This is a genomic window from Parashewanella hymeniacidonis (genome assembly GCF_016900895.1).
Lineage (GTDB): Bacteria > Pseudomonadota > Gammaproteobacteria > Enterobacterales > Shewanellaceae > Parashewanella > Parashewanella hymeniacidonis.
The window spans coordinates 1-41,179 of sequence record NZ_JAFEUN010000029.1; the positions used below are offsets into that span (position 1 = coordinate 1).

Consider the following 41,179-nt stretch of genomic DNA (forward strand, 5'->3'; position numbering starts at 1 on the left):
TCCTTCTGGAAACGCTCACTAAAAACAAATTTGCTTTTGATATTTATCACCAGAGTTGGACTTCCTGCTCTGGCGAGCTCGCTTGTATTTGTGACTTTAGATCATATAGATCTGATCAGTCCCGATTATATCGAAACCACGACAACCCGTATTGGTAAATCTACAATGAGATCGATAGATGCAACGATTTCAGGACCCATTATGGAAATGGATGCTGGCGATGTTTTGTTAGCTTTCGGTGCTGAATATCGTAAAGAGTCGATTTCTGACAATCCAGATGATCAGTACTTACGTGGAGAGGTGTTTGGTACTGAGGCGACTCAAGCTAATGGTAGTCGAGACAATAAATCCATTTACGCCGAATTAGCCATACCTTTACATGATACGTTCGAACTTCAATTCGCATTAAGACACGAACGCTACAGTGACTTCGGTAATACGACGGATCCTAAAGTTAGTTTCTTATGGAATCCGATGGAAGATCTTTCCTTCCGGGGGTCATATGGTACGGCATTTAGAGCTCCATCACTGCATCAGCTTGGTCTAGGAAAAACTGATGAATCTCCAACTCTGGTGGATAAAGCGCGTTGTGCTCTAGTTGGGCTTGGATGTGAACCTTTTGAGTTCACTGCAGAGTTTGAAGGTAACCCTGACTTACAACCTGAAGAATCAAAAAGTTATAACTTAGGTGTCATTTTTAATATTACTGAGGATTTGGACTTTTCTGTAGATTATTACAATTACAAAATTGAAAATATCATCGATTCTGATACTCAATTTGTATTGAGTAACTTTGGAACAGACCCTTCAGTGGTTGAGCGTATTCCTACTGGCGTAGCTGGAGATCCTGGTGAAGTAGTTCGCATTTTTGATACTTTCCAAAATATTGGTAACCTTGATACTTCAGGTATCGATCTTGATGTAAATTATCAATTAGAGACCGGTGCTGGTGACTTTAATTTTTCATATGCACTTAATTACATCATCTCATATGAAGACAAGCGTAATGATGGTAATGGCGGTTATCGAATAGATACTGTCGAAGGTGATTTTGAGCAGCCGGAATTCCGTTGGAGAGCCGGAGCAGATTGGAAAACTGATGATTTTGTTTCTAATTTATCATTGAATTATATCGGTGAATTTAAGCAAGATGAGTCTGTGCGAATTCAAAAAGACGGTACAGTATTGAGAGATGTAGATTCGATGATAACTGTAGATGCGCGAGTGAGTTATTATGGCGTTGAGAATACGGTATTAACTCTAGGTGCAACGAACTTACTTGATGAAGAACCACCATTTATTTATAACGAGTTTATGGGATTCTCTACAAATGTTCACAGTGGCCAAGGCCGTTATTGGTATGTGAACGCATCGTATAAGTTTTAAAGTATAAAATTTTAAAGCAAATAAAGGCTTGCCAAAGGGCAAGCCTTTATTATTAATGAATTAGAAGCTCCTGAGCATTTGCCAATGAGCTTTGCGTGATGGTATCCCCAGCCAATAACCGAGCTAGCTCTTCGATTCTTTGCTCTTTATTTAACGGAGTCATAGAAGTTTCAGTTTGTCCTTTAGCTGACTTCTTGTTAACAAACATATGCTGATGACCATTACCTGCGACTTGTGGCAAGTGAGTAACACAAAATACTTGAGTCGATTCGCCAAGGCTTCTTAGCATTCTGCCAACTACTGCTGCAGTAGGGCCTGAAATACCAACATCAACTTCGTCAAATATTAGCGTAGGTGTAGATACTTTCTGAGCGGTAATCACTTGAATGCCTAACCCTATTCTTGAAAGTTCGCCGCCAGAAGCAACCTTAGAAATAGGCTGCAGAGGTTGCCCTGGATTGGTTGTTACTAAAAATTCGATACTGTCTCCACCGATGTTTGAAATGTTTTCCTCACTATGGTTCACTTCAATCTCAAACTTCCCTTTAGGCATATTAAGTTGATGGATAGACTGAGTAACCAGTTTATCGAGCTCTTTAGCGTATCGCTTTCGGCTTTGGCTAAGCCTTTTTGCTGCTCGCTGATACTTGTCTATGGCAGAATCAAGAATGAGGTGCATATCATCAAGCTTGCCTTCATCTAAAGAGATTTGTTCAAGTTCGGTTTTAACTGACTGATGATGAGAGAAGAGTTCGTTTGGCGCGACGATGTGCTTTCGAGCAAGTTGCATTGTTTTTGAGAGTCTTTGTTCAATGTACTCAAAATGCTCTGGGTCTTGTTCTAAGTTGCTTAAATAATGCTGAATTTCACCACTACTTTCCTGAATTTGAATCAACGCATTATTCAGCATTTCTCCGACGGTTTTAAGATCTGGGTCAAATGATTCGAGATCAGCAGCAAGCGAACTCGCTTGGTTAAGCATTGACTCAATATTTTCATCAGAGTCACAGAGTAAGCTTAAGCTCTGCTGGCAATGGCTTATTAGGTCTGTGCTGTTGGCAAGCTTTTTATGCTCTTGTTCAATTTGTTCAAACTCATTTTCTTTCAAATCAAACTCATCAAATTCTTGCACTTGGTATTCTAATAATTGCTGGCGAGCTTTACGTTCCTCTTGGGAAGCAAATAGCTGTTTTAGCTCAGACTCAATACGCTTAACATTTTTATATTGTTTCTCAACATCATTAAGTAACCCCTGATGATTAGCGTAACTATCAAGAAGATCTAATTGGTGTTCATTTTTTAGCATCGCATGGTGAGCATGCTGACCATGAACGGCAATAAGTAGCTGTCCAATTGACTTGAGCTGTGAAAGTGGAACAGGGTTGCTATTAATGTATGCGCGAGAGCGACCTTCAGAAGTAATGGTTCTTCTTAAAATGCATTCTTCATCACTATGAAGATCTTGATCTTCGAGCCATCTTTTTGCCAGAGGGAGTTTATCAATATTGAACGTCGCTGATATTTCTGTTTTATTGGCACCGGGGCGCACAGCATGTGTATCTGCACGGTTTCCAAGGCAGAGTCCTAGCGCATCAATAGCGATAGATTTACCTGCGCCAGTCTCGCCAGTAATACTCGTCATCCCTTTACTGAAATCGAGCTCTAAAAAACGAACGATAGCGAAATTGTTGATACTCAGTTGGCAAAGCATAATGTTGTCCCTGTTAGCATCCATTACTATTCAATATGTTGAGAAAGGTAATTGATCAGTCATTATCAAAACTACTGTACTGATAAACAGTATATACTGATTTTATATACAGTAAATAGCTTTTGCTAAAAATTCGATAAAAGACAGAGACAAAAAAGCCAGCATAAGCGCTGGCTTTCTGTGTATTGCTTGGTTGTTAGCCTACGCTAATACCAATATTTGAAATGCCACTATCGACAATTTCTTTACGAAGTTCTTTTACAAAGGCTGATGATATCTTGTTTTCTTCAATGACATCTAACAGCATTGATTGCAGCTCACGTTCTTCATTCATAGCTGGATGTTCAAAAACATAATCATCCAGTGCCGCTTCGCTTAATTCTTGTTCACAAGTAGCTTCGATGTAATTAGCCACTGTACTAGAAGAAAGCTTACTGATGTTGGTGATATCATCTTCTACTTTACTTTGTATTGCACTGAGTAGAGCAATTAATGCAGAAACTGCATCTAAAGCAGGGAAAACACCATAAGAATCAAAATCTACTGGTTCAGGCGCAACTTCGTCTAAACGCTCTAAGTAAATATCGATATTCAGTTTAAGTTTATTATCATACTGCTTTTGCCATAAAAGGTTTAAAGTCGTATCTAAAACTTGTGGGTTACCAAATTCACAGACTTCAGAAAAAAGCTGATAATTTGGATACATTCTTTGACAAAGTGCGATGGCAAAGAGTTGTTTTTGAGGAAGACTAAGCGCTTTAAGGCGCTTAAAAAAGCCTGTTTTTTTAGTCATTAACTAATTTCCGACGACAGCTGCGAAATCACTTGTTTAATTGCAGATTCTACCTTAGTTAACTCATCAAGTAACTCAAGAATTTCAGGTTCTAGCATTTCCGCTGTATGCCCTTGCTTCAAGGAAGACTCAATTTGCTGACAAAGCTTCTGGGTAGTTGGCACTCCGCAGTAGCAACAAGCACCGTGTAACTTATGAATAATGGCAAGCATAGCTTCATTGTTTCTAGATTCTAACGCTTCATCAATAAGTTGAGTTGTTTCAGGCATCGTATCGAGCAACATTTTTAGCATTTCAATTGCAAGCTCTTGTTTTTGGCTTGCTTGAGTTAAGCATAATTCCCAATTTAATGTGTGAACATCAAAGTGGGTAAACTTAGGGCGCACAACCCATTTATCAATCACATTACTGAGTGCTTTGTCATCGATAGGTTTTGGTAGGTGCCCCTCAATGCCACTGCTAAGAATTTTTTGTTTTTCTTCGTCTATAGCGTGTGCTGTAACCGCAATTACAGGCGTATTGCGATTGACCGACTTTTCCCTAATTAATTGAGTAGCCGCAATACCGTCAATATCAGGCATTTGAATATCCATCAGGATTAAATCAAAGCGTTGACTTTGAGATATTTTTACCGCATCAGCACCACTGGCTGCAGTAACGACATTGGTAACCAGTTCCTCAAGTAAGGTTTTAATCAGCATTAAGTTAGCCGGGTTATCATCAACAGCTAAAACAGTAAGGCTCTTTCTATCATTAACGATAGGCTGCTTTATATCGATTGGCTCAGCTGGCTGTTCAGTATTTTGTGAATAGAGAAGCTGTCTAGCGAGTGCTAGGTCAGTAAACGGTGTTGAAATGATGCCATCGACAGAGCCTCTTAGTTTCTCGATGTCTTGTTCATTCTGGTGGCAGTCATGCAGCAAAAATACGCGTCCGACTTTAGGTTGAGCGATGTCGAGAATGGCAGATACTTCTTTTTCATGGCATAAACCATTACAACTTAAAATGAGGTAGTCAAAACTTAATGAAGAAGCGAGCTTCGCTTTTAAATCATCTAATGATGTTGCCATACGATAATGAATGTTCCACAAGCGCATCTTCTTTGCGAGCATATTGGATGATAGGGTACGCGTCTCATAAATGAGTATTGATTTGTTACTTAATGATTTAATGGGTATTGAATCACCAAGCTTAAATTGACAAAGTTCAAGTGGCATTGTGAACCAAAACTTTGAACCAAAACCTTCTTTGGATGAGAATGAAATCTCTCCATTTAATGAACTCACTAAACGTTGAGTGATGATTAATCCTAAACCTGTGCCACCAAACCTTCTTGATATGGATGACTCGGCTTGAGTAAAAGCTTGGAATAGGTTTTTTTGATGTTCTTTCCTAATTCCAATGCCTGTATCTTGAACTTCAAAACGTAAAATAACTTTATTCAGGTGACTAGATTCCAGTGAAACTTTAACGCTAATGCTTCCTGCGTCGGTAAACTTAATGGCATTGCCGACTAGGTTTGTAATAATTTGATTAAGGTGCATGGAATCGCCGTTCACGTTATCCGGAACATCCGCTTCAACGTCAACAACGATTTCTAGGCCTTTTTCATGAGCCGATGTAGATATAATCGCAAGCGTTTCATCTAGACAATCCCTCAATCCAAATGGAATGTTTTCGATGACCATCTTTCCGGCTTCAAGCTTTGAGAAATCGAGAATGTCATTAATGATACTGAGTAAATTGTTCGCACTTCTTTCAATGGTTTGGATGTATTCTAATTGACTCGAATGAAGGGGCGTCTTGGCTAATTGCTTAGAGAAACCAATAACGCCATTAAGTGGCGTTCTCAACTCATGAGACATATTAGCCAAAAATTCAGATTTTGTTCTACTGGCTTCCTGAGCTCGCTTCTTAGCCATATCTAATTCAACGTTTTGAATCTCAATTTGCTCAAGAGTTTTCAACAAATCCCCAGTAGCTTGCTGAACACTTTCATCGGTTTCTGTTCGGTAATGCTGCACTGAGTGGGCGAGGTAATTGATTCCTTCTTTCATTGTATCAAGTTCAGAAATATACGACTTATCAATAAGTGACACATTAGTGCCATAGCGAACGTGAGTAATTAAACTGGTTATTTCTGATATTGGCCCAGTGAAATAACGAACTAAACGAATCGTAAACAGTAAGTTTATTTGAACACCACAAAGCACGACAATAAACGCAAGAATGATAGATGTATGGTGTCCTTCTGTGGCCTTTTCATTGTCGAAAATAATAGAAATATAGCCGAGCATAGGTCCCGGTTTGAATTTTGAGTGCGGTTGATCCAGTTTCGAGCGTTCATCATCAGATAATTTAAAAATAGGGGCTCTAACAAGAATGTCATTTCCTATGTATTGTAATTCTTGTTTTGTCAGAGTAATTAAAGAGTTTTCATAACGCATTCCATCTACTTCACCTTGAAAGTGGGAGGTGACGAAGAGTTGATTTTGGTCATCAAAAACAGAGATTGAGCGAACAAAGCCACGTTCATTTAACTGCAAGTTGGTTAATAGTCTTTTCGCTTCATCTCGTTGATTGTTACTGATAGAGATTGCCAGTGATAGTGCAACAGGATCTGTAATTCGTTTGATTCTATCTTTCACTTGCGAATCTTCATCGTATGTTTTGTTTACGGTGAAGATCGTGGCGAGTACAATACCCATTACCAAAGTGGGGATGAGAGCTAAAAGTAACACCCATACCCGCAAATTACTTTTTGAAGCGTCGGAATCAATTTTAGTTTTTGAAGTTTGAAATCCGTTATTAAAATCTTGCAAAGAATACTCTTTATTATTGTTGTTTTAGCTTCCCGTTTTCCGCAATCTAGCTCTGAGAAGTTCTGATGAACCTCAGATGCTAATACTTTATCCATTTTGAGGCAAATATGGCGCAGTTTTTTAAAAATAAACCCCGAAATTCAAAGAAAACATCACCAAAAATGACAATGGAAATCCGTCAGCTCGATCATTTAGGTGCAGGGGTTGCGCATCATCAAGGTAAAGTTGTGTTTGTTCCGGGGGCATTAACATCAGAAAAGGTCGAATTACAACTCGTAGAGCAGAAGAAAAAGTTCGCAAAAGGTAAGTTACTTAATGTCATTGAAGAGAGTGATGAACGCATTAAGCCCGAGTGCCCACATTTTAATCATTGTGGCGGCTGCGATTTACAGCACCTAAAAATTGAAAACCAAAGAAAACATAAAGTTGAATCGCTCAAGCAAATTTTTAGTAAATTGACGGGTATTGAACCTGAGATTGTATCTATCATCGAGGGCGAAGATAAGCATTATCGACGTCGAGCAAAACTTGCTACCTACTTTGATACAAACAAAAAACAGTTAATCGTGGGTTTTCGTCAACTTGCGAGTCATGAAATTGAATCGATTAAAACTTGTATGGTGATTGCGCCGAAACTATCGATATTGATTGAGCCCTTGTCATTAGTTCTGAATCAACTGAAAGGCGTTAGAACGATTGGACATGTTGAATTAATTGCTGGAGAGAATGCAATTTTTGTGGTCATACGCACTCCTAAAGCAATTGGGGAATCGGATAAGAGCTTGCTTAAGAACTTTGCAGCTAGCCATAACGTTATTTTGCAGCTTCAACATGATAACGAGATAGAACAACTTTTTGGTGAAAAAAAACAACCTATCTATAAAGTGAATGATACTGCATTAGCGTTTAACCCAGGAAACTTTGTACAGGTTAACGGTGATATTAATCAGAAGATGGTTGCACAAGCCATTGATTGGCTTAAACCAAACAGCAGTGACCGAGTATTAGACCTGTTCTGTGGAATGGGTAATTTTAGTCTGCCATTAGCTAAGCTATGCGACAAAGTTGTGGGTATTGAAGGTGTTGATGCGGCTGTAGAGCAAGCTAAGCAAAATGCGCGAACAAATCATATTGAAAATGCAGAGTTTTATGAGTGTGATTTAACATCGGATATCACTGAAAAAGCGTGGTATGGCAAAGTGGACAAGTTGCTATTAGATCCTGCACGGGCAGGCGCTTATGAAGCCCTGCAAAAAGTAAGAAAGATGAACCCTGAACGTATTGTTTATGTGTCTTGTGATCCCGCAAGTTTATCAAGAGACTCAAAGTTATTGATTGATGATGGATATGAATTGCAGAAATTGTCTATGATTGATATGTTTCCTCAGACTCATCATATTGAAGCTATGGCGCTTTTTACAAGAGAGTCTTAATTCTAATAGTTTTGTGGTTAATACCAAAAGGAAGTTATAAATGGTAACGGTTCGAGAAACACATTTAGAAAATCAGAATTTTAATCTTAAAGATTGGATTGGTCGTTATCTTCACTCGGATGATGACGCAAAATCGCTGCTGACTTTTCTCGAAACCTTAACTGAAGCTCAAAAAGATGGAAGTATTTTACTTGAAGGTGAAACCTTTACCTATGCCAGAGAAATGGTAGAGATTTTAGCGCCTTTGCATATGGATCTTGAGACACTTCAAGCTGCAGTACTATACGTCTTATTACAAGAAGGTAAGCTTGACCACGAAAAAATACTAGTTTTTTTTGGTAAAGATCTCGCAACTTTAGTGCATAGCGCTGGGACAATGAGTGCAATTAGTGCCTTAAAAACTTCTCCAAACAACAAGGCTTCAGAATCCCAAATTGATAAAATCCGCAAGATGTTACTGGCGATGGTTGAGGATGTACGAGCCGTGGTCATTAAACTAGCAGAGCGTGTTTGTTTACTTCGTAAAGTTAAAAATGACGATGAAGAAACAAGAGTGTTACTAGCCCGAGAAATAACAGATATCTACGCACCTTTAGCGAACCGTTTAGGCATTGGTCAGCTTAAATGGGAACTTGAAGATATGTCTTTTAGATATCTTCACCCACAAACTTACATTGAAATTGCAAAAAAGTTAGACGGCAAGCGTCTCGATCGCGAATCTTTTATCGAATCTTTCGTTTCAAATCTACAAGCGGAATTAGATAAAGAAGATATCCGAGCCAAAGTGTATGGTCGCCCTAAGCATATCTATAGCATCTGGAAAAAGATGCAGGGTAAAGATTTAAAATTTGATGAGTTGTTTGATGTACGAGCCGTTCGTATCGTTACGGACCGTTTGCAAGATTGCTATAGCGCATTAGGTGTTGTTCATACGCTTTTTCATCATATACCAAAAGAATTTGATGACTACGTAGCTAACCCAAAACCAAATGGTTATCAGTCAATTCATACGATCGTTGTAGGGCCTGAAGGTAAGACGGTTGAAATTCAAATTCGTACAGAAGCAATGCATGAAGATGCTGAGTTAGGTGTTGCAGCTCACTGGAAATACAAAGAAGGTAGCAGTTCTGGCAAGCAAAGTGGCTATGAAGAAAAAATTAACTGGTTGCGTAAAATTCTTCAGTGGCAAGAAGATGTTTCTGAAAGTGGCAGTTTAGTGGATGAAGTTCGAAGCCAAGTCTTTGAAGATCGTGTCTATGTATTTACACCTAAAGGGGAAGTTGTCGATTTGCCTGCGGGCTGTACGGTACTTGATTTTGCTTATTATGTTCACTCTCAAGTGGGCCATCGTTGTATTGGTGCGAAGGTTGATGGTCGTATTGTACCATTTACTTATCAAGTTCAGACGGGTGAGCGAGTTGACATCATCACCGCCAAAAAACCTAGTCCGAAACGTGACTGGCTCAATCCAAGCCTAGGATACATTCGTTCCTCTCGTTCTCGCTCTAAAATTCAACATTGGTTTAAGCAACAAGATAAAGATAAAAATGCCATTGCTGGCAAAGAAATGCTTGAAGCAGAACTTTCTCGTTTAGGCCTAACGGTCAAAGATGCCGAAAGTGCAGTTGAACGCTTTAACATGCTGAGCCTTGAAGACTTGCTTGCGGGCATCGGTGGCGGTGATGTTCGGCTTAATCAGGTCGTAAACCATGTACAAAGTCGCCAAGTAAACAAGGATAAGCATGATGCTTCAGCAGCCGTTGAAGATTTACTGAAGAAAGGTCAAGCACGCAGTTCTGGTCAAAGCAAAGGCCAAATAGAAGTTAATGGTGTGGGTAACTTAATGACGCACCTTGCTCGCTGCTGTCAGCCAGTAGCGGGTGATGAAATCGTTGGTTTTATCACTAAAGGTCGTGGTATTTCGGTTCACCGTCATGAATGTGAACAATTAAAAGAATTAATGCGTCAAAACCCTGAACGTGTTGTAGATGTGGTTTGGGGCGAAAATTACTCTGGTGGCTTCAAAGTTAAAATGCGTGTCATCGCCAGTGATAGAACGGGCTTACTTCGTGATGTCACAACGGTTCTAGCTTCAGAGAAAGCTAATGTGCTTAATATGAGTTCAGCGTCTGACGTTAAAAAGCAGACTGCTACTGTTGAAGTGCATTTAGAGCTTTATAACGTCGATACTCTCAGTAAATTAATTGCCAAACTTCAACAAGTTGAAGGTGTGTTTGAGGCGGAGCGTTTTTAAGGATATCCGGCATTGTTGCAAGATTTTAGTTGCTGTAATAAAGCCACTTATGTAGAAAATTGTCTACGTTTTCTGGGATTTCCTTTTTCATGCATGCAAAGTCATTGAGAGTGAGTGCGTCTTCCATTTTAGCTTTTATCTCGCTGCTTACTTCTTGTTCTGTTGTAATATCAAATTTCCTAAAATCACCAACTGCTGAATGAAAATGCCAATGTGCAGTGATGCATACGGAGACAGGCTTCCCATTAATTGACCATAAGGCATCAAAATTATTGGGTAATCTAACCTTACCATATTGGTCTGCTTCATTGACGCATCTTGTATCTGGAGTTATGGCATTATCATAAAACTTGATGTTGCCATTATCAAAAGATGCCAAAAAAGGAGCGCCCATAAGTAGTTAATCCTTATAGAGAGAGTTGAGCTACCTATTATAAAACAAGCATTTTAAATTTAATGTGGACATAATATTAACATTACATCATATTTTTAAATAAAACCTATGACAAAAAAAGTTTCAGATCTTTTATCTATTATGGAGAGGCTGAGGGATCCTGGATTCGGATGCTCGTGGGACATCAAACAAACCTATGCTTCTATCGTGCCTTTTACTTTAGAAGAAGCTTATGAAGTCGCAGACACGATTGAGCGAGAATCTTGGGATGAACTGCCAGATGAATTGGGTGACTTGTTGTTTCAAGTGGTGTTCTATTGCCAAATTGCCAAGGAAGAAGGGCGCTTTGAGTTTGATGATGTAGTGCAGCGCATTCATGACAAGTTGATTCGTCGCCATCCTCATGTGTTTGAAGATGCAAAGTTACAAGGCTCAGAGCAAGCTAATTGGGAAAAATTGAAATTTACAGAGCGTAAAAAGAAGTCACAAGACTCTGTGCTTGACGATATTCCAATAGCGTTACCAGCATTATCGAGAGCGCATAAAATTCAAAAACGAGCTGCTTCGATAGGCTTTGACTGGGATAACATCAATGATGTGTCGGCTAAAGTCACCGAGGAGTTGCAAGAGGTGATGGAAGAAGTCGAGCAACCTTCAGTCGATAAAGAAAGGTTGAAAGATGAATTAGGTGACTTGTTTTTTTCTGTGGTCAATCTCGCTCGCCATCTTGAGGTTGAACCTGAGGAAGCTATTAGACAAGCTAACCACAAGTTTGAAACTCGCTTTCGTCAAGTTGAAGTGGCTGTTATACAAGATAACAAAGTGATGTCCGAACTTAATCTCGAACAACTGGATTCATATTGGAATTCAGTTAAGAATTCTGAAAAATAATCTAAAACGTAATTGTTAAGGGGGTGCAGTTTTGGTAAACTGCTTTCCCGTCCTAGTGCTCACAAATCTTCCACTTTTTCACACTCAAAAAATATGTGAATAGGATTGATCTAAGCACCTTATTTTCAATTTCATTTTCTCAGGTTCAGCATGACTACAAGGTATATCTTCGTAACTGGTGGTGTGGTTTCATCACTAGGTAAAGGCATTGCAGCAGCATCATTAGCAGCGATTCTAGAAGCCAGAGGGCTTAACGTCACTATAATGAAATTGGATCCATATATTAATGTTGATCCAGGCACCATGAGCCCAACACAGCATGGTGAAGTATTCGTTACTGAGGATGGGGCGGAAACGGATTTAGACCTTGGCCATTATGAGCGCTTTATTCGCACCAAGATGAATCGTCTAAATAACTTCACTACGGGTCGTATTTATGAAGAAGTACTTCGTAAAGAACGTCGTGGTGATTACTTAGGTGCAACCATTCAGGTTATTCCACACATCACGAATGCGATCAAAGATAAAGTGCTTGCTGGTGGTGAAGGCCATGACGTAGCCATCGTTGAAATTGGCGGTACAGTCGGTGATATTGAGTCACTTCCTTTCTTAGAGTCAATTCGTCAATTAGGTGTTGAATTAGGTCGTGCGCGCACGTTATTCATGCACTTGACGTTAGTTCCTTTCTTAGGTGCTGCGGGCGAAGTAAAAACGAAGCCGACTCAGCACTCGGTTAAAGAGCTACGTTCTATCGGTATTGCGCCAGACGTATTGGTTTGTCGTGGTGATCGTGCCATCCCAAGCAATGAAAAAGCGAAAATATCGCTGTTTTGTAACGTTGAAGAACGCGCCGTCATTTCATTAAAAGACGTAGACAGCATTTACAAAATCCCAGCGTTACTTAAGTCTCAAGGTTTAGATGAGCTTGTGACTTCTCGTTTTGGTTTAACGTGTAAAGAAGCTGATCTTTCAGAGTGGGAAAACGTAATTTACCAAGAAGCTAACCCAACTGAAGAAGTTGTGATTGGCATGGTGGGTAAATACATTGAACTGCCAGATGCATATAAGTCGGTTAACGAAGCACTTAAACATGCGGGGTTGAAAAATCGTGTATCGGTAACGATCAAGTATGTTGATTCACAAACTGTTGAAGCTAAAGGCGATGAAGTGCTTGAAGGCTTAGACGGCATCCTTATTCCTGGTGGATTTGGTGAGCGTGGTGTTGAAGGTAAAATTCTTGCTGCCAAATATGCGCGTGAAAATAACGTTCCATATTTTGGTATTTGTTTGGGTATGCAAGTAGCGCTGATTGAGTTCGCTCGTAACGTTGCTGGTATGAAAGATGCGCACTCAACCGAGTTTAACAAGGAGTCACCTTTCCCAGTTGTGGGCTTGATCACGGAATGGATTGGTAAAGAAGGTAAGATCGAGCAGCGTGATGAAGCATCTGATTTAGGTGGCACAATGCGTTTAGGTGCACAGCTTTGTCATCTTAAGAAAGGTTCGAAAGCGGCACAAGCTTATGGTTCAGAAACGTGTATAGAACGTCATCGCCATCGCTTTGAAGTGAACAACAATTTTGTTGAGCAGCTAGAAAAAGCAGGGTTAACATTCAGTGGTCTTTCTTCTGATAAGAAATTAGTAGAAATGATCGAATTACCAGAGCACCCATGGTTTGTTGCTGGTCAATTCCATCCTGAGTTTACTTCTACACCAAGAGATGGACATCCATTATTTGAAGGTTTTATTGCTGCATCAGCTGAGTTTCAAAAGAAACAATAACCTTTAAAAATTGAATTATGGAGCCGGAGCTTATTTCTCCGGCTTATTTCCTTGTAAAGGTCGATTCTTATAACAGTTTTTATTTTGTAGCTGTTACAAGAATGAACTTTTCATTTTTTAATGAATTTAAAAATTTCAAATTTAAGTCAAAAATCGAGGATTAAAATGGCTAAGATTATCAAAGTAATTGGTCGCGAGATCATGGATTCACGTGGTAACCCAACTGTTGAAGCTGAAGTTCACTTAGAAGGTGGATTTGTTGGTATGGCAGCAGCGCCATCAGGTGCATCAACGGGCAGCCGTGAAGCGTTAGAATTACGTGATGGTGACAAAGCTCGTTACTTAGGTAAAGGCGTGTTAAAAGCGGTTGAAAACGTAAATGACTTAATCGCTGAAGCGCTAGTTGGAAAAGATGCAACGGCTCAAGCAGACGTTGACCAAGTAATGCTTGACCTTGATGGTACTGAAAACAAAGATAAGTTAGGTGCGAACGCTATCCTAGCGGTATCTTTAGCAAACGCAAAAGCGGCTGCAGCATTCAAAGGTATGCCACTATACGCTCACATCGCTGAGCTAAATGGTACAGCCGGCCAGTACTCTATGCCAGTGCCTATGATGAACATCCTAAACGGTGGTGAGCACGCTGACAACAACGTTGATATTCAAGAATTCATGGTTCAACCTGTTGGTGCTAAAAGTTTCCGTGAAGCTTTGCGCATGGGTGCTGAAATCTTCCACGCACTGAAGAAAGTATTAAAAGACAAAGGTCTTAATACTGCAGTAGGTGATGAAGGTGGCTTCGCACCTAACCTAGCATCAAACGCTGATGCTTTAGCTGTTATTAAAGAAGCGGTTTCAGCTGCTGGTTACGATTTAGGTAAAGATGTAACGCTAGCACTTGATTGCGCAGCATCTGAGTTCTACAAAGATGGTAAATACGATCTTTCTGGTGAAGGTAAAGTATTTGATGCAAATGGTTTCTCTGACTTCCTTAAGTCGCTCGCTGACGAATATCCGATTGTATCTATCGAAGATGGACTAGACGAGTCAGATTGGGATGGTTGGGCATACCAAACTCAAATCATGGGTGACAAAGTTCAATTAGTTGGTGACGATTTATTCGTAACAAACACTAAGATTTTAGCTCGTGGTATTGAGAATAAGATTGGTAACTCAATCCTAATTAAATTCAACCAAATTGGTTCCCTAACTGAAACGTTAGCGGCAATTCGTATGGCGAAAGAAGCGGGTTTCACAGCAGTTATTTCTCATCGTAGTGGTGAAACTGAAGATGCAACTATTGCAGATTTAGCTGTGGGTACCGCTGCAGGTCAAATCAAGACTGGCTCACTATGCCGTTCTGACCGTGTTGCTAAGTACAACCAACTGCTTCGTATCGAAGAGCAATTAGGTGAAAAAGCCGCTTACCGTGGTTTAGCAGAAATTAACTGCAAGCACTAATTGTTTGGCTTGCTAACATGAAGCGAGTCGCTCATAATTGATATATCTTAAGGCCACCCATTTAGGTGGCCTTAATTTTTGGGTATAGTTTAACTATTTTGGGCTGAAGTGCCTAGAACTACACAAAATCTCTGCATTGTAGAATAGGTTTTAATGTTTAGCTTTACAATGAATACATTATTGATTTTATAATCTCAAGTTCAGGTTAGTTTACTTTCAATTTAGTTGGTATTATTTGATTTTATGAGATTTTTATACGCAAGTTTATTTGTTTTATTAGCAATGTTGCAGTATCGCCTATGGCAGGGTGAGAATAGCTTGCGGGAGTATTTTAGCTTACAAAAACAAATCGAAGTCCAGAGCCAGAGCAATGATAAATTAAAAGCCAGGAATCAAGTCTTAAAAGAAGAAATTGCCGATCTTAAAGGTGGTACAGAAGCCATTGAAGAGCGAGCAAGAAATGAACTTGGATTGGTTAAAGAAGGTGAAACTTTTTATCGAGTAGTCTCTGGCAAGAAAAAACATCATTTCATCGACTCAGAATGAGTATTATGAGCCAAGCACAACAGATTATCGCCATAATTCCTGCCGCAGGTGTAGGGAAACGTATGGGTGTCAATATTCCTAAGCAATACCTATCCATTAACAACAAACCGATACTAAGTCATACTCTGGGTGCTTTTTTAAAGCACCCAAAAATTGATAAAGTGATCGTTGCTATTAGCAAGGAAGATGAATACTTTGCCGACTTGAAAGAGATTGGTCACCCAAAATTGATTCAAACCATCGGTGGGGCTGAAAGAGCAGATACTGTACTAGCAGCTATAGAATATGCTCAAAGTGAAGGTTACAACGACGCTTGGGCATTAGTGCATGATGCAGCCCGTCCTTGTATTACTCATGTTGATATTGACTTGATGCTTGAGTCAAGACAACAGTTCCCACAAGGCGCAATACTAGCCATGCCGGTAAGGGATACGATGAAGCGAGCGGGAGGCAGAAATCAAATTGTAGAAACTGTTTGTCGTGAACAATTATGGCATGCGATGACACCGCAAATGTTTCCTATTAATGCTTTGAAGGGGAACCTTATAAACGCATTGCAAGCAGGTGCGATTATTACTGATGAAGCTTCAGCAATGGAGTGGGCTGGAGAGTCTCCTGGTTTGGTTGCAGGAAGACCAGATAATATTAAAGTGACACATGCAGAAGATCTTCAATTAGCACGCCTTTATATCGAACAACATGAGAGAAACGTAGAATGACGATAAGAATTGGCCACGGCTTTGACGTACATAAATTTGGTGGCGATCAACCATTAATGTTAGGTGGTGTTCTGGTTCCTTATGATGTTGGGTTAATTGCTCACTCTGATGGTGATGTCGTTCTACATGCGATTTCTGATGCTATTTTTGGTGCAATGGCGTTAGGCGATATCGGCAAGCATTTTCCTGATACAGATCCTGAGTTCTCTGGTGCAGACAGTCGAATTCTGCTAAAGCATTGCTATAAACTGGCATTAGAAAAAGGCTTTAAACTTGGAAACCTTGATGTCACGGTGATTGCTCAAGTACCTAAAATGGCACCACACATTGAAGCTATACGTAACATTTTAGCTTTAGACTTAGATTCTAATATCGACTCAATAAACGTAAAAGCGACAACCACAGAAAAACTTGGATTTACAGGACGTAAAGAAGGGATTGCCGTTGAAGCAGTCGTATTAATGCAGGCTCTTTAAAATGACGAAAGATTTATTCTACCTTTATGAAAAACCTTCAGCAGAAGGGAATTTACGTACTCATAACTCTGATTTTATTGTCAAAGAAATTCTTCCAATTCAGCCAACAGGTGAAGGTGAACATCACTTTGTTCATATTCGTAAAGAAGGTTTAAATACTAACTTTGTTGCTGAAAAATTAGCTGAATTCGCAGGGGTTCACCCCCGTGATGTGACTTCTGCGGGACAAAAAGATCGTCACGCTATTACAGAGCAGTGGTTTGGTATTCGAATTCCAGGAAAAGAAACGCCAGACTGGAAAAATCTTGATCTTGAAGGTGTTACAGTACTTGAAGCTCATCGGCACAATAAGAAGTTACGCACAGGTGCTCTATCAGGAAACCGTTTTAAGCTTACGATTAGAAATGTAACTAATACTAAAGATGTACAATCTCGAATAGAAAAAATACAGCAAACAGGTGTACCGAATTATTTCGGTGATCAACGTTTTGGCCATAACGGTAAAAATATCGAAATGGCGAGACAAATGTTTTCAGGTAAAAAGATTAAAGACCGTAACAAACGAAGTATTTATTTATCAGCGGTACGTTCCAACTTGTTTAATCAGGTTGTCAGTAAAAGACTTCATTTACATGGTACTGATTCTTTAGAAGGTGATTGCGTTCAGTTAACTGGAAGCCGCAGTTTCTTTGCAGAAGAAAAGTGGGATGACACACTGACACAGCGTTTGGTTGATAATGATATTCAGCTTTCTGCACCTTTATGGGGTAGAGGGGAGTTACCTGCTTTAGGGGCTGCAGCAGATCTAGAAAACGCTGCATTAAATGATTTTTCTGCCGATAAAGAAGGTCTAGAAAAAGCTGGCTTGGAGCAAGAACGCCGTCCACTTTTACTAAAACCTGAAAACTTACAATACGAATTCGACAACGATATGTTAGTGCTAGAGTTTGCATTGCCAGCTGGAAGCTTCGCAACTTCAGTTCTACGTGAAATTGTAAATGTTACTGATGTCCGACAACGTCAAGCACAAGCAGCATTTCAAGAACAACAAAAGGCAGCACAATGAACCATATTTTGGTGAGTAACGATGACGGTGTAAACGCTATTGGTATTGATGTCTTAACTAAGGCCTTGAGTGAGCTAGCTGAAGTGCAAACCGTTGGACCTGATAGAAATTGCTCTGGTGCCAGTAACTCATTGACCTTGACTAACCCATTACGAATTAATAAGTTAGATAATGGTTATATATCCGTTAATGGTACACCTACAGATTGTGTACATATTGCAATACGTGAATTGTGTGAGCAGGAGCCAGATATTGTAGTTTCTGGGATTAATGCTGGCGCTAATATGGGTGATGATGTGCTTTATTCAGGCACAGTGGCAGCAGCAATGGAAGGGCGCTTTCTTGGGCTTCCAGCCATTGCAATTTCACTCGTAGGTAAAGAACTTAAACATTATCAGTCAGCGGCAACTTGGGCAGTGAAACTCGTAAAAGGTTTACTTGATAACCCAGTCGCAAGTGATCAGATTCTTAATGTAAATGTACCTGATTTACCACTTGAACGAATCAAAGGTGTTAGGGTTACTCGCTGTGGTGCAAGGCACAAAGCAGAAGGAATGGTTAGAACTCAAGACCCAGCTGGAAAAGAGATTTTTTGGCTTGGTCCAGTTGGTGAAACTCAGGATGCTGGAGATGGGACTGATTTTCATGCAGTTGCTAATGGGTACGTATCAATTACGCCGCTTACTGTAGATTTAACCGCTTATAAGCAAATGAAAGATTTGGAAAATTGGATCGAGAATATATGAGTCAAGCAGTAATTACTGCAGCAGCTAACTTAGCAAGGAAGCTGGCAGAACTTGGAATAAATAATAATAAAGTATTGGATGTTGTTTCTAAAACACCTCGCCAACACTTCATCGATATGGCGTTAGCGCATAAAGCATTTGAGAATACGGCGTTGCCAATAGGCAGTGGTCAAACGCTTTCACAACCCTATATCGTTGCAAAGATGACAGAGTTAGTACTCGCTAATTCGCCAAAGAATGTGTTGGAAATAGGTACAGGATCAGGCTATCAAACGGCTATTCTTGCACAATTGGTTGATCAAGTTTGCACTGTTGAACGTATAAAGAGTTTACAGGTTCAAGCAAGACAAAAATTGAAATGGCTAGATTTACACAACATTTCTTTCAAGTATGGAGATGGTTGGAAAGGCTGGAGCAATCGCAGTCCATTTGATGCAATTCTTGTTACAGCAGCGGCCAGATCAGTGCCTGAAAGTCTTGTTCATCAATTAGCTGATGGTGGCCAGATGATCATTCCTGTAGGAGAGGATATTCAGCAATTGATGAGAATTACCCGCAGAGGTGATCAAATCAGTTCTGAGATAATTGAGCCAGTAAAGTTTGTGCCACTTGTTGATGGTGATTTAGAGTAAACATTTGGATGGATGCATTCATTAATTAGTAACAGTTAGCGTGAACACATAGAAATATTAGGGATGAATTATGGATAAGAGACACTGGAAATACGAGGCATGGTATTAATGTATTTCCGTTGTATTTTTGTGTTTCTTACCATTTTTCTGATTCAAGGGTGTAGCTTTTCTTCTCATCAAGCAGCCCCAGTTGAATCGATAAAACCTTACAATCCGAAACATAAAAAAGGATCAATCAAAACCTCTATTTATAAAGTAAAAAAAGGGGAAACGCTTTACTCTATAGCATGGGGTGCAGGTAAGGACTTTAAAAAAATAGCTCAGCTTAATCGATTAAAAAAGCCTTATACCATCTACGCTGGTCAGTGGTTAAGAATTAAACCTAGAGTGGTAAAAAAACCTAAAGCGGCAAACAAAAAAAGTACTCAAATTGCAAAAAATATTAAAGCAAAAACACGCAAGACCGATAAGAATAATCAAGTGGCTAAAAATAGTTCAAAGAAAATACTTGATAAAAAGAAACAGTCTGCATATTCTGTAACAGTATCGCAACAAGAAAACAACAAAGCTAAAGCTGCAAGTAGTAAAATTTCCCACAATAAAGTTGCTCGATGGGTATGGCCTTCAAAAGGCAAAATCATCAGCAAGTTTTCAAATAAAACCCAGGGAAATAAAGGGATTAAGTTTTCTGGCCGTCGCGGAGATGCGATTAAAGCGGCCGCTTCTGGGAAAGTCGTTTATGCCGGCAATGCGCTAAGAGGATACGGTAATTTAGTCATCATTAAACACAGTGATGACTACCTTAGTGCATATGCTCACACCGATAAAATAATAGTAAAAGAACAGCAACAAGTTCGAGCAGGACAAAAAGTTGCAACTATGGGTAGTTCTGGTGCTAACAAGGTAATGCTTCATTTTGAGATTCGTTACCATGGAAAGTCAGTAGACCCACTTCGATATTTACCTAGGTAGTCTGCCTAGGAGCCAATTTGGCGCAGGAGGAGAGCATCGAGTAAGCGATTAGAGTGTCCACGTGGGGGGATCCAATTATGGGAAGTAAAAATAACACTGCAGTTGTAGAAGAATTTGATGACACGGCAGTGATGGCTCAGGCTAAAACTGAACAAACCGCTAAGGAAGCAGAAGAAGCTTCTCAAGATGATGCACCCCGAAATTTGGATGCAACTCAGCTCTACTTAGGTGAAATTGGCTTTTCACCATTACTTTCCGCTGAAGAAGAGGTTTATTTTTCACGCAAAGCACTACTCGGGTGTGAAAAATCTCGTAATCGAATGATTGAAAGTAACTTGCGACTTGTTGTTAAGATCGCTCGACGTTATAACAATCGTGGCTTAGCCCTCCTAGATCTTATCGAAGAAGGGAATTTAGGTTTAATCAGAGCTGTTGAAAAATTTGACCCTGAAAGAGGGTTCCGTTTTTCTACTTATGCAACATGGTGGATTCGTCAAACAATTGAACGAGCCATTATGAATCAAACCCGCACCATTCGACTCCCTATCCATGTTGTTAAAGAGCTTAACGTCTACCTGAGAACAGCAAGAGAGCTAGCACACAAGCTTGATCATGAACCTACGGCAGAAGAAATTGCTGAAGAACTAAATGTTCCTAGTCAAGATGTGAGTAAGTTACTTAAGCTTAATGAACGTATTACCTCTGTTGATACACCAATCGGTGGGGAAAATGATAAAGCCTTGCTTGATGTTCTTCCTGCTGAAGAAATGGTAGGGCCGGATCATAAAGTTCAAACCAAAGATATCTCAAACTCAGTGGTAAAATGGTTAAATGAACTTAACAGTAAGCAACGTGAAGTCCTTGCTAGAAGGTTTGGTTTACTTGGTTATGAACCATCAACATTAGAAGATGTTGGTGCTGAAATTGGGCTTACACGTGAGCGAGTAAGACAAATCCAAGTCGAAGCCTTAAAGCGATTAAGAGATTTATTAAGTGCTCAAGGACTTTCAGTAGAAGCTTTATTTCAGCAACAGCAGCATTAATAGTCCTTAGTGAAGCTCTCAATACAAAAAAGCCTTTGCATTTGCAAAGGCTTTTTATCTTAGCATTTAAGCGAATTAGATATTAACGAGTCCATACCCAGTTTTCGATACTTTCAGGGTCAACACCGTTTGCTTTAATGTAGTTGCGATGATCAACAAGTCTCTGAAGCATATCAGTAGTGATTGCAACGTGCTGAGTTTCGTCAATTACGCCTTGTTGGAATAACTTGTAAGCCATATCAATCACTAGGTGGTAACGAGAAGTACCATTACGTACACCCATATCAAATGGAGTTGTAGTAGAACCTTCTTCTTCGTACCCTTTGATGCGGAAACGTTTGCTACCTTTGTAATCAAACACAAGTTTCTTAATTGTGTTTGGATAACCGTGATAGTTGAATACAACGCCTTTGTCTTCAGTGAATACATCGTTCATTTTCCAAGGTTTAGCTTGGAATTCAAGGCTACCTAAGCCAGAACTTGTTAGCTCTGTAACACTTACGAAACGAATACGTACTTTTGGTAATAGTTCACGAATAAGTACAAGAGAAGCCATTGCTTCTTGAGTTACGTAATCACCACAAGCAGCAAGAACAACATCTGGGTTATCATCTGATGCAAAATCCCAAACCATAACACCATCTTTTGCTTGCTTACGAGCTTCTTCAAGGTTCAACCATTGTGGAAGTTCTTTTTTACCAGCAGCGATGATGTTCAGTTTGTCGCGGCCTGCATAAGCTTTTTCTGTGTATACCAATGTGCTGTTAGCATCAGCTGGTAAATATGCAGAAATGATCTTAGGATGCTTCTCAAGCATCGCACCTAAGAAAGAAGGGTTTTGATGTGAGTAACCGTTATGATCTTGACGTTCTAATAATGAAGATAGAACAACATTACAAGCTGGCAAAGGCTTACGGAAATGTACACCTTGGCTAGCGTATACGTATTTACAGTATTGGTCAGCCATAGATGAAATAACTTGTGAGAATGACTCATAAGTTGGGAACATACCGTGGCGGCCTGTTACCGTATATCCGTGCAACATACCAAATAGTAAGTTTTCTGAAAGTAGTTCAAGTACACGGCCATCACGAGCCATATCATTGTCCCACTCTTCAATTGGCCACTGCCATGCACGATCTGTTTCTTCAAATACCGCTTGAAGTTGATTCGAGTATGTTTCATCAGGGCTGAAGATACGTAAGTTACGTTGATCACGGTTTAATTTGAACGCTTCGCGCATCCATTCACCCATTTTGTTCATCGATAAGCCACGTTGGCCTCGAGGAACTTCAGCGCCATAAGCTAGCTGATTTAGATCTGGGTTGTTTAGTGCGCGAACTACTTCACCACCGTAGCTTAGGTGTTGACGACCACAGCATAATTCTTTAGGAGGAAGAAGTGTTTGAATATCTTTGTCGAATACAATTTGATCGTTTTCGATAGTATAAAGTTCGTCAAACTTGTAGCTTGCTAACCAGCCATCTAGCGCTTCTAAATGCTCTTTGTTCGTCGCACATTTGTTAACGATAACTTGATGAGATTCGCAGTTACCTTCAAGCTTTTTGCCATTATCTTCAGCAACACCAGTCCAACCTTTTGCTGTGCGCATAAGGATTACAGGCCAGCGTGGTTTTTCAATATCTTCACCGTTACGAGCACGAGTTTGAATATCGTTGATGATTTCGTAAGACTTGTCCATGGCTTCAGCCATAGTCACGTAAACATCACCGTCTGCTTGATCGTCAACAATAATTGGGTGATAGCCTAAACCACGGAATTCAAGGTCTAGTTCTTCATGGCTCATACGACCCATACGAGTAGGGCCTGAAATTTTGTAACCGTTGATATGAACGATTGGAAGAACTGCACCGTCAGTAGCAGGGTTAACTAGACGGTTTGCATACCAAGATGCTGCTAGTGGGCCAGTTTCAGCTTCACCATCACCAACTAATACAGTAGCAATAAGGCTAGGGTTATCTAGAACTGCACCGAAGCCTACAGATAGAGAGTAACCTAACTCGCCACCTTCTAAGATTTGACCAGGAGCTTCAGGGTTTGCATGAGAAGGGTAACCGTATGCTGCTGAAAATTTATTACAGATATCGATTAAACCATCTTCATTATAAGGAATGACTTCAGGATAAAAATGGCTTAGAGAGCCTTCTACAAATAAGTTTGCTTGAACAGCTGGGAAACCGTGACCTGGACCTACTAAGTATATGAACTCGCGGTTATTTTTTGTAATTAGGCGGTTGACGTGTGCGTATACAAAGTTAATACCTGGGCATGTTCCCCAGTGACCTAAAAGACGTGGTTTAATGTCATCGTGTTGTAAAGGTTTCTTATGCAACACGTTCTTTTTAAGATAAATTTGAGATGTTGCAAGGAAGTTGGTTGCTCTTACTAATTTTTTAAGAGCGGTAATTTCAGTTGCTTGGGTCATGTTAGCCTCACTGGAGCAAACGGAATTAATAGAATGATTACCTGGTGATACTATAGCTGTAATTAACTTACAAAAGTGTGTGCTATATCCAATTTTTGGCTATTTGACAGAAATCTGTCAAAAGGAGTGAACAAATCCGTGTAATGGCATCAGACAATAACGTATCCTTTTGTCACTTTCGAGATATCTTTCGACTATAAAATGACAAGTGTGATCTTGATCACGGCTTGGTTTTGGCATACTGTTCGTTAAACAAATCAGGGTTGATTCTTTATAATCAATTACCTGAGCTTATTCATTGAAATCACTATTTAGGTGTTATGATCTAGTCGTTTGGTTTATAAAATGGCTAGATGCAGTGTTTTTGCTTCTTGATCATTTTAGAGTTTTTCGTACAAGCGCCGCAATAAGAACTTGTCTAGTCAAAATAAATAAAAAGCGAGTATAAAATATGCTAGAAACAATCATTAACTTTCTGAATGCATTGCTTTGGGGGAAAATCCTTGTCTATGGCTTGGTAGGTGCTGGTATCTTTCTGACAATCAGGTTGGCATTTATTCAAGTAACTGGTTTTAAACACTCAATTAAACTTATGACTATCAGCCGTGAGAAATCGGGCGACGGTTTGTCTTCTTTTCAAGTTTTTTGTACGTCTATGGCTGCACGTGTGGGGGCAGGTAATATGGCTGGGGTGGCAGTTGCTATTAGTGCAGGTGGACCAGGAGCTGTATTCTGGATGTGGTTAATTGCTGTACTCGGTATGGCTACAGCTATGACTGAAGCAACATTGGCCCAAGTATATAAAGTAAAAGATCCAGAAGGCGTATATCGTGGTGGCCCTGCTTATTATATGGAAAAAGGTCTAGGCCAACGTTGGATGGGAATATTATTTTCTATTCTGCTGATTATCTCGTTTGGTTTTATCTTCAGTGCAATACAAGCCAATACCATCACCAGTGCCATCACAAGTTTATATGACATAGATGCAAGCTGGATAGGTTATGGCATTGTTGTGGCGACGGCGTTTGTAATCATCGGTGGATTAAAGAAAGTTGCATATGTGTCAGAGCTTTTAGTTCCCTTTATGGCATTAGCGTATATTCTCGTTGCTTTTGTTATTGTGCTGATGAATATTTCTGAATTGCCAGGTATTTTGATGTTGGTAATAAAAAGTGCATTCGGTCTTCAAGAGGTTGCAGCTGGCGGTGTCGCTTATGCCGTATCTCAAGCTATGCAGTCTGGTATCGCACGAGGCTTATTCTCGAATGAAGCTGGTATGGGTAGTGCTGCTAACATTGCTGCTAGTGCTACACCTAATCCGAATCACCCTGCTTCGCAAGGCTATGTGCAAATGGTAGGGGTTTTCATTGATACGATTGTAATTTGTACCGCTACCGCTGCGTTGATAATGATTGCAGGCGATACTGGTGGCACTCATGATGGTATCGCTATTACTGTACATGCGCTTAAAAATGAAATTGGTGAATGGGGCGGAATATTTTTCTCCTTCGCAATTTTGCTGTTTTGTTTTACCTCAATTATTGCTAATTATTCATATGCTGAAACAAATATAATCTTCCTGGCTAAAAAGGGTAAATTACTCATCAATCTTTTACGAGTTGGTGTGCTAGGAATGGTCATGTTTGGTGCAATAGCTAAAATTGATTTAGTATGGAGTCTTGCTGATGTCTCGATGGGGTTAATGGCTACAGTAAACATTGTTGCTTTGATGTTGTTATCAGGAGTTGCGGTAAAAGTAGTTCGAGACTATAAGCAACAAGTTGCAAATGGTGATGAACCCGAGTTTGATATCAAAAAATTTCCTGAAATTTCAAATCAACTAAAAGACAGTATTTGGGATAAAAAAGATTAACCTATTATCATGCCCTTATTAATATAGGGGCGTGATAACAAATAAGGAAAAAGAATGCACATACTTGTTTCTCCAGCTAAAACCTTGGACTTTGAAACCCCAACTCCCTCTTCTGTATTTACGTTGCCAGAATTGCTTGGGCACAGTGAAGAAATAATGAAGGTTTGTCGCAACTTATCGGCTGTAGATATTGCTCGATTAATGAAAGTTAGTGACAAAATAGCAGGACTTAATGTTGCTCGATTCACTGAGTGGCATCCAGATTTTAACCTTGAAAATGCAAAACAAGCGGTGTTTGCTTTCAAAGGTGATGTATATACAGGGTTAGATTCTGAGACATTATCCAAACAAGATATGAAAAGTGCGCAACAGAAATTGAGGATTCTTTCTGGGCTTTATGGTTTACTAAAACCGCTAGATTTAATGATGCCTTATCGATTAGAGATGGGAACGTCACTTGAAAATAGTAGAGGCAAGAACTTATATCAATTTTGGGGTAGTACCATTACAGATAAACTCAATAGTGAATTAGATGATGACTCTTTAGTGGTCAATCTTGCTTCTAATGAATACTTTAAGGCGGTTAAGAAAAAAGACCTTAAAGGACAGTTGATTACTCCTGTATTTAAGGATTGCAAAGCTGGCCAATATAAAGTGATAAGTTTTTACGCAAAGAAAGCTCGCGGGATGATGGCTCGCTTTATTATTCAAAATAACATTGAGTCACGTGAACAGTTAGAAGCTTTTGATGTTGCTGGCTATTATTACAGTTCAGCAGATTCAACCGTTGATGCTCCCGTTTTCTTACGTGAAGAGCAAGTTAAGTAAGGGCTTTTGTACTTTGAGTTTTTCTTATCCATTTCGGCATACGAATCTGTAATAAATTAATGTTAGGCTGAGGTGAAGTTGACTTTATATGGCTTTTGCATTGATTTTTGACTAATTGTCTGATTAGTAAAAACAATTGCCAAAACTAAATACTTTTCTTATATATAGAAATACCACATAAAAGCCATCACTCCGGTCGCAGGAAGACGTTCCTTCAAATTTAGCTGTTTTAGGGCGTTACGTACTTTCAGAAAAATCTGAAGGTTTTTTTCTAAAACACCAATTGCTGCAGGAGATGAAATTCAGCTTACTGATGCTATGGGTATGCTTGTTTGGCAAGAAGTCGTCGAAGCATTTCATATGCTAGGAAGGCCACTAATTTTGGTGTGGTAAAGATTTTAGAGCGGAAGTTAAATTTCTTATCAATGACGCTAATGATAAAGACTGAGTATAAAGGAAGCACCTGAGATTCCTTTATACCCATGATACCTGAAGATGCTCGATTTCAGCGAGAATGCACAGCTTGTTAATCAAGGCGACAGTGTGCGGCAATAGTGAGCTATTGTTAGCGCTGGCAACACAGAGTATCACGCTGTGCAACTCGCACTTCGTGGACTTTCTCAGCGACAATTCTTCTTTGTTACATTAGCTCGAAAGAATCCCGATATTCCTTCGCTAATGCGCCTCAAAGAATTGGCGCTGAGAAAGCCCTGAAACATGCATCTTCAGGTATCATGGGTATATACTCTCATATTAAGATTTAGTTCGGCCTTTCATAAAACTGCGGCATAACTCTTACAGTTTTCACCATATTATCACCCACATCAATTACTTCGACGGGATAACCAGCTAAGCGCAAGCTGGTGTATTGGGCTGGAATTTCTTCTAAATATTCCAAAATCAAACCGTTCAATGTTTTTGGGCCATCAATAGGTAATTCCCAATCCATTTCTTTGTTTAATTCACGAATGTTGATGCCGGCATCAATTAAGTAGCTGCCATCTTGTTGCGGGAAGATCTCTTCACTTGGTGCAGGTACCATGGTGGTGGTGAAGTCACCAACAATCTCTTCAAGAATATCATCAACCGTTACCAAGCCTTGAATGTCACCGTATTCATCAACAACGATGCCCACACGTTCCTTATTTCGCTGGAAGTTGGCTAATTGTACGTTAAGCGGCGTTCCTTCTGGTATGAAGTACAGCTCTTTTACTGCACGCAGTAACGATGATTTGCTGAATTGTTGTTTCGATTGTAAGCGTAGGGCATCACGTAAATGGATAAAACCAACAGCATCATCAATATTATCTCGGTAAACCAATACACGAGTGTGTGGGCTTTGTGTTACTTGTTTATTGATCAGCTTAAAATCATCGTTAACGTTAATAGCGTAGATTTCAGAACGTGGCACCATCGCATCTTCAACGGTGATTTTTTCTAAATCTAAAATAGATAACAGCATGTCTTGGTGACGTTGTGGAATCAAAGCGCCAGCTTCGTTCACTACGGTCCGCAATTCTTCTTGGCTGAGTGCATTGGCTGATGTTTCTTTATCAGCGCCCATCAAACGAAGAAATAATGTCGTGATCAGGTTTAATCCCGAAACAAAAGGGCGCATTACAACTGCAAGGACTGTTAAAAAATAACTTGATGGAAATGCGACTTTCTCAGGGTGCAATGCCGCCATGGTTTTTGGGGTGACTTCGGCAAAAATCAAAATCACAATAGTGAGAATACCTGTTGCAACTGCAACCCCGAGATCACCTGACATACGTCGCCCGATTTCTGCAGCAAGTACAGGTGCTAAGATATTAACAAAGTTATTGCAGATTAAGATCAAGCCAATTAATTTATCTGGCTTTTCAAGTAGCTTAGCTGCCTTTTTTGCGCCTTTGTTCCCACTATCAGCAAGATGTCTTAAACGATAACGGTTCAAGGTCATTAAAGCGGTTTCTGAGCCAGAGAAGTAGGCTGAGCATAAGATTAGAATAACGAGGATAACCAGAAGGGTTCCCGTTGAGATAGCGTCCAAAAAGGGCTCCGTTTGAGTTGTTTGACATACTATTGCTAACCAAAGTCCAATGGCGAGCAAGTGAGGCGTAATTAATTTATCACACCCCAAATGTTACAGTTTACGTAAGTATCAGCTCTTTGACAATTCTTGCACCGAAGTATCCTAGAGATAATAAGGTCGCACCACTTAATGTATAGATAACGGCAGTACGAACTTTACAACCTACCCAGTATTGTTGCCATAGCATTACGATGTAGACAAACCATGCAATGATCGACAATACCGCTTTATGTCCTTTACTTTCAGCAAACATGTCATCTAAGAAGATAAATCCAGTAGCGAGGGATAAGCTGAGTAAAATTACGCCAATGACCACAAGGTGGTAAAGCTGCTTCTCAACGGTCATTAATGGGGGAATAGCTGGACTTAATATTAGCTGTTTACTCTTGAGTTTATGTTGTATAACAGCAAGTTGTATTGCGTATAAGGCTGCAATCATTAGTGTGCTATAGGCCATTAATGAAAGTATGACATGTCCCAAAACTTCTGGATAAAGCTCAAAGTGATAAATGTACTTTGGCGGAACGAGCCACAGGAGTGCGACGGACAATACTGAGCAAGCGTAGATAACTGGCACAACAACAATGACCTTCATCCGCATTAATACAACGGTGAATGTAAGTGCAATAATCCAGTTAACGATAGAAATAACATTGGTCAGACTAAAGTTTTGCCCATCAGGCGTAAATATCGCCTGCGAAAGTGCAGCGGCGTGTAATGCCACGGCAATAGCAGCCATAATAACAACGGCCTTGCGGTTTGGTCCTTGTGTATGAAATAAACGACTGATAACAAGGATTAATGCACAACAATAAAAAAACATTGCAGACGCAGAAAAAATAACCATTGAAGACAAAATCTATTCCTTTAGGAGAACTCTCGATTTATCAACATATATTGTGTAATCGGGAAACCCTAGTCGCAAGGAACTATCCAAAGAGAGTTCCTAGTTAAATTAATACCGTAAAATTTAACTGTTTTTTTGAATAAGCGCGAGTTTAATTTCACCTAAATGCTGTTCAAGTTAATAAATTAGGTATAATACACTCAATTTTATGAACGGATAAGGGATCGTCCTTGGGGCGAACTCTAGGGGTAAAGCTCAGGATATGTTTGAGAATCTTAGTGACAGACTGTCGCGTACCTTAAAAAATATCAGTGGCCGCGGTCGCCTAACTGAAGACAATATCAAAGAAACATTGCGTGAAGTACGAATGGCGTTGTTAGAGGCTGACGTTGCTTTACCTGTAGTACGCGAGTTCGTTAAAAACGTTAAAGAGCGAGCAGTTGGTCAGGAAGTCTCTAAGAGCCTTACACCAGGGCAAGTTTTTGTAAAAATCGTTCAGACAGAGCTTGAGAAAGCCATGGGCGAATCTAACGAAACGCTCGACTTATCTGCACAGCCGCCAGCCGTTATCATGATGGCTGGTTTACAAGGTGCAGGTAAAACTACCAGTGTTGCTAAGCTTTCTAAGTTGCTACGTGAGAGACATAAGAAAACTGTTCTTGTAGTAAGTGCTGACGTCTACCGCCCTGCAGCGATCAAACAGCTTGAAACACTTGCAAGTGAAGTTGAAGTTGAGTTTTTCCCATCGGACGTAAGTCAAAAGCCTGTTGAAATTGCTAATGCGGCTATAGCTCATGCAAAATTAAAATTCATTGATGTAGTTATCGTCGATACTGCAGGTCGTTTGCATGTTGATGATGCAATGATGGATGAAATTAAAGAGCTTCATGCTTCAATCACTCCGGTTGAGACTTTATTTACTGTCGATGCAATGACAGGTCAAGATGCAGCAAATACAGCTAAAGCTTTTAACGAAGCATTACCTCTGACTGGTATCATTCTTACCAAAGTTGATGGTGATGCGCGTGGTGGTGCAGCACTATCGATTCGTCATCTTACTGGCAAACCAATTAAATTTTTAGGTGTTGGTGAAAAAACAGATGCCTTAGAGCCGTTTCATCCAGATCGTATTGCTTCTCGTATTCTTGGTATGGGCGATGTTCTTTCTCTGATTGAAGAAGTCGAACGTGGCGTAGACAAAGACAAAGCCATGAAAATGGCCAAGAAGCTAAAAACTGGCGGAGGTTTCGATTTAGAAGACTTCCGTGAGCAGCTTTCGCAAATGAAAAATATGGGCGGCATGATGAACATGCTTGAAAAGCTGCCTGGAGTTGGGCAATTACCCCCTGAGGCATTAGCTCAAGTGCAAGATGGTAAAATGACTAATCAGATGGAAGCCATCATCAACTCTATGACGAAAAAAGAGCGTGCACGCCCAGATCTCATTAAAGGTTCTCGCAAGCGTCGTATTGCCAAAGGCTCTGGAACTCAAATTCAAGATGTGAATCGCCTTTTAAAGCAATTTACCCAGATGCAAAAAATGATGAAAAAAATGTCCTCAAAAGGTGGCATGACTAAGATGATGCGAGGCATGCAGGGGATGCTGCCACCAGGTATGAAGATGCCCGGGCGTTAATATGATATCCGCAACCATTCAAGATGCAAAAATTTGTCTCTTGAATGGTCATGGGTATAAACAAACTGAATAAACTCCGCAAAAAATAGCCAATTTGGTTGCAATTATTAGTAACTCAGGTAAAATTTTGCGGCTTTCTTTCTGGAACTCTATGCGAACACAGGGTTCCAGTTTTATTTTTTGCCTATATAAAGGCAAAGCATTAGAGGAATAAAAACGCATGGTTACCATTCGTTTAGCTCGTGGTGGCGCAAAAAAGCGTCCTTTCTACAATATCGTTGTTACTGATAGCCGTAACGCTCGTGATGGTCGTTTCATCGAACGTCTAGGTTTCTTCAACCCTTTAGCTAAAGGTCAAGAAGAAACTTTACGTGTTGATTTAGATCGTGTTGATCACTGGGTTGATACTGGTGCTCAAGTTTCAGATCGCGTAGCGAAGCTAGTTAAAGACGCTCGTAAAGCGGCTTAATAGCAGTAAGGTATAAATTGATGAACGACAACCAGCAGCCGTTAATTCTCGGCAAAATCGGTGCCAGTCATGGTGTCAAAGGTTGGATAAAAGTCACGGCTTATACCGACTCTGTTAAAGGTATTTTTGATTATTCACCGTGGTTGTTAAAAGAAAACGGCCAATGGCGAGAAGTAAAGGTAATTAACTGGCGTCAACAAGGTAAAGTCGTTATTGCTGAACTTGAAGGCGTTGAATCCAGAGAACAAGCTCAACTACTCACACATTGTGAAATTGGCGTGTTACCTGAAAATATGCAGCAGTTGCCGGAAGGTGAGTTCTATTGGAAAGATCTAATAGGCTGTGAAGTTACCAATACAAAAGGTTATAACATGGGGCAAGTTGAACAGTTGTTAGAGACTGGCTCAAATGATGTACTTCAAGTTAAAGCTAATATCAAAGATGCATTTGGCAAAAAGGAACGTTTGATTCCTTTTGTCCCGGAACAATTCATTATTGATGTGAATGTTGCGGAGAAAAAGATTTTAGTGGAATGGGATCCGGACTTTTAGAATGTGGCTAGGAATAGTTACACTTTTTCCAGAGATGTTTCGAGCAGTTACAGACTTTGGGGTTACGGGTCGAGCCGTTAAAAACGGTCTACTAGAGTTGCATACGTGGAATCCTAGAGATTTCACCCATGATAAACATAAAACTGTGGATGATCGCCCATTTGGCGGTGGCCCAGGAATGTTAATGATGGTGCAGCCGTTAAGAGATGCAATCCATGCTGCGAAAAAAGCAGCAGGTGATGGTGTAAAAGTGGTTTATTTGTCTCCTCAAGGTCGAAAGCTGACTCAGCAAGGCGTTGAAGAGTTATCAGAAAACCAGAAGTTGATTTTGGTGTGTGGTCGCTATGAAGGTATCGACGAACGCATCATTCAGACTGAAGTGGACGAAGAGTGGTCAATTGGTGATTACGTGCTTTCGGGCGGTGAACTACCAGCGATGACTCTTGTTGATTCTGTTTCGAGATTGGTGCCTGGTGTACTAGGTAAGCAAGCTTCGGCAGAGCAAGACTCATTTTCGGATGGCTTGTTAGATTGTCCACACTTTACACGACCAGAATCGTTGGATGGCCTTAACGTGCCAAAGATGTTGCTCAGTGGCAACCACAAAAACATAAAACGCTGGCGTCATCAGCAAAGTTTGATACGAACATTGCAGAGACGGCCAGAATTATTTGAAAATCTAGCTCTGACTGACCAACAAATGTCACTACTGGCCGAGGCGTTAGCCGAGACAGAAAAAGAGTAGCTATTACTTAACGTAATATGGTTCAGTTAATTCTAGAACGGAGTAATAAATGAACAACATCATTAAAATGCTCAATGATGAGCAGTTAAAAACAGACGTACCAGAGTTCAGTGCAGGTGATACTGTAGTTGTTTCTGTACGTGTAAAAGAAGGTAACAAAGAGCGTCTTCAGGCTTTCGAAGGTGTAGTTATCGCTAAACGTAACCGTGGCCTGCATTCAGCATTCACAGTACGTAAAATCTCTAATGGTGAAGGCGTTGAGCGTGCATTCCAAACGCACAGCCCAGCAGTAGCTAAGATTGAAGTTAAGCGTCGTGGTCGCGTTCGTCGCGCTAAGCTTTACTATCTACGTGAACGTTCAGGTAAATCTGCACGTATCCGTGAGAAGCTTGCTAAGTAATCATTACTTAGAAAATAGATTTAGACGCAGTGTTCGCACGAAAAACCGCCTTTTAGGGCGGTTTTTTGTTTTTGCTACTTTATTCTCTTGATATACAGACTCACCTATTGCTACATTTCATTACTCTATTTTATTTGCTGATAGGTGACAGATTAAAATGTCAGAAAAAACCACTGATGCACTTGAACTCTTACGAAACGACATTGATAAGGTCGATCAGCAATTACTCGATTTGCTGAAGCAACGACTCAATTTGGTCGCTAAAGTAGGTGAAGTAAAACACAGTGCAGGTTTACCTATTTATGCACCGAATCGAGAAGCTTCAATGTTGGCCAAACGGCGAGGTGAAGCCGAGGAATTGGGTGTTTCTCCACAACTCATTGAAGACGTTTTACGGCGGTTAATGCGTGAGTCATATCAGAATGAGAAGAACGTTGGCTTTAAGCAAGTTAATCCCGAGCTTGATCATGTTGTAATTGTTGGTGGCAATGGCAGTCTTGGTGATTTATTTAAGCAAATGCTTTCACTGTCAGGTTATCAAGTTCATGTGCTTGATAAAGACGATTGGCACTTAGCGGATATTTTATTTGATGGAGTAGGTTTAGTGATTGTCTCTGTGCCAATCTCAAAAACCTGTGAAGTGATAAAACAAAAATTAGCTAACTTACCTGATGATTGTATTTTGGCTGATTTAACTTCAGTAAAATCTGAACCTATCAATACAATGCTTGAAACGCATTCTGGCCCTGTGATTGGTTTGCACCCTATGTTTGGGCCTGATGTAACTAGCTTTGCTAAGCAAGTTATGGTGATTTGTCACGGTCGCCAAGTTGAAAAATATCAATGGTTACTTGAGCAAATTAAGATTTGGGGCGCACATCTTGTTGAGGCTAATGCTGATGAACATGATGAAGCCATGCAAGTAGTTCAGGCTCTAAGGCACTTTTCTACCTTTGCTTACGGTTTGAACTTGTTTAAATCGGGTGTTGAAATTAAGCAGTTATTGAAATTCAGCTCTCCAATCTATCGACTCGAACTCGCTATGGTAGGGCGCTTATTTGCTCAAAATGCTGAGCTTTATGCGGACATTATTTTTGCTCAAAAACAAAATGTAAACCGAGTAGAGCATTACGCTGATAATTATCTTGAATGTGTTGATATGCTCAAGAATATGGATAGGGAGTTATTTGTTGATAACTTTAATCAAGTATCCAAATGGTTAGGTGATTTTGCTGAGCAATTCCAGCAAGAGAGTCGTGTTATGCTGCAGTCTGCGGCTGATTTGAAAAGTCGATAAATATAGCATCTACCAAAAGGAGTAAAGTTTCCTTTTGTTTTCTGCTTCATTAAACCTTATTAATAGAGCCGTTATTTATCGCAGATTCAGTGTTCGATCCCTTATAATTATAAATAAGAATAATATGTTTATCAGGTCATATGACTCAGGTTAGCAATGCACGTCATACTATTAATCCTAATGAAAGCTTTGGAGATTTAAAATCTCCTGACCAAAATAGTGAAATTGCTCAAAGAGATCGTAAGGTTAGTTTTAAAGCAAAAGCCACGTACTTTGTTAAAACTTATACTGTGGGTGTTAGTCAAGATGGTAGACTTTATATCTTTCATCGAGGTGGTAATGTTTATCTTGATCAAGCTTCAAGTAAGCATCTCACATCACAAAAACTTCTTCCTCAAATACTATGCCACGATTCTACGCCCACCATTATTAAGGTTAAAACTTTAGCAGTATCTCAGTCTGAAACAAGAAAAGAAATATTGAGCACGTTTACAACAAATGCACTATGTGATTTCTGTCGGGTAGCAATAGTATCTGATCAAATACAACAATTTTCTGGTGCTCTAAAGCAGATCTATACTAGTAGCAGAAGTGATTTTTTAGATTTACTCAAAGCACTTACTGAAGAAGAACGATTGGAGCTAATGTCCCTTCCCGAGATTGTAGTTGAAGCTGAATCAATAAATCTTTCTTTGCCCAATTCTAAACAAATCAACCTTACAGAAAAAGTGGGGCATCAAGAAAAGCAGGAGGCTTTAACGCAAGCCTTGGTAAATAGTGGAGATTTTGTTGTAAAGAAAAGTTTTGAAAGTGAAGCTTCTTGGTCTTACTTAGACGTTACAATGCTTTCACCCTCAAGTTCAACAAATGATGAGGGGGTAAATTGCAATCAGGTCAGCCCTGATTCACAGACACTTATATTAAGTCGTTTTCCAGAATTACTCTTACCAACAGGTAGCAGTGGCCTGAGCTGCAATTTTGGTTCAGCACATCAAAATGCTGTCATTAGCGTGTATTTATCACTTCCAGATTCTGAAAGGAAGGCATTTCTAAGTAGCCTTTCTGATGAAACTTTAAAGGCTCAATTGGAATATTTATTTCGTTCTTTAAATAGCACACTTGAAGTGAAAATAGATGATGGAACGTTAAATGCCAAAGTAAGTACCCAAGAATGGAAAGCACAATTACTAGAAACATTTAAGCAATTACCTCAACAACGCCAAATTGTACTATTTAAATGTCTAGATCGTGAACTGCAAGTTCAGCTATTGAATGGTTTAAGTTCAGTGGAGATTGATGCGTGCTTTATTAAACAACTTGCAGTTGAACTTTCTTCTGATGAGATCGCTCAATTAATATCACCAGAAAGCCATAACGAAGTCTTTGGAGGGAATTTATCAGTCCTCCCTTTAAGCGAGAAGGTAATTGAGAGTTTAATACGATCATTGTCGGTACCAAAAGCAACTTATCTATATTGCATTTCTCCAGATTATATTGAGAGTAAAATCATTGAAAAAAATGAAGAAGTCATAGGCAGAGGCTTTGAATGTATATTTGATGAGGTTATATGCTTTTTAATGTTTCTCTCTGAGATAAGAGAAACTAATGACAAGAGAAAGCAGGTATATTCATTCGAAAAAGTTATGAAGTTTGTTGAAACAGGTGAATTTAAGGCGTATTCACAATCTTCATATGACTCACCTGACAAGCTTAAATTTGTATTCAATAAACTTGAACAAGTTAATAAACATGCTTCGCATTCAATATTACAAGTTTGGTTTAAATCAGACTTAGACCATTTTTGCCAAATCTATCAATGTATTGATAGTGAATTTTTGACTGAATCAAAGAGGAATTATCTAGAGTTAAACTCATTAATGATTAATTTTTCGATTAATGGGTGTTTATGCGCATGTCGTTTATTACCTTTAAATTATGCTCAAGCTCTATATTCTAAATTGTTGGGTTCAAGTGAAACTGGTTTAAATGAGGAATTAATTCAAGCAACTGAAAGTTTAAGCAAATACCCAAAATTTTTACCGCATAATATAGAGCTTCTTTCAAGATTAGCTAAAGGCTTGAAAGGAGGTGCGAAACTAAATTCATTACTTTATCTACTGTTCCAAGCACAACCCGACTTTCAAAATGCTGTAAAAGTGCTTTCTAAGGAGCAGTGGGAAGACCCAGTCGTTGTAGGTTATTGTATAGATGAGCTATCTGATAGCGCTATACAAAAGCTACTTGTTGACATTGAAAGTTCTGAAATTTGTACTGTATTCATCTCAACTGTTCAGCCTAAAACTAGGCAAAATAAAATATATAGGTACATAGCTCAGCATAAACCGAAATTTTTCCTTGACTTGTTTTCAGAGGGAGAAACTGTAAGTCGTAAAGAATTGATCAATGCAATCTCTCCCAGCCATCAGCAGGCTGTATTTACCGATGGAGTAAAACAGTCCTCCGACCTAAAAGGCGCCCTGATGTTCCTTTTAATCAGTGATTTAAATGAAGAACAAATGTGTGCAGCATTTAAAGCAATTGAAATTGAATTTAGCGATAATTTAATTAAGCAGATTTCGCAGCTCGAACTGTCTGAAACAGAAGTAGATGTTTTGATGTTATTCATTTCTAAGTTACACGAGGAAGGCCTTAATAACGCTTTACCTATTGATGTCTGTCATTACTTATTGTCTATTCGACCAAAGCAAGCTGCAACACTGATATTTGATAAGTTGGCAATGAATGTAACAGAATTGATGAGAGGATATAAAGGTGGAAACTATGAAACGATCTTTAAGACGATATTTGAATCGTTTGGAAGTTATGATGAGCTCAAGCGTACTAATTTGCTGGGAACATTTCTTTCACAGGTTTGTGAATTAGAAAGTACTCCCGATTCCGTAATAGTTTTGGTGTTTGAGGGAATGCAGCATAAAGAACGATTAGAAATAATTATTAAACACCCTAAAATAATAAAACGGTTGGATAGACCTCAGTTACATAAGTCACTATCTGCTCTAGTCATTGCTGGCGAAGATATAACAGAAGCAGAAGATGCCTCTAGAGAGCAAAAAGAATTCTTTAATTTTTCTCTCGATGCAAAACAATTTTTTGTGAATTTACTGCTCCATGCAGATCCTAAGGTCATCCAGTATGTAGAAAAAGATGTTGATCAAATAGAATTGATGGATCAGTTGTTAAAGATAAAATTTGACAGAAATAGTGGTAAAAGTATATCTGACTTTAGTTATGGTTTTCTGAATGACTTATTGAACAGAGCACTAGAAAAAGAAAACCTTGAATTCATAGCGTTAGTATTTTCTGAAAAACATAAACGTTCTGTGAGCTCTTCCCGAATTTATCGTCAAGCGGAGATAAGACTTTTACAGTATACAATTCTTCCTGAATTTATGCGGTTGAATCCTAATCAATCTTTAACTTTATTTGTCTTGCTTTCTAAAGAACTTCAATTAGCACTGCTCAATTTTAAAGAAAATAGAATGATAGTTGCAAAAATTCAGTCTTTAGTAGAAGAGGCTGAATTAAGCCCTCAACCTATTAACCTTGAAAGCGAAGTACCAGATTTAAGAGGAACGTTAAGATCAAGAACAGGATCAATGGCCCAAGGTTATATTGCTTGGACGATAAATCGCAAAGGGGTTCGCAAAACTGATCGCTCAGAACAGGAGCACACACCAGATACTAAGATGGTAATAAATGCGCTAGAAAAATTAGATTTAGAAATATCAACTAAATTTTTATCAATTGTGACGCCTTCAGTTTGCAAAAAAATCCTTTCTGCAATGAGCCAAGAATGTGCGATTAAAATAGTTTCTTCTTTACCTGAAGAGTCCGATGAAATAAGAGTACCTTATTGTTTTGCCGTTGAAGGAAATAAACATGTAGTAAAAGAAGTAGTAAAATGGGCAAATGCAATTCGAACAAATATCAGTGATGTGACTGGAGACTATGATGCAGAATCAGATGACTTAAAAGGTTATGAGGCTATAACTGAATATTCTTGTCTGCTAGCAGAAGTCGTCCCTGGTTTAAGTGACGAAGTGCTTTTCGGTATTATCAACCAGTATCCAGAGCTTGCTTGGATTTTATTCCCGATAAAATTTGAATCTTTTAATATTCTTCAGCTGCAAAAACATCTCGAATTTTCACTAATTGAAAAAGTTGTTAGTAATACGCCAGAAAGCTTGCAAACGGCAATACTCGATGCTGATCATCAGGGTACTTATATAGAAGTCATACCGAAACTATCAGGAAATGTTCTAGCTTTATTGACGTGCGTCTACAGAGATAACGAAGAGGTATTTAATAAACTATGTAATGCTTGTCCGCCAGATAAAAGAGCTGAATTAGTAGCTTCTGGAGAACCATCACTTTTACTACAGTACAATGCTTTCTTTTCAGAAGATGTTGTGATGGAGTTTTTATTAGCAGAAGTTAAAAAAGAAGAGGTTGAAAGGTTTTTACTACATATAATTAGGGCAAAAATAGGTTTAGCAGCATTGGCTAAGAGGCTGGATGATCAATCATTTGATTTGCAAAATGTGTTTGCACTCTTCTCAAAACTCAAGAAAAACGATACTTCAAGACTCTTTAAATTGATCACAAATGACGAAAGAAAAGAACAGTTGAGGAAAACTCTTAAGAAATAGTAATAGCCGAACGACCATCCGATTTGGTTTACTAAAACCGATTTGAGAGTAATATTTCACTTCTCAGCAGAGGCGATCGTTCAGCTTATTTAATGAATTGATACGTAATCTCCTATTTAAGTGAGTGACAGCTTTCATTGTTACTAATCTTACAGTTGTTAGTGATTGTTCTCATCTAACTAAAAAAACTGCCACCATGTTTGCCGATGTTGCTTACGCTGCATATTCTTCGTCAAACTCCTCCTCATAATTTTCAGAGTCTACTTCTTCAACATGTTCAAGTTTTTGGTTACGTTGAGCTGTCGGTTTATCTTGGGTTCGATTTAATTGCTTTTCAAGTTTCTGTCCCATCGCTTTAATTGCTGCATATAGGTTTTCACTTTTAGCATGAGCAAACAGTTCTCCATTAGGAATGCCCACAGAGGCTTCAATTTTAAAGATTTGTTTTTCTTGTGTAATAATGACGTGTGGGTTAATCAGTTGCACATCATGTCGAGCCAGCTTTTCAAATTTAGCTTCAACTTTTTCTTTAATGCTTGGAGTAACTTCAAGGTGTTTGCTAGTGATTTTTATCATACGTCGAACCTTTTTTTATTTTTTTCGTGGGTTCAGATTACTCAAGCTGGTAAAAATAAAATGTGATGTAGATCACGTTTTGGCTTGGCTTATAATCACTTGTAGAGTAATTCATCGACTGGATCAAAAATTTGTGATAACAGCTCAAATTTACTTGCTTTTGGCATAAAAACAACGCATATTTGATTAGATTGGCATATAAGTTTTGCTTCGATTTCCCTTAAACATATAAGTTTTGCTTCGATTTCCCTTAAAATAGCCAAAACTCTCATAAAGTTATTGTTCACTTCTTATCTTTATTTTGTACTTCTCTTCTTTGTGGTATTTTCTGTTTAAAAGTATTAGCGGTAGATTTGTATGTCCGATAACAAAGTAAAAATTAAAGTTTGGGATGTTTCAACCCGGTTTTTTCATTGGAGCATGATCGTTTTGCTAGCTGCACTATGGTGGACTGCAGAAGAGGGGGAAATGGAGTGGCATCAAATGTGCGCTTACACATTAGGGGCAATAATATTATTTAGATGGTTTTGGGGTTTTTTTGGGAGTGAGTCTGCCCGATTTTCAAGTTTCCTAAAAACGCCGATTCAAGTATTAAAATATGCTAGAGAACAAAAAACGCAAAAACCGTTAAAAACTCATATTGGACATAATCCACTAGGTGGGTATATGGTACTTTTTTTGCTGCTGTTAATGAGTATGCAATTTGTTTCTGGTCTGTTTGCCACTGATGATGTTTTCACCGAAGGCCCTTTATATGCAAGTGTGAGTAATGAAGTCGCTGAAATATTCACTTGGATACACAGGAATTTATTTTATCTAGTTTTAGGCGTTGCATTTATCCATGTTGCGGCTGTGATTACTCATACAATCAAAGGAGATAAACTTATCCCTGCGATGTTTACAGGTAAAAAGGAAGTCAATGTTGAAGATGAGAAAGCTCTAAAGTTCCAGCCTGCCATTATAAGTTTAGTATTATGGTGTGTGGTATTAGCTATAGCAGGTTACTATTTTGTGTGGCCTATTTGGATGTCAATGTAGGTGATGTGTTCAGAGTGAGTACGGGCTTCTGGTAACAAGAGTGAAGCTAGAGGGTGTTTCCAATTCGTCATTTAGATTTAAAATTGGGAGCGCCCTCTAAGCGCTTTAGTCTTTCTTATAAGCTTTGTGACAGCTTTTGCATGTTTTTGCTGTTTGGCCAAAAGCTGTTTTAATCGCTTTTTTATCACCAGATTTGGCGACCATAGCTAATTTGGCAGAAGCTACTTTCAATGCTTCCATTTTATCAACAAAATCTGATTTATTTTGTTCAATTTTAGCTAATGCTTCGGTGTCACCTGAATAAGAGCCATCAATAAAGCCTTCTAGCGGCAAATGCGACAATGCGGCGATATTTGTTGCACGCTGCTCGAATTCTTCAGCATTCATCTCTTTTTTACCTTTCAACATGGCAGACATATTACCGAAGTTGTGAGCGATTAAACTGAATGCAGATTTACGGTAGTCAACTGCATCATCAGTTGGAACCCATCAAACATGGGTAACAAATTAAGAAGAAAAATCTGAGGAGAAAAGCTTTATTTTTGAGATAATAAGTCAACCACGACAACTATCAAAATAAAATGGCGATTCTGAACAAAACA

Annotated in this window: 32 protein-coding genes and 1 pseudogene; 24 read left to right on the plus strand and 9 right to left on the minus strand. The window is 39.2% G+C overall.

Annotated elements, in window-relative coordinates; all coding sequences use genetic code 11:
- A partial coding sequence (locus tag JQC92_RS07740; protein WP_204999113.1) for a TonB-dependent receptor domain-containing protein occupies window positions 1–1,386 on the plus strand: 1,386 nt, incomplete at its 5' end.
- A gap of 52 nt (window positions 1,387–1,438) precedes the next feature.
- On the opposite strand, the gene recN is transcribed toward JQC92_RS07740, so the two are convergent.
- The 3 genes from recN to barA form a co-directional block, all read right to left on the minus strand.
- Window positions 1,439–3,097, minus strand: a complete 1,659-nt coding sequence (gene recN, locus JQC92_RS07745) for a DNA repair protein RecN (protein ID WP_204999139.1) — start codon at window positions 3,095–3,097, stop codon at window positions 1,439–1,441.
- Window positions 3,098–3,293: 196 nt separating this feature from the next.
- Window positions 3,294–3,890, minus strand: coding sequence for a YjaG family protein (locus tag JQC92_RS07750; RefSeq protein WP_204999114.1), 597 nt, complete (start codon window positions 3,888–3,890; stop codon window positions 3,294–3,296).
- The gene (barA, locus tag JQC92_RS07755; protein ID WP_239480463.1) at window positions 3,890–6,712 is read right to left on the minus strand and encodes a two-component sensor histidine kinase BarA; all 2,823 of its coding nucleotides are present in this window, start codon (window positions 6,710–6,712) and stop codon (window positions 3,890–3,892) included. Before barA ends, JQC92_RS07750 begins: the two co-directional genes overlap by 1 nt.
- Window positions 6,713–6,819: 107 nt before the next feature.
- On the opposite strand from barA, the gene rlmD reads away from it, so the two are divergent.
- Together rlmD and relA are read left to right on the plus strand one after the other, a co-directional pair.
- Window positions 6,820–8,145, plus strand: coding sequence for a 23S rRNA (uracil(1939)-C(5))-methyltransferase RlmD (gene rlmD / locus JQC92_RS07760; RefSeq protein ID WP_204999115.1), 1,326 nt, complete (start codon window positions 6,820–6,822; stop codon window positions 8,143–8,145).
- A gap of 40 nt (window positions 8,146–8,185) precedes the next feature.
- A complete protein-coding gene (relA, locus tag JQC92_RS07765) occupies window positions 8,186–10,399 on the plus strand; it encodes a GTP diphosphokinase (RefSeq protein WP_204999116.1) in 2,214 nt (737 codons plus the stop codon).
- 25 nt (window positions 10,400–10,424) lie between these two features.
- Here the strand turns inward: relA and JQC92_RS07770 are convergent, their stop codons facing one another.
- Window positions 10,425–10,793 (minus strand): hypothetical protein, encoded by a 369-nt coding sequence (locus JQC92_RS07770; RefSeq protein ID WP_204999117.1) that lies wholly within the window; start codon window positions 10,791–10,793, stop codon window positions 10,425–10,427.
- 108 nt (window positions 10,794–10,901) lie between these two features.
- Between JQC92_RS07770 and mazG the strand changes: the two genes are divergently transcribed.
- From mazG to rpoS, 11 genes are all read left to right on the plus strand, one after another.
- Complete coding sequence (gene mazG, locus JQC92_RS07775; RefSeq protein WP_204999118.1) at window positions 10,902–11,684, plus strand: nucleoside triphosphate pyrophosphohydrolase; 783 nt, start codon at window positions 10,902–10,904, stop codon at window positions 11,682–11,684.
- A 150-nt stretch (window positions 11,685–11,834) separates the two neighbouring features.
- A complete protein-coding gene (locus JQC92_RS07780; RefSeq protein WP_204999119.1) occupies window positions 11,835–13,466 on the plus strand; it encodes a CTP synthase in 1,632 nt (543 codons plus the stop codon).
- Between the two features lie 165 nt (window positions 13,467–13,631).
- Window positions 13,632–14,927, plus strand: coding sequence for a phosphopyruvate hydratase (gene eno, locus JQC92_RS07785; RefSeq protein ID WP_204999120.1), 1,296 nt, complete (start codon window positions 13,632–13,634; stop codon window positions 14,925–14,927).
- 243 nt (window positions 14,928–15,170) lie between these two features.
- Entirely contained in the window at window positions 15,171–15,473 is a 303-nt protein-coding gene (gene ftsB / locus JQC92_RS07790; RefSeq protein WP_129947280.1) for a cell division protein FtsB, read from the plus strand.
- 5 nt (window positions 15,474–15,478) lie between these two features.
- Window positions 15,479–16,192 (plus strand): 2-C-methyl-D-erythritol 4-phosphate cytidylyltransferase, encoded by a 714-nt coding sequence (ispD, locus tag JQC92_RS07795; RefSeq protein WP_204999121.1) that lies wholly within the window; start codon window positions 15,479–15,481, stop codon window positions 16,190–16,192.
- Complete coding sequence (gene ispF, locus JQC92_RS07800) at window positions 16,189–16,668, plus strand: 2-C-methyl-D-erythritol 2,4-cyclodiphosphate synthase (protein WP_204999122.1); 480 nt, start codon at window positions 16,189–16,191, stop codon at window positions 16,666–16,668. The genes ispD and ispF overlap by 4 nt, the downstream gene beginning before the upstream one ends.
- A 1-nt stretch (window position 16,669) precedes the next feature.
- Window positions 16,670–17,734: a tRNA pseudouridine(13) synthase TruD gene (truD, locus tag JQC92_RS07805; RefSeq protein ID WP_204999123.1), complete on the plus strand. Its 1,065-nt coding sequence runs from the start codon at window positions 16,670–16,672 to the stop codon at window positions 17,732–17,734.
- The gene (gene surE / locus JQC92_RS07810) at window positions 17,731–18,480 is read left to right on the plus strand and encodes a 5'/3'-nucleotidase SurE (protein WP_204999124.1); all 750 of its coding nucleotides are present in this window, start codon (window positions 17,731–17,733) and stop codon (window positions 18,478–18,480) included. Before truD ends, surE begins: the two co-directional genes overlap by 4 nt.
- Window positions 18,477–19,112, plus strand: a complete 636-nt coding sequence (locus JQC92_RS07815; RefSeq protein ID WP_204999125.1) for a protein-L-isoaspartate(D-aspartate) O-methyltransferase — start codon at window positions 18,477–18,479, stop codon at window positions 19,110–19,112. Before surE ends, JQC92_RS07815 begins: the two co-directional genes overlap by 4 nt.
- 99 nt (window positions 19,113–19,211) lie before the next feature.
- On the plus strand, window positions 19,212–20,084 hold the full coding sequence (locus JQC92_RS07820; protein ID WP_204999126.1) for a peptidoglycan DD-metalloendopeptidase family protein: 873 nt from the start codon (window positions 19,212–19,214) through the stop codon (window positions 20,082–20,084).
- A gap of 77 nt (window positions 20,085–20,161) precedes the next feature.
- A complete protein-coding gene (gene rpoS, locus JQC92_RS07825; protein ID WP_204999127.1) occupies window positions 20,162–21,127 on the plus strand; it encodes an RNA polymerase sigma factor RpoS in 966 nt (321 codons plus the stop codon).
- 82 nt (window positions 21,128–21,209) lie between these two features.
- Here the strand turns inward: rpoS and JQC92_RS07830 are convergent, their stop codons facing one another.
- On the minus strand, window positions 21,210–23,573 hold the full coding sequence (locus tag JQC92_RS07830) for a phosphoketolase family protein (protein ID WP_204999128.1): 2,364 nt from the start codon (window positions 23,571–23,573) through the stop codon (window positions 21,210–21,212).
- Window positions 23,574–24,024: 451 nt separating this feature from the next.
- On the opposite strand from JQC92_RS07830, the gene JQC92_RS07835 reads away from it, so the two are divergent.
- Both JQC92_RS07835 and yaaA read left to right on the plus strand, forming a co-directional pair.
- Window positions 24,025–25,446, plus strand: a complete 1,422-nt coding sequence (locus tag JQC92_RS07835) for an alanine/glycine:cation symporter family protein (RefSeq protein ID WP_204999129.1) — start codon at window positions 24,025–24,027, stop codon at window positions 25,444–25,446.
- A 54-nt stretch (window positions 25,447–25,500) separates the two neighbouring features.
- Window positions 25,501–26,274, plus strand: a complete 774-nt coding sequence (gene yaaA / locus JQC92_RS07840) for a peroxide stress protein YaaA (RefSeq protein WP_204999130.1) — start codon at window positions 25,501–25,503, stop codon at window positions 26,272–26,274.
- Between the two features lie 760 nt (window positions 26,275–27,034).
- On the opposite strand, the gene JQC92_RS07845 is transcribed toward yaaA, so the two are convergent.
- Window positions 27,035–28,306: an HlyC/CorC family transporter gene (locus JQC92_RS07845; RefSeq protein ID WP_204999131.1), complete on the minus strand. Its 1,272-nt coding sequence runs from the start codon at window positions 28,304–28,306 to the stop codon at window positions 27,035–27,037.
- Window positions 28,307–28,406: 100 nt separating this feature from the next.
- Window positions 28,407–29,195 carry a cytochrome C assembly family protein gene (locus JQC92_RS07850; protein WP_204999141.1) on the minus strand — a complete coding sequence of 263 codons (789 nt, stop codon included), beginning with the start codon at window positions 29,193–29,195 and terminating at the stop codon, window positions 28,407–28,409.
- A 262-nt stretch (window positions 29,196–29,457) separates the two neighbouring features.
- Between JQC92_RS07850 and ffh the strand changes: the two genes are divergently transcribed.
- The 7 genes from ffh (at window position 29,458) to JQC92_RS07885 (ending at window position 38,963) form a co-directional block, all read left to right on the plus strand.
- Complete coding sequence (gene ffh, locus JQC92_RS07855) at window positions 29,458–30,831, plus strand: signal recognition particle protein (RefSeq protein ID WP_204999132.1); 1,374 nt, start codon at window positions 29,458–29,460, stop codon at window positions 30,829–30,831.
- 220 nt (window positions 30,832–31,051) lie between these two features.
- Entirely contained in the window at window positions 31,052–31,300 is a 249-nt protein-coding gene (gene rpsP / locus JQC92_RS07860) for a 30S ribosomal protein S16 (RefSeq protein WP_129947305.1), read from the plus strand.
- A 20-nt stretch (window positions 31,301–31,320) separates the two neighbouring features.
- Window positions 31,321–31,851: a ribosome maturation factor RimM gene (gene rimM, locus JQC92_RS07865; RefSeq protein ID WP_129947293.1), complete on the plus strand. Its 531-nt coding sequence runs from the start codon at window positions 31,321–31,323 to the stop codon at window positions 31,849–31,851.
- A 1-nt stretch (window position 31,852) separates the two neighbouring features.
- Complete coding sequence (trmD, locus tag JQC92_RS07870) at window positions 31,853–32,596, plus strand: tRNA (guanosine(37)-N1)-methyltransferase TrmD (RefSeq protein WP_204999133.1); 744 nt, start codon at window positions 31,853–31,855, stop codon at window positions 32,594–32,596.
- Between the two features lie 49 nt (window positions 32,597–32,645).
- On the plus strand, window positions 32,646–32,996 hold the full coding sequence (rplS, locus tag JQC92_RS07875) for a 50S ribosomal protein L19 (RefSeq protein WP_204999134.1): 351 nt from the start codon (window positions 32,646–32,648) through the stop codon (window positions 32,994–32,996).
- 157 nt (window positions 32,997–33,153) lie between these two features.
- Window positions 33,154–34,293: a bifunctional chorismate mutase/prephenate dehydrogenase gene (gene tyrA / locus JQC92_RS07880; protein WP_204999135.1), complete on the plus strand. Its 1,140-nt coding sequence runs from the start codon at window positions 33,154–33,156 to the stop codon at window positions 34,291–34,293.
- A 140-nt stretch (window positions 34,294–34,433) separates the two neighbouring features.
- The gene (locus tag JQC92_RS07885) at window positions 34,434–38,963 is read left to right on the plus strand and encodes a hypothetical protein (RefSeq protein ID WP_204999136.1); all 4,530 of its coding nucleotides are present in this window, start codon (window positions 34,434–34,436) and stop codon (window positions 38,961–38,963) included.
- Window positions 38,964–39,176: 213 nt separating this feature from the next.
- Here the strand turns inward: JQC92_RS07885 and hpf are convergent, their stop codons facing one another.
- Window positions 39,177–39,539, minus strand: a complete 363-nt coding sequence (hpf, locus tag JQC92_RS07890) for a ribosome hibernation-promoting factor, HPF/YfiA family (RefSeq protein ID WP_204999137.1) — start codon at window positions 39,537–39,539, stop codon at window positions 39,177–39,179.
- Between the two features lie 357 nt (window positions 39,540–39,896).
- On the opposite strand from hpf, the gene JQC92_RS07895 reads away from it, so the two are divergent.
- The gene (locus tag JQC92_RS07895) at window positions 39,897–40,577 is read left to right on the plus strand and encodes a cytochrome b/b6 domain-containing protein (protein WP_204999138.1); all 681 of its coding nucleotides are present in this window, start codon (window positions 39,897–39,899) and stop codon (window positions 40,575–40,577) included.
- Window positions 40,578–40,682: 105 nt separating this feature from the next.
- On the opposite strand, the pseudogene JQC92_RS07900 reads toward JQC92_RS07895, so the two are convergent.
- A pseudogene (locus JQC92_RS07900) lies at window positions 40,683–41,051 on the minus strand (c-type cytochrome); the annotation flags it as partial.
- Window positions 41,052–41,179 lie beyond the last annotated feature (128 nt).

Excerpts from the sequence above, each read along its gene's own strand:
- recN (WP_204999139.1), bottom strand. The coding sequence starts at position 3,097 with ATGCTTTGCCAACTGAGTATCAACAATTTCGCTATCGTTCGTTTTTTA.
- JQC92_RS07750 (WP_204999114.1), bottom strand. The coding sequence starts at position 3,890 with ATGACTAAAAAAACAGGCTTTTTTAAGCGCCTTAAAGCGCTTAGTCTT.
- rlmD (WP_204999115.1), top strand. The coding sequence starts at position 6,820 with ATGGCGCAGTTTTTTAAAAATAAACCCCGAAATTCAAAGAAAACATCA.
- relA (WP_204999116.1), top strand. The coding sequence starts at position 8,186 with ATGGTAACGGTTCGAGAAACACATTTAGAAAATCAGAATTTTAATCTT.
- JQC92_RS07770 (WP_204999117.1), bottom strand. The coding sequence starts at position 10,793 with ATGGGCGCTCCTTTTTTGGCATCTTTTGATAATGGCAACATCAAGTTT.
- mazG (WP_204999118.1), top strand. The coding sequence starts at position 10,902 with ATGACAAAAAAAGTTTCAGATCTTTTATCTATTATGGAGAGGCTGAGG.
- JQC92_RS07780 (WP_204999119.1), top strand. The coding sequence starts at position 11,835 with ATGACTACAAGGTATATCTTCGTAACTGGTGGTGTGGTTTCATCACTA.
- eno (WP_204999120.1), top strand. The coding sequence starts at position 13,632 with ATGGCTAAGATTATCAAAGTAATTGGTCGCGAGATCATGGATTCACGT.
- ftsB (WP_129947280.1), top strand. The coding sequence starts at position 15,171 with ATGAGATTTTTATACGCAAGTTTATTTGTTTTATTAGCAATGTTGCAG.
- ispD (WP_204999121.1), top strand. The coding sequence starts at position 15,479 with ATGAGCCAAGCACAACAGATTATCGCCATAATTCCTGCCGCAGGTGTA.
- ispF (WP_204999122.1), top strand. The coding sequence starts at position 16,189 with ATGACGATAAGAATTGGCCACGGCTTTGACGTACATAAATTTGGTGGC.
- truD (WP_204999123.1), top strand. The coding sequence starts at position 16,670 with ATGACGAAAGATTTATTCTACCTTTATGAAAAACCTTCAGCAGAAGGG.
- surE (WP_204999124.1), top strand. The coding sequence starts at position 17,731 with ATGAACCATATTTTGGTGAGTAACGATGACGGTGTAAACGCTATTGGT.
- JQC92_RS07815 (WP_204999125.1), top strand. The coding sequence starts at position 18,477 with ATGAGTCAAGCAGTAATTACTGCAGCAGCTAACTTAGCAAGGAAGCTG.
- JQC92_RS07820 (WP_204999126.1), top strand. The coding sequence starts at position 19,212 with ATGGTATTAATGTATTTCCGTTGTATTTTTGTGTTTCTTACCATTTTT.
- rpoS (WP_204999127.1), top strand. The coding sequence starts at position 20,162 with ATGGGAAGTAAAAATAACACTGCAGTTGTAGAAGAATTTGATGACACG.
- JQC92_RS07830 (WP_204999128.1), bottom strand. The coding sequence starts at position 23,573 with ATGACCCAAGCAACTGAAATTACCGCTCTTAAAAAATTAGTAAGAGCA.
- JQC92_RS07835 (WP_204999129.1), top strand. The coding sequence starts at position 24,025 with ATGCTAGAAACAATCATTAACTTTCTGAATGCATTGCTTTGGGGGAAA.
- yaaA (WP_204999130.1), top strand. The coding sequence starts at position 25,501 with ATGCACATACTTGTTTCTCCAGCTAAAACCTTGGACTTTGAAACCCCA.
- JQC92_RS07850 (WP_204999141.1), bottom strand. The coding sequence starts at position 29,195 with ATGGTTATTTTTTCTGCGTCTGCAATGTTTTTTTATTGTTGTGCATTA.
- ffh (WP_204999132.1), top strand. The coding sequence starts at position 29,458 with ATGTTTGAGAATCTTAGTGACAGACTGTCGCGTACCTTAAAAAATATC.
- rpsP (WP_129947305.1), top strand. The coding sequence starts at position 31,052 with ATGGTTACCATTCGTTTAGCTCGTGGTGGCGCAAAAAAGCGTCCTTTC.
- rimM (WP_129947293.1), top strand. The coding sequence starts at position 31,321 with ATGAACGACAACCAGCAGCCGTTAATTCTCGGCAAAATCGGTGCCAGT.
- trmD (WP_204999133.1), top strand. The coding sequence starts at position 31,853 with ATGTGGCTAGGAATAGTTACACTTTTTCCAGAGATGTTTCGAGCAGTT.
- rplS (WP_204999134.1), top strand. The coding sequence starts at position 32,646 with ATGAACAACATCATTAAAATGCTCAATGATGAGCAGTTAAAAACAGAC.
- tyrA (WP_204999135.1), top strand. The coding sequence starts at position 33,154 with ATGTCAGAAAAAACCACTGATGCACTTGAACTCTTACGAAACGACATT.
- JQC92_RS07885 (WP_204999136.1), top strand. The coding sequence starts at position 34,434 with ATGACTCAGGTTAGCAATGCACGTCATACTATTAATCCTAATGAAAGC.
- hpf (WP_204999137.1), bottom strand. The coding sequence starts at position 39,539 with ATGATAAAAATCACTAGCAAACACCTTGAAGTTACTCCAAGCATTAAA.
- JQC92_RS07895 (WP_204999138.1), top strand. The coding sequence starts at position 39,897 with ATGTCCGATAACAAAGTAAAAATTAAAGTTTGGGATGTTTCAACCCGG.